Below are 56698 nucleotides of genomic sequence, written 5' to 3'. Positions count from 1 at the left end.
ACGCCCGACACCAGCACGGTCCTGCCGAGCGGCTTGCACAAGCCTTCGAGCCGACTGGCGAGATTGACGGCGGGTCCGATCGCCGTGAAGTCGAGCCGGTTGGCGGCGCCGATATTGCCCCACAGCATCTCGCCCAGATGGAGCGCAGCACCGAATGCCAGCGGTGGCAACCCTTGAGCGCCGCGCTCCTTGTTGAGATAGACCATGCCGGCCTCCGCCGCGCCTGCGGCACGCAGGGCGGCATCGCACGCGCGGCGCGGGGATGCCTCGACCACCGGGAAGATCGCGAGCACGCCGTCGCCGATGAATTTCAGCACCTCGCCACCAAAGGCGTGGACAGCGCCGGCGATGCGGTCGAACCAGGCATCGAGCGCGGCGATGACCTGTGCAGGCGGAGAGGTTTCCGACAGGATGGTGAAATTGCGCAGATCGGCATAGAGCAGCGCGGCCTGAATGGTCTCGCCGAGATCGCGCCGCAAGGGCGCCGCCAGCACCCGCTCCGCGCTGCGCTTGCCGAGATAGGCATCTAACGTCGCGCGCAACGTGGCGCGCGCGGCGAGCACGGCGAGGGGCGTCGCGGCAAAACGCGCGGCCTGGCGCAATTGCGCGATGTCGTCCGCGGTGAAGGGACGCGGTCCTATCCAGCCGAGCTGCGGCCCCTCTGGACGTCCGATGATGTCTTCGTGGACCTCGCCGCGCGCGGTGTCGCGCAGCCAGCGGCGGCCGGCATCGTTGGGCGGATCGGGCGCCAACCCGCCCGGCGCGAAACCGAGTGCTTCAATCACCTGGCCGCTGTCGGCACGCCACAGCCAGGTCCGCTTCGCGATCAGAGGATGCGGCACCTCCAGCGTCAGGGCCCCCGCCGCAAGCGGCACGCCGTCGGCGACGAGATGCGCGCCGAGTTCCGCAAGCAGGCGGTCCGCTCCGGCGCTATCCGAGGCGGCATCGACAAGCCAGGCGAGGGTCGAGGAGAGCTGCATGGCTCGATCATGGCCAAGGCGGGCCGTCTTTGTCACGGGCAATCCTTGACGCGCCGCTATGGCGCCGCCATGTGCCAATGGCAGCGAAGGGATGATCGCCGATGACCGAACCGTTCATAGTGCGACGCGAGACCCAGATCGCCGCACCGCGCGCCACCGTTTTCGCCTATCTGACCGACCCCGAGAAAATCCTGAGCTGGATGGGCTCCGATGCGACCACCGAGCCGCATCCCGGCGGGCTTTATCTGCTCAAGGGCATCGGCCCCCGCAGCGGCGTCGCCCGCGGCGCCTTCCGCGAAGTCGTGCCGGTGCATCGTCTGGCCTACACGTTCGGATGGGAAGGCGGCCAGGAAGTACCGCCCGGCTCGAGCCTGATCGAGATCGACCTGATCGAGCGCGACGGCGGCACTCTGCTGCGCATGACCCATAGCGGCCTGCCGAGCGAAGCGCAGGCCGCCGCGCACGCGACGGGGTGGGCGCATTATATGGAACGGCTCACGACCGCAGCCGCAGGCGGCGATCCCGGTCCGGACAACGGCGTCTCGCCCAAGTCGTAGCTCTCGTAGGGTGGGCAAAGGCACATTTGCGCCGTGCCCACCATCTACCCCAACACCGCAACAGAAATGGTGGGCACGCTTCGCTTTGCCCACCCTACGGCAGCGCGACGCGGCGTTACACCGCGGCTGTCGCCACCACCTGCGCCAGAAGCTGCTCGCGCCTTGCCTGCGAGCGCTGGCCCTTCATGGTCGCGGCGAAGCGCTCGAGGATGCCATCCTCGAACGCGGTGACAATGGTGTCGTGGACGTAGCTCTTGCGGCAGATCGCCGGCGTGTTGGAGAGCTTGTCGGCAGCGGCGCGGATTGCGTCCAGCACCTGCTTCTTGCGGCCGCGCTGGCTGGTCGCCGGTGTGATCCGCGACAGCGATTCCACCACGACCGCGGACGCCATCAGCGTACGGAAATCCTTGAGCGAGATCTTGATGCCGGCGATCTCGCGCAAGAACGCGTTCACCTGCGTGGTGTTGACCGCGCGCACGATGCCGTAGGCATCGCGATACTGGAACATGCGCTTGCCGGGGACGCCCTGCAAAATGCCGATGGCGCGCACCAGCTTGGCCGCGTCGCACTCCTTGCGCACCGCCTTGCCGCCCTTCGCCTTGAAGGTCAGCACGAAGCAATCGTCCTCCAGCGTGACGTTGGACTTCAGCAGCGTGGTCGCACCGCGGGTGCCGTTGAGACGGGCATAGGATTCATTGCCGGGGCGGATCGCAGTGCGGGCGATCAGCTCGATCACGGCCGACAGCGCGAATTCACGCGTCGGCTCGTCGCCCGACAGGAACGCCGAGACCTTGCGCCGGATCTTTGGCAGCGCGCCGACGAGCTTTTCCAGGCGATGCGCCTTGCGGTGCTCGCGGACCTTCTCCCAATCGGCGTGATAGCGATATTGCAGCCGGCCCGCGGCATCGCGTCCCACGGCCTGGAGATGCGAGCTCGGATCGGACGAATAGCGCACCTCGCGATAGGCCGGCGGCACCGCCATGGCGTGCAGCCGGCGGATGGTGCGGGCGTCGCGGATATGCGCGCCGTTGGAGCGGACGAAGGAATAGCCCTTGCCGCGCCGGATGCGGCGGATGGTCAGCTCGTTCTGGTCACCGAGCCGCAGGCCGAGCTCCTTGGCGAGCGCCTCGACCGTCGCCGCGGGCGCCGTGTCGAACGCCTTTTTCGGGCTCGGACGCCTGAAAGGGCCCGGTTTCGGCCATTGTCCGAGGGCTTTGGCTAGCGCAATGGCCGCAGGATCGGCTGAAGCGGGCCGTATCGTCCCGAGATTCTGCTGATCCATCATAGCCTTATGCCTTAGCCCTGTCTGTTACCGGTCAATGCCGCTGTTCTGATTTTTGTTCCGAAGGGTCTCTTTGGACCCGGGTTGGCCATTTAGGGTGTTCCGAACCGTATTGCGAGTCCCGAATCAGTGAGAGGTGGTTTCTAAATACCTCTGCTGATGCATGAGGACCCTGCGTGGGCCCGTTCCGCGGATCTCGGTAAAGGCCCCGAAAGCCGCCCGCCGGCTTGTTTCAGATCTGCGACAGTCGCAGCAGGTGGCCTTGATCCGCCGCATGGCGGGCCGCCCGCCGAAGGTCCAGCTTGTGCTCCTTGTCGGGCCCGGTTAGCCCGACGCATAATCAGTCAATGATCAAGTCGGCTCGCCGGTCGTTAGCGTTCGGCCTGCCGTATGTGGAGGGAAGCATGTCCGAGAAGATCTACGACGTCCCGGCGGAGTGGGCGAAGCGCGCCTGGGTCGACCAGGCCAAGTACAAGGAGATGTACGCGCGCTCGATCTCGGACCCGAACGCCTTCTGGGCGGAGCAGGCCAAGCGCATCGACTGGATGCATGCGCCGACGAAAATCGAGAACGTCTCCTTCGCGCCCGGCAACATCTCGATCAAATGGTTCGAGGACGGCATCCTCAACGTCGCCTACAACTGCATCGACCGCCATCTCGCCAAGCGCGGCAACCAGACCGCGATCATCTGGGAAGGCGACGATCCCTCGCAGTCCAAGCACATCACCTACAAGGAGTTGCACGACGAAGTCTGCCGGATGGCCAACATCCTGCGCACCCGCAACGTCAAGAAGGGCGACCGCGTCACCATCTACCTGCCGATGATCCCCGAAGCAGCCTATGCGATGCTCGCCTGCGCGCGCATTGGCGCGATCCACTCCGTGGTGTTCGCGGGCTTCTCGCCGGACAGCCTCGCCCAGCGCATCAATGACTGCCAGTCCAAGGTCATCATCACCGCGGACGAGGGCCTGCGCGGCGGCAAGAAGGTGCCGTTGAAAGCCAACGTCGACGCGGCGCTCGCCAAGGCCGACGGCGTCGACTGGGTCGTCGTGGTCAAGCGCACCGGCGGCCAGATCGAGATGAACCCCTCGCGCGATCTCTGGTACCACGACGCTGCAAAGATGGTGACGACGGAATGCCCGGTCGAGCACATGCACGCCGAGGATCCGCTGTTCATCCTCTACACCTCAGGCTCGACCGGCCAGCCCAAGGGCGTGCTGCACACCTCCGCCGGCTATCTCGTGTTCGCCTCGATGACGCATCAATACGTCTTCGATTATCACGACGGCGACATCTACTGGTGCACGGCGGACGTCGGCTGGGTCACCGGCCACAGCTACATTCTCTATGGGCCGCTCGCCAATGGCGCGACGACGCTGATGTTCGAAGGCGTGCCGAATTACCCGGATAATTCCAGATTCTGGAACGTCATCGACAAGCACAAGGTCAACATCTTCTACACCGCACCGACCGCGATCCGCGCGCTGATGCAGTCGGGCGACGAGCCGGTGAAGAAGACATCGCGCGCCTCGCTCCGCCTGCTCGGCTCGGTCGGCGAGCCCATCAATCCGGAAGCGTGGGAGTGGTATCACCGCGTCGTCGGCGACGACCGCTGCCCGATCGTCGACACCTGGTGGCAGACCGAGACCGGCGGCATCCTGATCACGCCGCTGCCGGGCGCGACCAAGCTCAAGCCGGGCTCGGCGACGCAGCCGTTCTTCGGCGTGGTGCCTGAGATCGTCGACGCCGACGGCAAGGTGCTGGACGGCGAGACCTCGGGCAATCTCTGCCTGACGCGATCCTGGCCCGGCCAGATGCGCACGGTCTACGGCGATCACGCCCGCTTCGAGCAGACCTATTTCTCGACCTACAAGGGCAAGTACTTTACCGGCGACGGCTGCCGGCGTGATGCCGACGGCTATTACTGGATCACCGGCCGCGTCGACGACGTCATCAACGTGTCCGGCCACCGCATGGGCACCGCGGAAGTCGAGAGCGCGCTGGTCGCACATGAGAAGGTGTCGGAGGCCGCGGTCGTCGGCTTCCCGCACGACATCAAGGGGCAGGGCATCTACGCCTACGTCACCCTGATGGCCGGCGTGCAGCCGACCGAGGATCTGCGCAAGGAGCTCGTCACCTGGGTGCGCAAGGAGATCGGCCCGATCGCATCCCCGGATCAAATCCAGTTCGCGCCGGGCCTGCCCAAGACCCGCTCGGGCAAGATCATGCGCCGCATCCTGCGCAAGATCGCCGAGGACGAACCGGGCAGCCTGGGCGATACCTCGACCCTGGCCGATCCCGCCGTGGTCGACGATCTCGTCAAGAACCGGCAGAACCGGAAGCCGGCGTAAACGAGCTCTCGTGCCCCGGACGCAGCGTAGCGCGCACTTCGCGGTGCGCTGCTGAGCCGGGGCCCATCGAGCCGCGCACGAAGAGAAGAACTGGGTCCGCACTGCGCCGCACCGCTCCGCGCTGCGCCTTGTCCGGGACACGAGACTGCCTTTCGCACCGAGGCCCCGAAATAACAGCCGTTCACAGCCTCACGGACTTGTCAGGGCGCGCGCCGGCGCGGCCGCATCTTTCCCGCCGAGTGTTGTTTTCAGGTCATTTACTTTATTTCGAACATTTCCTTTGTTCCCCCTGCTGGCTGGCCCTTGGCGGCCGTGCGTGGAAACCAACCGGTTAACGGGCGCGGTTAAGAATGTCCCCTGAAAGGACGTGGCAAGCTGGCGATTGCCGGTTCTGCGTAATTTTGGACGATCCGTTCGGGCTAGGGGAAAATCGATGTCGATAAGGATTGCTGTGGCGCTCGCCGCCACCATCGGGGCAGGGGTATTGATGTCGACCGCGGCGCAGGCGCGGCCGGAAATGGTTGGGGCGCATCTGGCCGACTATTCGCCGGGCACGATCGTGGTCAAAACCAGCGAGCGGCGGCTCTATCTCATCCTCGATAACGGCCACGCCGTGCGCTACCCGGTCGGCGTCGGCAAGTCGGGGAAGCAGTGGGCCGGCACCACCCGCATCGACGGCAAGTACCGCAATCCGGCGTGGTCTCCGCCCGCCGAGGTGAAGCGCGACAAGCCGAGCATCCCTGACGTCATTCCCGGCGGCTCGCCGCGCAACCCGATGGGCGTTGCGGCGATGACGCTGGCCGGCGGCGAATACGCCATCCATGGCACCAACGTGCCGGGCTCGATCGGCGGCTTCGTCTCCTATGGCTGCATCCGCATGCTCAACGACGACATCACCGATCTCTACGGCCGCGTCTCGGTCGGCACGACGGTGGTCGTGACGCGCTGATCGCCGGGATCAAGGCAAGACAAGAAAAAGGCCGCGTCCGGGGACGCGGCTTTTGTTACCAGAAGCGCCAGCTGCGCGCGCACCAGCCGTCGCGATGGCCGCCATTGTAGCTTCGCACAAAACCGCCGGCGAGCAATGCCGCCGAAACGTTCGCAGTCCGCCGGGTCGCGACGTCGGCGAGAACGCGGCCGTATTTGTCGGGGCCGAGATTGGCGATCGTCACGTCGCCCTGGCCGAGCAGATCGCGCAATGCGCGGGCCGCGGCTTCGGCCTTGTCCTGCTCGTCCCGGCAAGACGCTTTCATCTCGGGCGCGTCGATGCCGCGCAACCGAACCCGCACGACGAGATCGCGGCCGCCGCGCTGACGAACACGTGCGAGAAAGGTGTCGCCGTCGATGGTGCGAATGACATCGACCGGCTCGCGAACATCGGGATGGCCCGCCTGCTCGAGAACGATCTCGGCGTTCCGCGTGCGGTCGCCATCGGCATCCGGAACAAGCCAGCCCATTCCATGGCGAAAGGTGAGCACGACGGCCAGCGCGATGCCCACCACGAACATCCACGGCAATAATCCGGAGAAGCGCCGACCGAACGGCGAGCCGCCGAATTGCGGCCGATATCGATGGCTGGGGTCGAAGCGCGACATCGCGCGACGCTATGGCTGAGTCGGCCGAGCCTGCAAGAGCGACTCAGAAGTCGGAAGCAATGCCCTTGCGCTCCCAGTCGCCGTAACGGGTGGGCTCAGGCCCCTTTGGTCCCTGCAACTCCTTGGGCGCGGCTTCCGCATGCGCCTTCGCCGCGGCCTGCCGGCGCGCCTCGGCTTCGGCCAGCGCGCGCTGGGCTGCCGGCGTGAGCTGCTTGCGGTCGGAAACGGGAGGCTGGTCACTCATCGCCAGGCTTTCTAGCGCAGGACGAGCCGCAACGCGATGTCCAATAACGCATTCCTGAAATCGGCCCGGAAGGGCTGAAAAAGCCGGAAGCGATTCTTACATTTGGCATATTCGCGTGCCAGAGATTGGGTTCTCAAGGCATGCGCCCATTGCGGCGGAACTGCCGCTCGCTCAGAACCTTGCTTCCGCATGCCATCTCAACGTTTCGCCCCTCCGTCCGAAGTGCCCGGTCTCGCGGCGCGACGGATTGCCGCCGACATCGTCGACGGCGTGCTGCACAAGCACCGTACGCTCGACGACCAACTCGACGGCAGCGGCGCCCATCCCGGATTGAAGACGTTGGCCGACCGCGACCGCGCGCTGATGCGGCGCCTGGTCGCCACGGTGCTGCGCCGGCTCGGCACGCTCGGCCATGTGCTGTCCCGCCTGCTCGACAAGGGCATTCCCTCCGATGCGCCGCGCGCGCAAAGCGCGCTCCTGATCGGTGCGGCGCAGATCCTCTGGATGGACGTGCCGGATCACGCGGCCGTCGACCTCTCCGTTCGCCTGGTGCAATCCGACCGGCGCGCCGCGCGCTATGCCGGCCTCGTCAATGCCGTGCTGCGCCGCTGCGCGCGCGAGGGCACGGCGCTGGTCGAGGAGGTCGCCGCGCAATCGCTGGATCTGCCGCCATGGCTGCTCGCGCGCTGGAGCGCGCATTATGGCGAAGCAACCGCAAGGGAGATGGCACTGGCACTCGGCCACGAGCCTTCGCTCGATCTCACGGTGAAGTCCGATGCCGTGCAATGGGCGAGCCGCCTGCACGGCGAGACGCTTCCGACCGGAACGGTGCGGATGCTGCTGCACGGCTCGGTGACCATGCTGCCCGGCTTCGCCGAGGGACAATGGTGGGTACAGGACGCCGCCGCCGCGCTGCCGGCCCGGCTGTTCGGCGACGTCAAGGGCAAGTCCATTGCCGATCTCTGCGCCGCCCCCGGCGGCAAGACCGCGCAGCTGGCGCATGCCGGCGCGCAGGTGACGGCGATCGACCGCTCGCCGGCCCGGGTGACGCGACTGCGTGAAAACCTGGCGCGGCTGTCGCTCCAGGCCGAGACCGTCGTCGCTGACGCCGTGGAATGGGCCGGCCCTGCCGAAGGCTTCGACGGCATTTTGATCGATGCGCCCTGCACTTCGACCGGCACGATCCGCCGTCATCCCGATGTGGCGTGGCTGCGGCAGGAATCCGATGTCACCGCCATGACGGTGCTGCAGCAGCGACTGCTGCGAAAATCGGTGTCGTTGCTCAAGCCGGGCGGCACGCTGGTCTACTGCACCTGCTCGCTGGAACCCGAAGAGGGCGAGCAGGCGGTGGCGACGCTGCTGGCGAGCGAGCCTGCGCTTCGCCGCGTCCCGATCGAGGCGTCGGAGGTCGCGGGCCTGGACGAAATCATCACAGGGGACGGCGATCTGCGCACCCTGCCCAGCCATCTGCCGAACGCCGATCCCAAGCTCGGCGGGCTCGACGGATTTTTCGCGACCCGGCTCGTTAAATCCTGATTTTGCACCGGATTTTGCGACCGCGACGCTGATTCTCACACGTTCAAGGTGGTGTCAGACGTCCGATTTTGGGATTAATAGGGATTCGTCGGAATCCTCTCCCCCTTCAAGGCAAAGCGTGTCGGTCGCTCAACGCAGACGTATCTCGACGCTGGTCATGAACCGCTTCGCGCGGAACATGCTCGCGCGCGCGAGCGGCGGTTCCGTTGCGCTGTCGCGGGTCTGGCCCGGCCGCACCGATCGGCTGATCATCGCGCCGCACGATCTGCGCACCGCGGATGCGACTCGCGCCGCTGAAATCTATGCCGGCCGCTTCGTCTTCGCCGGCAAGATCGTCAATTGCCACGGCCGTTCGATCTTCGATCTCGAGCCGCCGTCGGAGGATTGGGAAGTCGCGCTGCTCGGCTTCGGCTGGCTGCGCCATTTGCGCGCCGCCGACACTGCGCTGACACGGGCGAATGCGCGCGCGCTGATCGAGGACTGGATCGCCAACCCCGCCAACAAGCGCCGCCCGGTCGCGCGCCGCGCCGACGTGCTGGCCCGGCGCGTGATCTCGCTGCTGTCGCAGGCGCCGCTGGTGCTCAACGAGACCGACAACAAGTTCTACCGCCGTTACCTTCGCGCCCTCGCGCGCGAGATCCGCTTCCTGCGCTACACCATGGTCAACATTCCCGACGGGGTGCCGAAGCTCCAGGTGCTGATCGCGCTGTGTTATGCGGCCTTGTGCCTCGCCAACCAGGCCGGCCAAATCCGCAGCGCATCGAAAAAGCTGTCGGACGAATTGCAGCGGCAGATCCTGCCCGACGGCGGACACATCTCCCGCAATCCGGGCGCGCTGATCGACCTCCTGATCGACCTGCTGCCGCTGCGGCAGACGTTTGCTGCGCGCAACATCGCACCGCCGCCGGCGCTGCTCAACGCGATCGACCGCATGATGCCGATGCTGCGCTTCTTCCGCCACGGCGACGGTAACTTCGCGCTGTTCAACGGCATGAGCGCGACATCGTCCGACCTGCTCGCCACACTGCTTGCCTATGACGACACTCACGGCGCGCCGATGGCGAACATGCCGCATACCGGCTTTCAGCGCCTCGATGCCGGCCAGACCACTGTGATCATCGACACCGGCCCGCCGCCGCCGGCCGGCGTCAGCCACGACGCCCATGCCGGCTGCCTGTCGTTCGAACTGTCTTCCGGCATCAGCCGCATCGTCACCAATTGCGGCATGCCGACCACGGGCCGCGACAATTGGCGGCCGTTCGCCCGCGGCACCGCGGCGCATTCGACGCTGACCTATCACGATACTTCGTCGTGCCAGTTCGTCGAGATGTCGGCGATGAAGCGCCTCTTGCACGGCTCGCCTGTTACCAGCGGGCCCGTCGAGGTCGAGAGCTATCGCGAGATCGTGCAGAGCGGCACGCTGCTCACGACCTCGCATGACGGCTATCTTTCCAAATTCGGCGCGATCCACCGCCGCGTGCTGATGATCGCCAATGACGGCGCGCGCATCGACGGCGAGGACACGCTGTCGCCGCCGCAGGGCGGACGCTTCAAGGGCGCCGACGCTGACTTTGCGCTGCGCTTCCATCTGCATCCGGCAGTGAAGGCCAGCCGGCTGTCGGATGCGCGCGGCGTCATGCTGGTGCTGCCGAACCGCGACGTCTGGACCTTCGAGGCGCTCGACGACAAGGTCGATCTCGAGGACAGCGTGTTCCTGGCCGGCAATGACGGGCCGCGCCGCACCGCCCAGATCGTGATCCGGCAGGACGCGCGCCAAGCGCCCTCGATCCGCTGGAGCTTTATCCGCTCCACGGCATCGCCGACCGTCACCAATGCCCGCCGCAACGCCCGGCGCGAACCGGAACTTCCGCTGTAAACGCGCGGATTCGGCCCCATCTGATCGTTGTGAAGCACGCCGAAAACTGCTATCGAGCCCTCGCTCGCGCGACTGGCGACCTTGGATGGAGCACCATCGGGAAGCGCGACACATATCTGCCGCGCGCCTGGGCATAGACACTCCTTAAGACAGAGGATCTTGCTCATGACTGACCATCCCCGCCGCGTCACCCGCGCGCTTCTTTCCGTCTCCGACAAAACCGGCCTGATCGAATTCGCAAAGGCGCTCGCCGAGCATGATGTCGAGCTAGTCTCGACCGGTGGCACTGCGAAAGCAATCGCCGCGGCCGGCCTCAAGGTGAAGGACGTATCCGAGCTCACCGGCTTCCCCGGGATGATGGATGGCCGCGTCAAGACGCTGCATCCGAAGGTGCATGGCGGCCTGCTCGCGATCCGCGACAACAAGGAACATGCGGACGCGATGAAGGCGCACGGCATCGCGCCGATCGATCTTCTCGTCGTCAATCTCTATCCGTTCGAGGCGACGGTCGACAAAGGCGCCGGCTTCGAGGATTGCATCGAGAACATCGACATCGGCGGCCCCGCGATGATCCGCGCCGCCGCGAAGAACCATGACGACGTCGCCGTTGTCGTCGAGGCAGATGACTACAAGGCGGTACTCGACGAGCTCGCCGCCAACAAGGGCGCGACCACGCTGAAACTGCGCCGGCGGCTTGCTGCGAAGGCCTACGCGCGCACCGGCGCTTACGATGCCGCGATCTCGAACTGGTTCAATCGCCAGCTCGAGATCGACGCGCCCGACTTCCGCGCCTTCGGCGGCAAGTTGATCCAGTCGCTGCGCTACGGCGAGAACCCGCACCAGACCGCGGCGTTCTACGCGACGCCCGACAAGCGCCCGGGCGTCTCCACCGCCCGGCAGCTCCAGGGCAAGGAGCTCTCCTACAACAACATCAACGACACTGATGCGGCCTATGAGTGCATCGGCGAGTTCGACGCCAAGCGAACTGCGGCCTGCGTCATCGTCAAGCACGCCAACCCCTGCGGCGTCGCGGAGGGATCAAACCTCGTCGACGCCTATCGCAAGGCGCTGGCCTGCGATTCCACCTCGGCCTTCGGCGGCATCATCGCGATGAATCGTCCGCTGGACGCGGATACGGCCCGCGAGATCACAAAGATCTTCACCGAGGTGATCATCGCGCCCGACGCCACCGAGGAAGCGATCGCCATCATCGGCGGCAAGAAGAACCTGCGGCTGCTGCTCGCCGGCAGCCTGCCCGATCCGCGCGCGCCCGGCCTCACCGCCAAGACGGTCGCCGGCGGCCTGCTGGTGCAGAGCCGCGACAACGCCGTGGTCGACGACATGACGTTTAAGGTCGTGACCAAGCGCGCGCCCACGGACGCGGAGATGCGTGACCTCAAGTTTGCGTTCCGGGTCGCAAAACACGTCAAGTCCAACACGATCATCTACGCCAAGGATCTCGCCACCGTCGGCATCGGCGCCGGCCAGATGAGCCGCGTCGATTCAGCCCGGATCGCCGCGCGCAAGGCGCAGGATGCGGCGAGCGAGCTGAAGCTTGCCGAGCCGCTCACCAAGGGCTCGGTGGTGGCATCGGATGCATTCTTCCCGTTCGCCGACGGCATGCTCGCCTGCATCGAGGCTGGCGCCACCGCGGTGGTGCAGCCCGGCGGCTCGATGCGCGACGACGAGGTGATCAAAGCCGCCGACGAGCACGGCATCGCCATGGTGTTCACGGGCACGCGGCATTTCCGGCACTAAGCCGCGGTTGTCGTCCCGGACAAGTGCAGCTCCGGGCAACGCGTAGCGTTGTCGAGAGCAGAGCGCCGATCCGGGACCTCCGCGCGAGCGCTTGCGCTCGTCGCGATCACCACAGGAAGAAGTTTGGTCCGCGGTATTGGCCGCGTCGCGCCAACGAGAGATCACGCGGTATGGGTCCCTGGTTCGCAGGAACGACGGCGAGAGTTAGCTAGTCTTTCACCCGCCTCAACAACCCCAGCCCCGCGACGAAGAACACCACCAGCACGGCCATGCCGGCCTTCTGGCTTGCGGTCACCGCAGTGATCATGCCGATCAGCAACGGTCCGATGAAGGACGTCACCTTCCCCGTCAGCGCGAACAGGCCGAAATACTGCGCGATGCGGTCCTTCGGTGCGAGGTGGATCAGCAGCGTGCGTGAGGCCGCCTGGAGTGGACCGCCGGCCGCGCCAATGAGGCAGCCCAGCACGAGATAGGCGCGCTCGGCCGCGCTCGAGAACAAGGGAGCGTCTGCTTGCGGCGGCGCGACCTTGATGAACAAAACACTGTCCTTGTCGACCAGGAGAATTGCCGCCACGGACAACAGCAGCACGAGCAAGCTGCCCGCGATGACGCGCTTCGGCCCGAGACGATCATCCAGCTTGCCGCCGAACCATGCGCCAAATGCGCCGGCAATCGCGAGCATGATGCCGAAGGTGCCGATCTGGATTGTGTGCCAGCCGAAGGTGCCCGCGGCATAGATGCCACCAAAGGCGAACAGCGACACCAGACCATCCGTGTAGATCATATTGGCGAGCAGAAATGCCGCCAGCGATCTCTGCTGCGGCAGGCGTCTGATCGATTGCCTCAACTCCGACAGCCCCTCACGCAAAGCCTCGCGCACCGGGCGCTTCGCCGGATAATCCGGCGTGAACAGGAACAGCGGTGTCACGAAGACGATGAACCACAGCCCGGTCAGCGGGCCCACGATGCGATCGCCCTGATGGCTGACCGGATCGAGCCCGAACAGCGGCGTGAAGCCCAGCAATGTGCGGCCGGTCTGCGGGTTGGCCGCGAGGAAGCCGAGCACGATGATCAGGCTGACGATCCCGCCGACATAGCCGGTGGCCCAGCCGGTGCCGGAGAGCCGTCCAATCCGCTCCGGCGGTACCAGCGTCGGCATCATCGCATTGTTGAAGAGGGTGGCGAATTCCGCGCCGACGCTGGCAAGCGCGACCGCGGTGAGCAGGGGCGGAATGATGGAGGGATCGCCGGGCTTGCCGATCCATAGCGTGCAGGATGCCGCCACCAGCAGCGCACCGAACCCCGCGATCCACGGCTTCCGGCGGCCCGAGGCGTCCGCGATGGCGCCCAGCACCGGCGACATCAACGCGATCGCAAGGCCCGCGGCCGCCATCGCAAATCCCCACAGCGATTGGCCGGTGGCGGCGTTCGGCGCAATGCTGGTGGCGAAATAGGGCGCGAACACGAAGGTCGTGATCAGCGTGAAATAAGGCTGCGCGGCCCAGTCGAAGAAAATCCAGCTGACGACGGCGGCGCGCGGCGGATAGGTCCGCGCCACGCCGGCCATGCGCACATCTGGGAAGATCGTCGTCATCACGCAGTCCTCATCACGAACAGTTTTGCCTCTCTTGGGGCAAACCGTATAGCATTGCAGCGAGGCATGTGAACTGGTTCGAAGCCACGGCGGAAGCTTGATGATGTCGTCATATTCGACAAGGCGGACATTTTTCGCCTTCATAGCCGCCCTGGCGTTTGGTCTGTCACCGGCAGCCGCCCAGGATGCGCGACGGGCCTATGTCCCAGCCGCGCCTGACACGGTGCGCGCCGTCGCCGCCGAGCACGGCATGGTCGTCGCACAGGAGAAGATATCCGCGCAGATCGGTGCCGATATCCTGCGGAGCGGCGGCAATGCGGTCGATGCCGCGGTCGCGACCGGCTTTGCTATGGCCGTGACCTATCCGCGTGCCGGCAATATCGGTGGCGGCGGCTTCATGGTGATCCATTCCGCGGACCGCAACGAAGACATCACGATCGATTACCGCGAGACGGCGCCGGCGGCGACCACGCCGCAAATCTTCCTCGGCGCCGACGGCAAGCCTGATATTGCGAAGTCACGGGATTCCGCGCTCGGCGTCGGCGTGCCCGGCACGGTTGCGGGCCTCGCTTTGGCGTTGGAGAAATACGGCTCGGGGCAATTCACGCTGGCGCAATTGCTTGCGCCCGCGATCGCGCTCGCCCGCGACGGCTTCGCCGTCGGCGACGATATGGCCGACACGCTGCCTACCTGGCACCGGCGGCTGGCACGCTGGCCCTCCTCGGCGAAAATCTTCTCGCGGCCCGATGGCACGCCGCTGGGCGAAGGCGACAGGTTAGTGCAGGGCGATCTCGCTGAAACGCTCTCGGCCGTCGCCGCACAGGGGCCACGCGGCTTCTATGAGGGGCCGGTCGCGGAAAAGCTCGCCAAGGCCGTGACCGACGCCGGCGGCATCATCACGCCCGCCGATTTGAAGGCCTATCAGGCCGTGATCCGCGCGCCGGTGCGCGGCACTTATCGCGGCTATGACATCGTGTCGATGCCGCTGCCTTCGTCGGGCGGTGTCGTGCTGGTGGAGACGCTCAACATCCTCGAGGGCTTTCAGCTCGCCGATCTGAAGCAGGGATCGCCGGCATCGCTGCATCTTCTTATCGAGGCGATGAAGCGCGCCTACGCAGATCGCGCGCGCTATCTCGGCGATCCCGCCTTCGTCAACGCGCCGATCGAGACGCTCGTCGCCAAGGACTACGCCGCCGAGCTACGCGCCGGCATCTCCGCCGAACGCGCCACGCCTTCGAAGGAGCTCGTTTCCGCGGCTCCCTCGCCGCGCGAGGGCAGCAACACCACGCATTTCTCCGTCGTCGATTCCAGCGGCAACGCCGTCAGCAACACCTATACGCTGAACTTCAGTTACGGCGTCGGCCTCGTTGCCGACGGCACCGGCGTGCTGCTCAACAACGAGCTCGACGATTTCACCGCCGCAATCGGCGCCTCCAATGCCTACGGTCTCGTCGGCTTCGAGGCCAATCTGCCGGGCCCCGGCAAGCGGCCGCTGTCCTCGATGTCGCCGACCATCGTGCTGAAGGACGGCAAGCCGGTGCTGGTGACGGGCTCGCCCGGCGGCAGCCGCATCATTTCAAGCGTGCTGCAGGTCATCGTCAACGTGCTCGACTACAAGATGGATGTTGCGGCCGCCGTCGCAGCGCCACGGCTGCATCACCAATGGTTGCCGGATGAAGTCCGTGTCGAGAGCGGCTTTCCCAGCGGTGTTCTGGGCGAGCTGAAGGCGATGGGCCACGTCATCGTCGAGCCGATGGGGCAGACGTCGGCCAATTCGATTGTCGTGACACCCAACGGGCCGCTCGGCGCGCCCGATCCGCGCACGCGCGGCGCAGAAGCTGCGGGGCAGTAATCGGCGCGTTCCTGACCGAGCTCTATCCGACGCTGCTGCGCGGCTCCGGCCACGGCTTTTGCTACAATTTCGGCCGCGGGATCGGCGAGCTGTTTCCGTTCCTCGTCGGCGCGCTATCGGCGACGACGTCGCTTGCGAATGCGATCGCGATGTTCGCGGTGGTGGCTTATGCGGTGTTCTTCATCGCCGCGTTTGCACTGCCGGAGACGCGCAGACGCGTGCTGCACGCGGGTTGATTTGAATGTCATCCCGGGGCACGCGAAGGGCGAACCCGGGATCTCGCGCCACAATCTCGAGATTCTCAGGTGCGCAATTGCGCACCATAGTTCGCCCTCCGGACCATCCCGGAATGACGGCTGATAATTACCGCCCCACCTGGTACGGCCCGCCCTTTTCCAGCGCCCGGGCATATGCTGGGCGCGCGAGGATGCGCTCGAGAAACGCCATCGCCTTGGGATGGCCCTGCTCGAGCCCGCCGCGGGCTTGCGCCGCTTCCAGCGGAAAGCTCATCTGGATGTCGGCTGCGGTGAACTCGTTGCCGGCAAACCACTCGCTCTTGCCGAGCTCGCCTTCCCAGTAATCCATGTGCTGCTTGAGCTGCGGATTGACCAGCGTGGTGAGCGCCTGGTTCGAGACCTTGCGCACCAGCGGACGAAGCAGCGCGGGCGCGCGCTTCGGCATCAGCGTGAACAGGAGCTTCAGCAGCAGCGGCTGCATCGCGGACCCTTCGGCATAATGCAGCCAATAGGTGAAGCGCAGCCGCTCCGGCGTGTTCGGCGGCGGGATCAGCCGGCCGTTGCCGTAGGTCGCGATGAGATATTCGATGATCGCGCCGGACTCGGCGATGGTGTTGCCGTTGTCGGTGATGACGGGCGACTTGCCGAGCGGATGAATGGCGCGCAGCTCCTTCGGCGCGCGCATGTCCGGTTGGCGCTGATAGCGCACGATCTCATAGGGCACGCCCAACTCTTCGAGCAGCCACAGCACGCGCTGCGAGCGGGAGTTGTTGAGGTGATGAACGGTCAGCATCGGCGAGGTCCCCAAGTCAAGGCGTGGTGGCTAGGCGTGGTCAGTCGGCCCGCGTACCTGCCAGCCCGGGAACGCAATGTCGAGCCGTCGATGCGGATATTTTCACCCGGGTATATTGACGCCGATAATTTACCCGGGTATTAAATGGCCCAACGTCGTCAAAATGGCAATGATTCCAATGCAGAAGATTTTCACCGCCTTCCAGGGGCAGCGCCGCCTGGTGTCTGGGCCGGCCGGCGAGGTCGCGCTGGTCGTCAAGCGGGTGGCGCACCGGCCGGACGAGCCCATCATCATCTTCGAGGACGGCACGGGCCGATCGATCGACTTCGATCTGCGCGGCGGGGATCGCGAGGTGCTGGCGCGGTTGGCCAAGCTCGTGCCGCCCCCGGTCGAGGAGAGCACGCCACCGAGCGAGCCGCGCGGGCGCGGGCGACCGAAGCTCGGCGTGGTCGCGCGCGAGGTGACGCTGTTGCCGCGACACTGGGAGTGGCTCAACGCGCAAGCGGGCGGCGCCTCGGTCGCGCTGCGCAAGCTCGTCGACGAGGCCAGGCGCGCCAGCGGCGACAAGGACCGCGAGCGGCAGGCGCGCGATGCGGCCTATCACTTCATGTCGACCATGGCGGGCAACCTGCCGCAGTTCGAGGAAGCCTCGCGCGCATTGTTTGCCGATGATCGGCGACGCTTCACCGGGCTGATCGCGGACTGGCCGACCGATATCCGCGACCACATCGTCAAGCTCGCCTACAGCGGCCGCGCTTAAGGCGCGCGCTCTCTCACGTTTCCATCGACGGCCGGGCCGCGCATTGCGCGGCAACGGCTTCGCACGCCCTGATGAAAGGCCAATCCATGTCTGTCCCCAAGCCGCTCTGGACAACATTCCTCCGCTTCCTCGCACCCCTGATGCTGAGCAACGCGCTGCAATCGCTGTTCGGCACCGTCAGCAACGTCTATCTCGGCCAGATGATCGGCATTGACGCGCTTGCGGCGGCCTCAGTGTTCTTCCCGGTGATGTTCTTCCTGTTCGCCTTCGTCATGGGTCTGAGCACCGGCGCGACCGTGCTGATCGGCCAGGCCTTTGGCGCGGGCGAGCACGGCCGGATCAGGAGCGTCGTAGGCACGACGCTCGCGGTCGGCCTTCTGCTTTCAATCTCAGTGGCGCTGACCGGCGGGCTCTTCAGCCGTCAGCTGATGATGGCGCTCGCCACACCCGCGGACATTCTCGACCAGGCCAGCGCGTATGCGCAGATCACGCTGCTGACGATGCCGCTCGGCTTCATCTTCCTGCTGATGACGGCGATGATCCGCGGCGTCGGCGACGCGCTGACACCGCTGCTGGCGCTGGCGCTGTCAACTGCGATCGGGCTGATCCTAACGCCGATGTTGATCCGTGGGTCGTTCGGACTGCCGGCGGCCGGCATCACCAGCCCGGCGTGGGCGGCTGCGATCTCGAACGCGCTCACGCTGATCGTGCTGGCGTTCTATCTGCTACGGAAGAAGCACGCGCTCGCGCCGAATGCGGCGCTTCTGGGTCACCTGCGGTTCAACGGCGCCATGCTCGGAAAAATTCTCGGCATCGGATTGCCGAGCGCTATCGGCATGGTGGTGATGGCGATCGCAGAGCTGGTGCTGCTCGGCCTCGTCAACCGCTTTGGATCGGAGGCCACTGCGGCCTATGGCGCCGTCAACCAGGTGATGGGCTACACCCAGTTCACGGCGATGTCGATTTCGATCGCGGTCTCGATCCTAGGTGCACAGGCTGTCGGCAGCGGCGACAGAGCCCGGCTCGACGGCATCGTGCGGACCGGGCTCGCTTTCAACCTCGTTTTGACCGGCGGGCTCGTGGCGCTGATCTATCTCGCGCCGCGCGCAATCCTCGGCATCTTCATCACCGATGCCGCCGTGCTCGATCTGGCAAAAGGCCTGCTCGATATCGCCCTGTGGAGCTCTGTGCCGTTCGGCCTCGCCACAGTGTTCTCAGGTGCCATGCGAGCGGCCGGCGTCGCGCTGATGCCAATGCTGCTCTCGATCTTCGCGATCCTCGCGATCGAGCTGCCGGCCGCGGTGATCCTGAGCCACACGATCGGCCTTGCGGGCGTGTGGGCCGCCTATCCCATCGTGTTCTGCGCCATGTTCGTTTTGCAGATGGGCTATTACCTCATGGTCTGGCGCAAGCGGGCGATCCGGCGGCTGGTCTGATTTCCAGAGTATTATGCTCATCATTAAACGGTGGACCCGCGGGGCACGCTGCGTCACAATACAGGAAAAGCTAGATCAAAAAATTAGGTCACGGAGAACGATTTTGACCCGCACAGCCCCGCAATTCCTGTTCGATTTCGGCAGCCCGAATGCCTATCTCAGCCACCTCGCGATCCCCGCGATCGAGCAGCGCATCGGCGTCAAGTTCGAATATGTGCCGATCCTGCTCGGTGGCATCTTCAAGTCGACCAACAACAAGTCGCCGGCCGAGACGCTCGCGGGCATCAAGAACAAGCGTGAATTCCATCAGGTCGAGACCGAGCGCTTCATCAAGCGCTTCCATGTCCAGCCCTATGTCTGGAATCCGCACTTCCCCATCAACACGCTGAACCTGATGCGCGCGGCGATTGCCGCACAGCTCGAGGGCGTATTCGAAAAATACGTCGAGGCGGCCTTTCACCACATGTGGCGCGAGCCGAAGAAGATGGACGATCCCGAGATCGCGGCGAAGGCGCTGGCCTCATCCGGGCTCGACGCCCAGAAGCTGTTCGCCCGCGCCGGGGAACCCGAGGTGAAGGGCAGGCTGATCAAGAACACCGAGGAAGCGGTCGCCCGCGGCGCGTTCGGCTCGCCGACCTTCTTCGTCGGCAACGAGATGTTCTTCGGCAAGGAGCAGTTGCGCGAGGTCGAGGAGATGGTGTCGGGAAAGTGAAGCGCGCGAATGGCGAGTAGCGAATAGCGAGTGGAAATCGCGCTCACTATTCGCTACTCCCTATTCGCCATTCGCCAAGAAAAGAACGGAGCTCTCCCATGCGTATCCTCGTGGTCGGCGCCGGCGCCATCGGCGGCTATTTTGGTGGCAGGCTGTTGCAGGCCGGCCGCGACGTCACCTTCCTGGTCCGGCCGCGCCGCGCCGGCGAGCTCGCAAGCGCCGGCCTCGTCATCAAGAGCCCGAACGGCGATGTGACCTTGAAGAATCCGCCGACCGTGCAAGCCGACGCGCTCAAGGGCAAGTTCGACGTCGTGCTCTTGAGCTGCAAGGCGTTTGATCTCGACGACGCCATCAAATCGTTTGCGCCGGCGATCGGACCTGACACGGCGATCATCCCGATGCTCAACGGCATGAAGCATCTCGATATCCTCGATGCCAAATTCGGCAAGGAGCGCGTGCTCGGCGGCCTCTGCGCCATCGCGGCGACCCTGAACGAGAAACGCGAGGTGGTGCAGCTCCAACCGATGCAGTCGCTGAACTACGGCGAGCGCGACGGAAAGCTGTCAGATCGCGTCAAGGCGATCGACGAGGCCTTCAAGAGCGGCATCACCGGTGCCGCCGCCAGCCAGAACATCATGCAGGACATGTGGGAGAAGTGGGTGTTCCTGTCCTCGCTCGCGGCCTCCACCAGCCTGATGCGCACCTCCGTCGGCAACATCCTCGCAGCTCCCGGCGGCCGCGACTTCCTGCTCGGCATGCTGGACGAGACCAGCGCGATCGCCACCGCGTCGGGCTATACGCCGGGCGGGCCGTTCTTCGAGCGGGTGAAGGGCAACCTCACCGCCGAAGGCTCGCCGATGACGGCCTCGATGTTCCGCGACATCAAGGCCGGCCTGCCGGTCGAAGCCGATCATGTCATCGGTGATCTCATCGCACGCGCCGATGCCGCCAAGGTGCCGGTGCCCAAGCTGCGCATCGCCTACACGCATTTGAAGGCGTATGAGAAGCAGCGGGCGGGGTAGGCAGCCTCGTGTTCCACTGTCGTCCCGGACAAGCGCAGCGAAGCGGAGCGCTGATCCGGGACCCATAACCACAGGGCGTGGTTATCGCGCGAGCCGGTCACTCCGAGTCTTCGCAAAACTTGATCCTGTGGTTATGGGTCCCGGGTTCGCGCTGCGCGCGCCCCGGGACGACAGCGAGGTTTGTGGCAGTACCTCCGCACTATTTCAAATGCGCGAGATAGTGCGAGACCGCCGTGATTTCCTCGTCGCTCATGTGATAGGCGACATCGGCCATCGCGGCGACGCCGCCGCCGACCCGCTGGCCCGCTTTGTAGTCGCGCAACGCCTTGACCAGATATTCCTCGCGCTGGCCAGCCAGTCGCGCCACTCCCTTGGTGCCGGCGAAGCTGTCCGTATGGCATGAGGCGCAGCGGCGGCCGGCGGCAACTTGCGCGCCCTTTTTCGACAGGTCGGGATCCCCGTCCTCCGGTCCCTTCGGCGGCGTCAGTTGCGAGAAATAGGCGCCGAGATTGCGGATGTCCTCATTGGTGATCTCCTCGACGATCGGCTGCATCTGGTCGTTCTTGCGCGAGCCCGCGCGGAAGAACACGAGCTGCCACTGGATGAACTGATCAGGCTGGCCGGCCAGCGAGGGGATATTCTCCGTCTGCGAAATGCCGTTCTCGCCGTGACAGCCGGAGCAGACGGCAGCCTTCTCCTTGATCGCGGCATTGTCCGCAGCCTGAGCCGGGACGAATGCGAGCGCTGCAAGCGAAAGCGCGCCGATGGCGTATGAAGAAAACTGGCGGCGCATCGTGGGAATTCCGATCTATCTAGCTCATTCCAGGGCGTGCGAAAGCACGAGCTAAGATGCGCAATTGCGCATCCGAGAATCCATAACCCCGATTCGTGGTTATGGGTTCCGGGCTTGCGCTGGCGCGCAATCCGGAACGACAACTTGGCTTTGAAATAGAGGAGGCTGCGGCACCTTCCGGCCACCGCAGCCTCTTTCTCTTGGCGCGCTACTTCTTGCTGTAGCTGATGCGATAGATCGCGCCGGCCCAGTCGTCGGCGACGAGGATCGATCCGTCCTTGGCGAGGATGATGTCGTCAGGACGGCCGAGATAGCCCTGGTCGCCCTCGATCCAGCCGGAGGCGAACACCTCCCGCTTGGGGTTCTTCCCGTCGGGCCCGACGATCACACGTACGATGCGCGCGCCCTGGTACTTGTGACGATTCCAGGAGCCGTGCTCGGCGATCAGGATGTTGTTCTTGTACTCGGCGGGAAACTGGTCGCCGGTATAGAACTTCATGCCGAGCGGAGCGACATGCGCGCCGAGGTTCAGCACGGGCGGCGTGAACTCGGAGCACTTGTGGCCCATCGCGAACTTGTCGTCAGGCAGATTGCCCTGATGGCAGTAGGGATAGCCGAAATGCTCGCCCATTTTGTTGATCATGTTCAGCTTGTCTGAGGGCAGATCGTCGCTGATCCAGTCGCGGGCATTCTCGGTGAACCAGAGCTTGCCGGTGCGCGGATCGACGTCGCCGCCGACCGAGTTGCGGACGCCCAGCGCCCAGATTTCGGCGTTGCCGGTCTTGGGATCGACGCGCCGGATCTGCGACACGCTGGTCGGCGGAATGCCGACATTGAAGGGAGGTCCGAACGGCAGGAAGAACCAGCCTTCCTTGTCGACCGCGATGTATTTCCAGCCATGCGCGGCATAGGACGGCATGTCGTCATAGACGACTTTGCCGTCGCCGAGCTTGTCGAGATTGGCCTCCGCATTGTCGTAGCGGATCAGCTTGTCGACCGCGATGACGTAGAGCGCGCCGTCCCTGAAGGCGAGACCGGTGGGCATGTTGAGGCCCTTGAGGACGGTCTTGACCTCCTTCTTTCCGTTGTTGTCCTTGATGGCATAGACGTTGCCGAGGCCGAACGAGCCGACGAACAGCGTGCCCTTGTCACCCCAGGCCATCTGCCGCGCGGCCAGCACGCCGGAGGCGTAGACCTCGATCTTGAACCCCGCCGGCAGCTTGATCTTCTTGACGATGTTGGCGAGCTCGGCATCGGACGCGCCGGTCGGCGGCCCCGAGGGCGGCGCGAGGCCCTTCTGCGCCTCGGTCTCGTCGCCGAGGAACCAGTCATCCGGCGGATGGGTCCAGAACTCCTTGGTGCCGGATTCGTATTTCTTCAGCGCCCGGTTCTTGTCCTGCTGCTGCGCATTACCAGCGCTGGTCCCCGCGAGAAAGGCAACCGCTGCAAGCGCCAGAACGGATTGAAAGACGGATCGATGGAATTTCATCGCGTCACTCCCCTAAGGCAGCCGTCAGGGCTGCGCATTATTTTATTTTGCTAGTCGAGAGGCGAAGTTTTAGGTCCGTCGGGACGACAGACGCAAAAAGGTTAGCACATCTGCGAACGGTGAGAAGCCGGCCGCGTGCGCCGCCGTTACGCTCCGGAAAAATTGAGACGGAATGTCAACGAACGAACGCCGCTCTCGCTGCAGCGCGGAATCAATTGGGGCGCGGATCGTTTCGCAGGCGGCAGGAGGGGGATGGTTATACAAAAACGCGAAAACAACCCCATTCACAGTAGAACGGCTCGAGCCGGCTCGCTCCCGGCGAGACTGGACAGACATCTGACGCGTCGAGCAAAACAGCAAATCCGGCGCCTACGAGGCGACCGGGTAGGGCCCGTCGTCGAACACTCCGTCATGATAGCCCTTCGAGCCGATCTCGCGTGCCAGCGGGCTGCGGAAATCGCGCTCAGTGCGCAGGCTGTCCAACACATGCGCAAAGTCGAATTCCGGCCGCCAGCCCAGCTCGCGCCGCGCGCGCTCGTTGACATAGACGCGGTCGATCTCGGGGAGGAGGTTCCAGCCTCGCGCCGCATACAGCTGCGCGCAATCCGGATAGAGCTCGCGCACGACACCGGCCGCATCGCGCGCGAGCGCAGTGAGATGGCGCGGCGCGAACGGGCTGGTGGCGGAGACGATGTAGCGGGCGAAGCCGATCTTCGGGGCGCGTTCGGCGGCGAGCAGATGCGCGCTCACGGCGTCCGCGATATCCAGCCGGCGATAGAGCAGCTCGTTGGCCTGCGCGTTCTCCAGCGCGTAAGCCGAGCGCATCACCGGATCGTCATCGTCTTCCGGAAAGAAGCGCGAGGTCCGCAAGACGACGACCGGCAGAGCGCGCTCGCGATAGAACAGCTCGCACAGCGTCTCCGCCATCAGCTTGGTCGTGCCGTAGATGTTCTTCGGCACCGGCGGCAGATCCTCGGTGACCCAGACCGCCGCCTGTCCCGCCCCGGAGCGGAGCTGCGAGCCGAACGCGCTGGTGGTGCTGGTGAAGACGAAACTGCGCACGCCGGTGCTCGCTGCCGCCTCGAGCAGGTTGAGTGTGCCGGTGACGTTGGTATCGACGAAGTCCTGCTTGCCGTGGGTTGCCACATGCGGCTTGTGCAGCGTCGCGGTGTGGATCACGGCGGAGACGCCGTCCATCTGCGGCCGGACGAAGTCCGGGTCGACGATCGAGCCGACCGCGTCTGTGAAGGGCGATGGCTTCAGATCGATCCCGCGCGCTGGGGAACCGCGACCCCGGAGGGTCCGGAGGATGGCTTCCCCGAGGTGGCCTGCGCTGCCGGTGACCAGAATTGTCATTGCGAACCCAGGACAGCCGCGAGCGGCGTGGCGAACCACGTTTCCGTCCGGATCGGCTGGATGCTTTGGGAAAAATTGGAGCGGGCGAAGGGGCTCGAACCCTCGACCCCGACCTTGGCAAGGTCGTGCTCTACCACTGAGCTACACCCGCATCCTGTGTCGGTCGCGTGACGCGCCGGCAACGGCTGTCGTATGCCAAAACCGGGAGGGGAATGCAACAGCTACCGGCGATCTAGATTCGGTTCTTGGGGCCCCATATGGAGCCTGAATGCGGCGAAATGGCCCGAAAGTGCCCCGGAACTGGCGAATCGGCCTCGGTGGATTGAAATTCGGCCGTCGCGGCCCAATTTAGGAGCCGACAGCGAGCATAAGGCGTGGCGGCGTGCTAAAGACCCGCCATTCCGGACATAGACGAGGGGATCCCCGTGACGATCATCGACCAGGGTAATGGAGCGGCGGGCCCGGCTGCGGCCGATCTGATCAAGGACACCACCACCCAGACCTTCGTGAAGGACGTCATCGAGGAATCGAAGCGCCAGCCGGTGCTGATCGATTTCTGGGCGGAGTGGTGCGGCCCCTGCAAGCAACTCACCCCTCTGCTCGAAAAGGCGGTCAAGGCGGCCAAGGGCAAGGTCAAGCTGGTCAAGATGAACATCGACCAGCACCCGGCGATCCCGGGCCAGATGGGCATCCAGTCGATCCCGGCCGTGATCGCCTTCGTCAACGGCCAGCCGGCCGACGGCTTCATGGGCGCGGTACCCGAGAGCCAGCTCAACGCCTTCATCGAAAAGCTGACCAAGGGCGTGACCGCGCCGGGCGAGCCCAATATCGCCGAGATCCTGCAGGAGGCCGAAGCCGTGCTCGCCGAGGGCGACCCGGCCGCAGCAGCGCAGATTTACGCCGAGGTGCTCCAGCATGATGCCACCAACATCGCGGCGCTCGCGGGCCTCGCAAAATGCTATGCCGTCTCCGGCGCAATGGAGCAGGCCAAGCAGACGCTCGCCATGGTGCCGGAGTCCAAGCGCAACGACCCCGCGGTGAAGGCCGTGCAGACCGCGATCGATCTCGCCGAGCAGGCGCAATCGCTCGGACCGGTCGCCGAGCTGGAACAGAAAGTCGCCGCAAACCCGCTCGATCATCAGGCCCGATTCGACCTCGCGACCGCGCTCAACGCGCAAGGCAACCGTGCGGCCGCTACCGAGCAGCTGCTCGCGATCGTCAAGCGCGACCGCAAATGGAACGACGACGGCGCCCGCAAGCAGCTGGTGCAGTTCTTCGAAGCCTGGGGCGGCACGGATGATGCAACCGTCGAGGGACGCAAGCGCTTGTCGACGATCCTGTTTTCGTAGGCGCGGTTGACCAAGTCAGCGGGGACCGGGACCAGATGCCGATCAACATCGAATATCGCGGACCCGCCGACCTCCCGGAGATCATTCCGGTGTTTCCGCTGCCGGGCGCGCTGCTGCTGCCCCGCGGCCAGATGCCGCTCAACATCTTCGAGCCGCGCTACCTCTCGATGGTCGATGATTCTTTCCGCGACGGCCATCGCCTGATCGGCATGATCCAGCCTGATGTCGCGCACTCGCCGAAGAATTCCGACAAGCCGACGCTGTTCCGCGTCGGCTGCGTCGGCCGCATCACCCAGCTCGCCGAATCCGGCGATGGCCGCTACATCCTCGAGCTCACGGGCGTCTCGCGCTTCAAGGTGGTCGAGGAGCTCGAGGTGCTCACCGCCTACCGGCAGTGCAAGGTGGATTTCTTCGCCTTCGTCGACGACTTCACCGCGCGCATGGGCGAGGACGAGGTCGACCGCGAGGCGCTGCTGGCCGTGCTGGCGGACTTCCTGAAGGCCAATAATCTCAAGGTCGACTGGGAAGGCGTCGAAAGCGCACCCAACGAAGCCCTCGTCAACGCGCTGGCGATGATGTCGCCCTATGGCCCCGCAGAGAAGCAGGCCATGCTGGAAGCGCCCGACTTGAAGACCCGCGCCGAGATTCTGATCGCGGTGACGGAGATGGACCTCGCCAAGAAGCGCACCAGCGGCGATCCTCCGCTGCAGTGAGGATGCGGGTGCTCACGCAGCGCAGACGGCTGCCTTGTCACCTCGCCTCAGCATTTTCGCAATGGCGGATGCGGGCATCGGCCGACCGAAATAGTAGCCTTGCGTTTCGACGCACCCCTCTTCACGGAGGACGTCCAGTTGCTCCTTCGTTTCGACGCCTTCGGCGGTCGTCGTCTTGCCGAGGCTGACTGCGAAGCGAACGACTGCTCGCGCGAGATGGTGCGCGTCTGCCCTTGTGCTGGACAGTTCGTTGACGAAGCTGCGGTCGACCTTGATCTTGTCGAACGGGAATCGCTGCAGAAAGCTCAGCGATGAATAGCCGGTGCCGAAGTCGTCCAGGGCGATTCGCACGCCGAGCTCGCGCAGTTGACCAAGTGCTGCGAACACAGCTTCGCTGTCGTGCATGATCACCGTCTCGGTGACCTCGAGCTCGAGCCGGTGTGGCGAAATTCCCGAACTCGCCAGTGCATCGACAATGACCGGGACAAGCTCCTTGCTCCTGAATTGAGCGGGAGACAGATTGATCGCGATCTTGAGATGGGCAGGCCATTTGGCGGCTTCCGCACACGCCGTCCTCAAGACCCATTCTCCCAGCGGCACGATCAAGCCGGCCTCCTCCGCGAGCGGTATGAATTCGCCGGGCAAGACCAGGCCACGCCGCGGGTGATGCCAGCGCAGCAAGGCTTCGAAGCCGCGGATCTCGCCGGTCGCGGTATTGACGAATGGCTGGTAGTGCAGCTCGAATTCGCGGCCAGCAAGCGCATCCCGCATGTCGCGCTCCAGGTTGCGTCGCGCATGCATGAGCTGGTCGAGTTCCGGCTCGAAGAAGCGGAATGCGCCACGTCCACCACTCTTGGCCGAGTAGAGGGCGAGATCCGCGCTCTTCATGAGCACGTCGGAATCACTGCCATCGCGCGGTGCGATGGCAATGCCGATGCTGGTGCCCACCGTGACCCGGTGATCGCCAAGATCAAAGGGTTCGCAAAGCGCCTTCCTGATATTCTCGGCGAGGGTGGCGGCCTCGACGGCCGGGTTGGTCACGTAGTCGATCACGGCGAACTCGTCGCCGCCCAGTCGAGCGATCAGCGCGGTTTCCGTGGTGCACTCGCGCAGACGCGCAGAAACGGCGCGCAGCAGGGAATCGCCTACCGGATGTCCAAGCGTGTCGTTGACTTCCTTGAAGCGATCGAGGTCGAGCATGAGCACGGCCAGATCGACGCCGCCGCTACGCGTAACCGCAATGGCATGCTCCATCCGCTCCCTGAGCAGCACGCGATTTGGCAGATCGGTCAACGCATCGTGTTGCGCCATATGAGCGATCCTGGCCTCGGACCGGCGTTGCTCGGTGACATCAAGATGCGTGGCCACCCACCCGCCGCCGGCCATTGGCTGCCGCGTCACGCAGATCAACCGACCATCGGCGAACTCGTCGATTCTGCTCGAGACTGCATCGAACGGCAACGCGGCCAATTTCGACATGAACTGCTCGGCTGCGCCCTCGCTGCTGTCGCTCTTGAGAATGCCGGTCACGACGCGATGCCTGATGATGTCGGCGTGCGGGGTCCCCGTTCGCAGCAGCTCCGGTGGCAGCCGATAGAGTAGGGCATAGCGCTCATTGCAGACCACAAGTCGCTTCTCCGCATCGAACATGCAGAGAGCCTCGACCATGTTGTTGATGGCCGTATCCAGCCTGAGCTTCTGGTCCTGCAGTTCGTTCTGCGAGCCTTCGAGCTGCTGCCGAGCGACCGAGAGCTGGTTGATGATCTCCTCGAACCTGGCGGTCCGGGTCGCCAGGCGACGATCGGCCAGCACGCCGACCAGGCTCATTCCCAGCACGGATAGCGCCACACCGGCGATAGCAAGCGCGAGGAAGGCCGGAGAAAGCGAAAGGCTATCCGTCGTCGCTCGCGTTGGATCTGGCGTGATCTGCACCGCCCCCATGGCCGTGAAATGATGCGATACGATCGCGAGTGTCAGCAGGATTGCCGCCGCAAGCGTGCCCCGGTAGCCCTGGTACCTGAGCGCGACAGCCAGCGCGGCGCAGCCGAGACACATGCCTAAAATGATCGAGACGAACACGAGGTCCACCGACCAGACGACTCGACCCGGCACTTCAAGTGCCCACATCCCGAGATAATGCATGCTGGCAATGCCGCCGCCGATGATGACGCCCCCTGCCATCGCGCGCGACCGGCCGGACGTGCCGACTGCAACGCCGAAACCGACCGAGGTCAGGAGCATTGCCGCAGCGAGAGAAAACGCGGTCGGCACGATGCCGTAGCCCGTCGGAACGCCCGGCTCGTAGGCGAGCATCGCGACGAAATGCGTTGCCCAGATGCCGTATCCGATGGCCGCGCCGGCAATGGTGATCCAGATCCACCGCGTTCTTGCGCGCGTCGCGATCGCACGATGAAAGATGCTGACCGCGACAATACTTGCAGCGAAGCAGACCAAACCAGCGAGTACAACGAGCCGCCAATCGTGCTCGACCGCAAGGCAGGAGAAAACGCGGAACATTCAGTAGCGCTCCATCGTCGATAGTTATCGATGGTGGATCGGCTAACCGCCATTCACGTTAATTTTGTGCCGTGCCTGATTGCATGCTTACCGGCATGTTAACGGTACTCGCACAAGTTGATCTGACAAACGGCCTGAGGCCATGCCGCGACCGTGCCGGGTGCAGGACGCGTGCAACGATCGGCAACGATATTTTAGGAATGGCCGCGGATGCGCTTGCGCCCGGTGATCATCGCGCGGACCAGACTCTCGCGCTGGAGCAGCCCCATCAGCACCACGCCCACGACGTGGAGCACGACCAGGACGATGACCGCATCCGATGAATAATGGTGGGTGTCTTCGACCCACCAGACGCCGAAGAAGGTGGTGGTGACCGACATCGCGCCCGTGATCGTCGAGACGGCGAGCGCGGCCAGCAGCGCCACCAGCATCAAGGTGCCGGCGGGATTGAGCCCGATATAGCGGCCGGTGATGCCGCGGCGCAGATTCCAGAGATAGCCTGGCGCCGCCCGAAGCCTCACTCTGATCATGCGGAAGCGCGAATAGCGGCTTCCCCAAAAGCCCCAGGCCAATCGAAAGGCGAGAAGTCCGAGCACCGCATAGCCGACGATGCGGTGAGTTCGGTCATAGACGGTGGGCGTGAACCACGCGGCCAGAACGCTGGCCGCGAGAGCCCAGTGCCAGAGGCGCAGCGGGAGGTCCCAGACCGCGACCGTCCGCGAGGCGGTTCGATCCGCGGGGGTCCGGTCGGACACCCCGCGCGCTTTTGGCATCGCTTCCTCGATCAAGCGAAGACCATCCTCAAGCCTTGTTTTGCGCGGATCAATTCGCGCGGTCTGCTTCGCAGTTTACTTGGCGATCGTGTGCTTCAGGCTGAGATCTTCAGGGCTGTAGAACAGCTCGTAAAGCTTGCCTTCCTTGACGCCGTAGACCTCATAGCAGGAGCCTTCGATCTTGGAGCGCCGCACCTCGTAGCCGAGCGCCTTGGCCTTGGCTTCAGCTTCGCTGGCCGGCTTCCACGACGCCTTGTCGAGCTTGGTGCAGTCCTTGAATCCGTCGGCCATGGCCGCCGACCCCATGCCCATTCCAACCGTCAGTGCAATGGCAACAACACGAATGACCTTCACGAACGTCTCCTCCTCTGTCGTGCGCGCTACGCGAGCCGCGAAGCCGAACTGAAGGAAGCAAAGGTGATGGTGAAGTCAATCCGGTACGGGGCCAAATGGATTTAGAGTTGTTCTAACGACCGCCAAAAGATCAGCGCTGCCCGCAGGCAGCCCGCATTCGCAGGGGCGCTGCGGCCTTACGCCTCACGGCCGGGATGAACGGCTGACTTCGCCAATTGCGCTAGGCCGCACTTCGCATTCCCGGAGAATTGCGCTGCAGCCAGTCCGCCCAGCGGAGACGACCGCGCGCGCCCTGGCTGACGACAAAGCCCATGCCGCGCGCCTTCGCCTCGGACAGGCCGATCGCCAGGATTTTCCGGTGCAATCCCCTCGCCGCCTGGTATTGCCGGGCGAAGGCAACGAGATCGAGAGCTTCGGGGCCGCCGATCTCCGCACGCACGCCGCGCTGCCCGTCGAACGCGCAAGCCAGAACGTGATCCGCGACGTCCGAGGTATCGACGGGATTGAACAGCGTCGTTGACACAGGCCACACCGGAAGCCAGACCAGGCCCGAGAGCAACCTGTCGAGCAGGTAATAAAACGGCATCGCGCGAACGACGGACCAGGACAGGGCAGACGCACGCACCAGCCGTTCGCCGGCGAGCTTGACCCGGGCGTAGGGCAGGGTCGCCTGGTCGAGCCCGACGATCGAAACGTGAAGAAAGTGGCGCACCCCGGCCTCCCCGCAAAGCGACAGCAGCCGCTCCGTTCCCGCGACGTCCACCGCGGAGGGCGATCTAAAGAAGTCCATCGGACGGATGCCGCCCCGCCGCGCGATCGGCGAGTCTGTCGCCGCATTGATGACCGTATCAACCTCACGCAGTGCCTCGCGCAAGCCGGCGCCTGTAGCGAGATCGCCGATCGCCCATTCGACATCCGACCGCGCGCCCCGCGACCGCGCCAAAACCCGGACACGATGTCCGTCGCCAACGAGACGATCGACGACGTCCTGCCCGAGATGCCCAGTGCCGCCGGTGACGAGTGTCAGTGGCATGCTTCTATTCCCATCGATCCTGCGCAGCGATTAGACGCCGCGAATGCGTTGTCCCGTTGAAGGCTTGCAGATCGAAGCCCCGGGGTCGCATTCATGCGCGGCTCGGCGTTTCGACGCTCAGTAGCCGGCAACCGTCATCGCCACGACGGCGCTGAGCGCCATCCAGCCGAAATGCCGGCCGCGCGTGGCCCAGGCATTGGCGAAGGCGGCGAAACCGAGCACGCAGGCGAGCGTAATGACGATCCAATGCCGCGCCGGCTCGGACGCCATCCAGGGAGTCGCGAGCAGCAACACGCCTCCGCCGATCCACGCCACCGTCGAAGTCTGCCAGACCAGGCGGATCAGGGTGCGGAGCCGTTCGGGCTCGATGCGGGCATGGGCGAAGACCTTGGTCTCGCCGAGGACGCCATGAATGAGAGCTACGGCGATGGTGGCGAGGCCGGCGCATTGCAGCAGGAGATCACGCATCATCATCTCTCCATACAGTTATGTATGGTGAGATAGGCGCTGGCCTGCGGCCTGTCAATACACTAGTGTATGGTTGCCTCCGGGAACCGACATGACCGAACAGCTCTCCGCCGACGACTGGATCAAGGAAGGTCTCAAGGCGCTCGCCAAAAGCGGCTTCACCGCGCTCAAGGCCGATCCGTTGGCGAAATCCATGGGCGTGTCGCGCGGCAGCTTCTACTGGCATTTCGCCGATCTCGGCGGGTTCCAGGCCGCCGTGCTGAAGCGCTGGCGCGAGATTGCGGCCGAGCAGATCATCGCCGATGTCGAGGCCGCCAGCGACGAACCGCTCAAGGCGCTGCTGCGGAGGTCGTTCGGCGCGCGACTCGAGCTCGAGCGCGCGGTGCGCAATTGGGCGGCCTTCGATGCGGCCGCGCAAGGGGCCGTACGCGCGATCGACCGCCGCCGGCTCGACTACATCGAGGGGTTGCTGGAAAAACGCGGCCTCACCCCGGCAACCGCGCAGGCCCGGGCGCAGATCCTGTATTGGACGTTCCTCGGCTTCGCCCTGTCAGGCGCGCCGGTGCCGGCAGCGCGGCTCCAGGCCCTGCTCGACGAGGTCTTGACGATGGTCTCCGCGTAGATTTCTTATTTTGACGCGTTTTCTTTGCGCGAAGCGGTAACCTACTGCGCTGGAAAACGCTTTGGCAGCCGCGATGGGCGGGCGCGGAATTCTATGCTAGAGGCAGCCGATTGCCGGAGACTCCAATGAACGCGTCCACCGAACGTCCCGAAGCCAGCGTCGATCCCAAATTGCTGGAGATTCTCGTCTGCCCGCTGACCAAGGGCCCGCTGGAGTTCGATTCTGCAAAGCAGGAGCTGATCTCGCGCAGCGCCAAGCTGGCTTATCCGATCCGTGACGGCATCCCGATCATGCTGCCGGAAGAGGCGCGCAAGATCGATTGAGGCGGCGAATAGGGAATGGCGAGTAGCGAATGGATCCACTCGCCATTCGCTGCTCACCCTTCGCCCTTACAACGCCTCGCCCTTCAGCAGCCGCGGCACCTCGCCCGTCAATCCCGCGGCCTGGCGGATGAAGAGGTTCTTCAGCGGCGGAGCGCGGTCGACGAGGCCGAGGCCGATGTCGCGGACAGTGCGCAGCAGCGTCGACTGGTTGGAGAACAGGAAGTTCAGCGAGTTGGTGGCAACGCCCATCGCCATGGTGTCGAAACGGCGCCAGCGCTGGTAGCGCTCGAGCACGTCGGCGGCGCCGAGATCCATGCCGAGCCGCGCGGCATCGACCACGACTTCGGCCAGCGCGGCGACATCCTTCAGGCCCATGTTGAGGCCCTGGCCTGCAATGGGGTGGATGACATGGGCGGCATCGCCGACCAGCGCGAGGCGGGTGCCGATGAACGAGCGCGCCACGAAATAGGACAGCGGAAACGCGCGCGGCTTGTCGAGCGCCTTCACCTCGCCGAGATGCAGGCCGAAACGCTGCTCGAGCTCGGCGTGAAACTCTTCGTCGCTGAGAGCAATGATGCGCGCGGCCTCAGCTCGCCGCTCGGTCCACACCAGCGACGAGCGTTTTCCCGACAGCGGCAGGATCGCGAACGGGCCCGCCGGCAAAAAATGCTCTTCGGCGCGGCCCTCGTGATCGCGCTCATGGCCGACGGTGACGACGATGCCGGATTGATCATACTCCCAGCCATGAGTGGCGATGCCGGCGCGCTCGCGCAGCTTTGACCTTGCACCATCGGCGGCAACCAGCAGGCTGGCCGCGATCACGCTGCCGTCCCCGAGCGTCACGTCGATGCCCTCGGCGCGCGCATCGTAGGATGCGACCGTGGTGGCGCGCAGATCGATGCCCTCGGCCTCTGCACGCACCACCAGCGCATCGATCAGGCGGCGGTTCTCAACCATATGCGCGAAGGGCTCGCCCGGCGCGACATCGCCGGCAAAATTGAGGAAGACCGGACGAGTGGCGTCTTCCAGTTTCGAGTCTGTGACGACCATGTCGAGGATCGGCTGCGCCTCGCTCCTGACGTCGTCCCAGGCGCCGATCGCCTCGAACAGGCGGCGGCAGGCGGCCACGATCGCGGTGGCGCGGGGGTCGCGGCTCGGCCGCGTGGCGAGCGCGGGATCGGCGACGATGACGGGAATCTCGGGCCCGAGCCCCTGTCGCAGCGCCAGGGCCAGCGCAAGCCCTGCAAACGCGCCGCCACCAATGACAATGCTACCCTGTACCGACATACCCAAATTCCCGGTCAAATCCTGGTCTTGCTAGCAGACTTGAGGTGGGCGAAACAGTGCGGTGAAACAAGGGCGCTCCTGTCATTCCGGGGCGCGCAAAGCGCGAACCCGGAATCCAGAGGTTATCTGGGGGAGATTCCGGGTTCGATGCTGCGCATCGCCCCGGAATGACGACAATGCGAAAGCACCATCATGTCCAAAAGCCTGATCGACCTCATTTCGATCCTCGACCTCGAGCAGCTCGAGGTGAATCTGTTCCGCGGCAACAGCCCGAAGACCAGCTGGCAGCGGGTGTTCGGCGGCCAGGTGATCGGGCAGGCGATGGTCGCGGCCTGCCGCACGGTCGAGGGCCGGCTGCCGCATTCGCTGCATTGCTATTTCGTCCTGCCGGGCGATCCGCAGATCCCGATCATCTACCAGGTCGAACGCCTGCGCGACGGCAAGAGCTATTCGACCCGCCGCGTCACCGCGATCCAGCACGGCAACGCGATCTTCTCGATCATGGTGTCGTTCCACGCCGAAGAGGAGAGTGCGTTCGACCATCAGGACAAGATGCCCGACGTGCCACCGCCGGAGAAGCTCACGGCGGAGGAGCTGGCAAAGCAGCCGATGTTCAAGGAGATGCCAGAGTTCATCCGCCGCTACTATGAATCCGATCGTCCGATCGAGCTGCGCCCGGTCGAGCTCGGTCGCTATTTCGGCCAGAAGATCGACGACGGTCGTATTCACGTCTGGATCAAGACCGCCGCGAAGCTGCCCGATGATCCAGCGCTGCACATGTGCGCGCTCGCCTACGCCTCGGACTTCTCGCTGCTGGATGCGATCATGGCACGCTATGGCCGCACGCTGTTCGACAAGCGCATGATGCCGGCCAGCCTCGATCACGCGATGTGGTTTCACCGCCCGTTCCGCGCCGACGAATGGCTGCTCTACGCGCAGGATTCGCCGAGCGCGCGCGGCGGCCGCGGCTTGACCCGCGGCTCGATCTTCAAGCCGGACGGTACGCTGGTCGCCTCTGTCGCGCAGGAAGGCTCGGTGCGCGAACGGAAGTCCTAGGCATTGGCGGCAGTGCTGCGCTCAATGAGCACGAATTGCGTCGTGCCCCAGGTAAAATACCAGCGCAGCAGCCACGGGATCGGAATGATGAAGAGACAGCCGAGGCAAAACGCAACTGTGCGCCAAAGCAGATCAAGACCGGTGGCGGTGAAGACCATCTCGCGGCGCGTCCCGCTGACGTGGCGGCAAATCCACCGCGTCCACGCGGCCATGACCCAGGCCCAGCCGATGATCGTGAAGACCGCGAGGAACGTCAGGATCTGCCAGCCGACGAAGCCCCAGACGCTGCCTGTGAACGTCATCCGCATCGGCTGACCGTTCGAGCTGATATTGGCGACCACCCAGCGAATGAGCACCCAGGATAAAACGGCCTGAACTAGCACTCCGAAAATCTGGAGGAGGCTGTCGATATAGCCCAGACAGCCCGCCAATCCCATCGCGATGAAGACGTACCAGATGTCTCCGACCTGTCCGGTGAAGGCGAGGTTCGGCCGCTGCGGAACGTGCATGCGCGGAAACAGCCAGCGATAATATCCTGTCCCGGTCCAGGGCGACGGGATCACCAGCAGACTGCCGATCATCACCAGGATCCACCATCCCGTGAACGACCAGACCGGCAGGTCCACCGATAGCGGACCGCCGCTGTCGATGCCCGGACTTCCACCGACCGGCAATGACGGCGGCGCTGCGGCGCCGGGGATGAGGCCCGGCACCTCGCCGGCTTTCTGCTAGCCCGCCATCCCTTCCGCCCAGACCAGCGTATCGGCGCGCACGATGCCCTGGGCGATGAGGTCGCGAAACTGCGGCTCGGGAAACGGCCCCTTCTGCTGGCCGCCCGACGCGTGAAACCAGATGCGGTTCGACATCTTGTCCGTTCGCTACAAGCGGCCAGCAGCCGTCACATGGCCGCCTGCGACCCGCGCGGCGCAAGAACGGTCTCCGATGCAAACCAGTTCATGATCCAGCGATACACCCACGGAATCGGGATGATGAGGCTGCACAGGATCGCGGCGACGATGCCGCGCCAGAGGATGCCGAGACCACTGCCCTTGAAGACGATCTCGCGCCGCGTGCCTTCGATGCTGCGGCAGAACCAGCGCATCTGGGCTGCGGCAACCCAGGCCCAACCGACGATGGTGATGATGGAGATCCCGAACAGCAGGCTCCAGCCGATATAGGCCCAGATCGAACCCGTGAAGCTCAAGCCCAGCGGCTGCTCGTTGGAGGCGAGGTTCGCGACCATCCATTTGATCAGGAGCCAGTAGAGGACGATCTGGACGATGAACAGCAGATTGCTCAGCAACTGGCTGCCGATGAAGGCGAGCGCTATGGCGAGAACGATAAAGCCGAAATACCACGGCACCAGCGTCATCGCACTGCCGGTGAAGCTGAGGTTCGGCCGCCCCGGGACCTTCACGCAGGACACGATCCATTTCGTGTACCAGACGAACGCCCACGGCGCCGGAATGACGAAGATCATTCCGATCATCAGGACGATGCTGCGCCAGGTGAACTCGAGGACGCCGAAATCGACCGCCAGCGATCCCGCCACTCCGCCTCCGCCGCCGGCATAGCCACCGGAGCCCATCATCGGCGGGCCGCCCGCCGGGATCATCGGCGGCGCGCCGCCACCCCCGACCAGGCCGGAGATTTCGGCGGCCTTCTGCCAGCCGGCCATGCCCTCGGACCATACCAGCGTATCCGGACGCACGACGCCCTGGGCGACGAGATCGCGGAATTGCCCTTCCGGAAAGGGGCCCTGCTGCTTGCCCTCGGATGCGTAGAACCAACTCGCCATGAAGCGTCCCCTCAAAATACTTATGTACCGCTTGGCAGGCGCGGGTTCACCGCATCCATGCCAAAAATGCATTGTGAAGGATGAACGGATGCCCTGTACAGAGGCGGCCGTTCATAAGCTCAAACGTTTTTCCGCTTCAGTCTGCAACTTTTTTATGCCATTTGCCCGGAAAGATGCCAGATTGACGCTGCGCCGGGGACATACGGCGCGGCGCATCCCGAAGAATAGGCCTGACCATGAAACTCGTCGTCGCGATCATCAAACCCTTCAAGCTCGATGAGGTCCGCCAGGCCCTGACGGCAATCGGCGTCCACGGCATGACCGTGACCGAGGTGAAGGGTTATGGCCGGCAGAAGGGCCACACCGAGATCTATCGCGGCGCCGAATATGTCGTGAACTTCCTGCCGAAGCTGCGCATCGAGATCGCGGTCGCCTCCGACGTCGCCGACAAGGCGGTCGCCGTGATCACCTCGACCGCGCGCACCGGGCAGATCGGCGACGGCAAGATCTTCGTCACGCCGATCGACCACGCGCTGCGCATCCGCACCGGCGAAACCGACAGCGACGCGCTCTAGATTTGTTTTGACGCGTTTTCCTCACGCGATCCGGTATCCGCTTCGCTTGAAAACGCTTTGATCTTCTTCGATCGCACCGGGCAACGACGCCACAATGTGCGACGCCAATTGATGCCGGGGGGAACGACATGGCGGGATATTTGCGCCGCGCAGCTGCCATGGCTGCGCCGATCGGATTTGCGCTGGTCATGGCCGCGCCGGCGCAAGCGGCGGCCTCCGAGATCAACACCGCTGACACCGCCTGGATGATCGTCGCCACCGCGCTGGTGCTGATGATGACGATCCCGGGACTCGCGCTGTTCTATTCCGGCATGGTGCGCAAGAAGAACGTGCTCGCCACCATGGCGCAGAGCCTCGCCGCGGTGACTTTGATCTCCATTCTCTGGGTCGCGTTCGGCTATTCGCTGTGCTTCGTCGGCGACGGCCCGTGGATCGGCACGCTCGACCGCTGGTTTCTCGCCGGCATGACCATGGACAGCGTCAACCCGGCCGCGAAGACCATCCCGGAATCGCTGTTCATGCTGTACCAGATGACCTTTGCCATCATCACGGTGGCGCTGGTCGCGGGCTCGGTCGCCGACCGGATGCGGTTCTCCGCCTATCTCCTGTTCTCCGTCGCCTGGTTCATCTTCGTCTACATTCCGCTGGCGCATTGGGTGTGGGGCGGCGGCTTCCTCAACAGCATGGGCGTGCTGGATTTCGCCGGCGGCCTTGTCGTGCATCTGTCGGCCGGCACCGCCGGCCTCGTCGCCGCCAAGGTGATGGGGCGCCGTCACGGCTACGGCACCGAAAATCTCTCGCCGTTCGATCTTTCGCTCGCGGTGATGGGCACCGGCCTGTTGTGGGTCGGCTGGTTCGGCTTCAACGGCGGCTCGGCGGGTGCGGCCAATTCACGCGCGGTGATGGCGATCATCGCGACCCATCTTGCCGCCTGCTCCGGCGCGTTGACCTGGGGCGCGATTGAATGGTCGACAAGGCGCAAGCCCTCCGTGCTCGGCATGATCTCCGGCGCGGTGGCCGGCCTCGGCACCATCACGCCGGCCTCCGGATTCGTCGCGCCCTGGCACGGCATCGTCATCGGCATCATTGCGGGTGCGGTCTGCTATTGGGCCTGCACCTGGCTGAAGCACCGCTTCAACTATGACGATTCGCTCGATGTGTTCGGCGTCCATGGCATCGGCGGCCTGACCGGGACCCTGCTCGCCGGCGTGTTCGCGACCAGCGCCATCGGCGGCACCGCCGGCCTGCTGGAGGGCCACCCGCAGCAACTCCTGATCCAGTTTTATGGCGTCGCCGTCACCTTCGTCTGGTCGGCCGGCGTGAGCTTCATCCTGCTCAAGCTGGTCGGCCTGTTCGTGCCCTTGCGCGTATCCCGTGAGCACGAGCTTGAGGGGCTGGATATTTCGCAGCACGGCGAAGCCCTGCAATAAGCGGCGACGCTACTTAATTACCTCTACACTGCCCGACGCATGAGCAATATTGTGTCGGCAGCCTGTCATGCTCGCATTTTGAGCAGGCATGACCACGTTTTGGGCGCGACGGAATAGCGCACTGCACCGCAATACGCGTTCATCGCGAAAACACCCGTTTTCATAGCCCGTTAGGCAACGCGCCCGATCTGGCACGGCATTTGATTCTAAGGGTCCAGGCTGTGCCCGCGTAGTGAACTTTCTCCCTCGTGGCGAACCAGTCGAGAACGCCCGGCCACGTCCGGACCGGGCCCAAGCGGGGATAGGACCCATGAAAATTGTTATGGCGATTATCAAGCCATTCAAGCTGGAAGAAGTCCGTGACGCCCTGACCGCCATCGGCGTTCACGGTCTCACGGTGACGGAAGTCAAGGGATATGGCCGCCAGAAGGGCCATACGGAAATCTATCGCGGCGCCGAATATGCCGTGAGCTTCCTGCCCAAGATCAAGATCGAGGTCGCTGTCGCCTCCGACCAGGTCGACAAGACCATCGACGCCATCACGTCCGCCGCGAAAACCGGACAGATCGGCGACGGCAAGATCTTCGTCATCAACCTCGACCACGCGGTGCGCATCCGCACCGGCGAGGCCGATGCCGCGGCCCTTTGATTTCGCGCTCAACCTTTATCCAATCAGGAGTGAATAATATGACGTTCAAGCGTCCCTATGGCGCGGGATTGGCGGCTCTCGCAGTCGGCCTGTTCGCTGCGACCGCAGCCTACGCCGAGCCAACGGTCAACAAGGGAGACAACGCCTGGATGCTGACATCGACAGTGCTGGTGCTGTTGATGACGATCCCCGGCCTCGCGCTGTTCTACGGCGGTCTCGTCCGCTCCAAGAACATGCTCTCCGTCCTGATGCAGGTGTTCTACACCGTCTGCGTCGTCACCGTGATCTGGGCCGTGTACGGCTACAGCCTCACCTTCACCGGCGGTTCCGACTTCATCGGCGGCTTCTCCAAGGCCTTCATGATGGGCGTCACCACCGATACGAAGGCCGCGACCTTCTCGGTCGACGCCAACATCTCGGAGCTCATCTATGTGTGCTTCCAGATGACCTTCGCGGCGATCACGCCCGCCCTCATCGTCGGCGCCTTCGCCGAGCGCATGAAGTTCTCGGCGATCGCCCTGTTCATCCCGCTCTGGGTCACGCTGATCTACTTCCCGATCGCGCACATGGTCTGGTACTGGCAGGGTCCGGACCTGATCCAGGATGCGGCCAAGGCGCTCGCTGCTGCCACTGATGCGGCCGCGAAGACCGCGGCGCAGGCCAAGCTCGACGAGCTCAACGCCGACGCCGGCTGGATCTTCAAGAAGGGCGCGATCGACTTCGCGGGCGGCACCGTGGTGCACATCAACGCCGGCATCGCAGGCCTCATCGGCGCTCTCCTGATCGGCAAGCGCGTCGGCTACGGCAAGGAGCTGATGGCCCCGCACTCGCTGACAATGTCGATGATCGGCGCCTCGCTGCTCTGGGTCGGCTGGTTCGGCTTCAACGCCGGCTCCAACCTGGAAGCCAACGGCGGTGCTGCGCTCGCCATGACCAACTCCTTCGTCGCCACCGCAGCCGCCGCGCTGTCGTGGATGTTCGCGGAGTGGATCATCAAGGGTCACCCGTCGGTGCTCGGCGTCATCTCCGGCGCTGTCGCGGGCCTCGTGGCGGTCACCCCTGCGGCCGGCTACTCCGGCGTCATGGGCGCGATCGTCCTCGGCCTTATCGTCGGCGTGGTCTGCCTGTTCTTCTGCACCGTCGTGAAGAACGCGCTCGGCTACGATGACAGCCTCGACGTGTTCGGCGTGCACTGCGTCGGCGGCATCGTCGGCGCCATCGGCACCGGCATTCTCGTCAACCCCGCCCTCGGTGGCGCTGGCGTCATGGACTACACCGCGATCCCGCCGAAGGTCGGCGACTACGACTTCGCGGCGCAGATGATGTCCCAGATCTGGGGCGTCGGCACCACGCTGGTGTGGTCGGGCATCGGTTCAGCGATCCTCTACAAGGTCGTCGACGTGATCGTTGGTCTGCGGACCAATGTCGAGAGCGAGCGTGAAGGCCTCGACATCACCGAGCACACCGAGCGCGCCTACAACATGTAAGTCTCCTCCCGGACGTGGTCTCCTCGGAGACCACGTCCAGAACTACGGTTCGGGCACATACCCGGCAATGCCCTGACCGTTGAGGGGCTCCAGCGCAAGCTGGAGCCCCTTTCTTTTTGCCTCGCATGCCGAAGAAAAAGATTGCCATTCCGCCGCGCCGGCGCAGAAATATCGACCTCAAAAACAACAAACGGGAGGTCGTCATGCGTTTGGAAGGCGGATGCTATTGCGGTGAAGTGCGCTATGTGGCCGAGGGCGATCCGATGATGCAGGCCCAGTGTCATTGCCGCGAGTGCCAGTACATCTCGGGCGGCGCGCCCAACACCTTCATCGCTATGCCGGCGGCGGGCTTCAGCTACATCACCGGCCAGCCCAAGCAGTTCACGCGCAAGGACCTCGAACGCGCCGTCACGCGCGAGTTCTGCGCCGAATGCGGCACCCATCTGGTGACCAAGGTTCCGGGACTGCCGGCCGCGATCCTCAAGGTCGGCACGCTGGACGAACCAAAGCAGTTCCATCCGCAGATGGCGATCTACACCTGCGACATGCAGGACTTTCATGCGATCCCGGCGGGGATGAAGACATTCGAGAGGCTGCCGGGGCACTAGCCGCTTGATTTCGCGGGCGCTCGTCATGCCCGGGCTTCTCCCGGGCATCCACGTTCTTGGACGCGAAAGAAACCGTGGATGGCCGGGACAAGCCCGACCAAGGCTCCCGGAGTGCCACGCATCCCGTTGTTATCCGGCCCCAATATTCCTGCTCTGGACGGAGGCGGCGGCCGATGGTTAATCGCGTCTTAACCTCGCCCTATCTATGGTGAACTGAACCGCTTCCCGCCGGGGCCTTCGCGCGACCGGCTGTTCCGAGAGTGCTGGCGCCCAGAATGGTCATGACCGCTTCATCCCGTGCGCCACAGGCCAGTGGAAGCTCCGATACCGGACGCTCGCCCTTCGTCCGGCTGAACGAGCTGCTGGCGCCGCATCAACCCGGCAAGCCCTTGATTTCGCTCGCGGTCGGCGAGCCCCAGCATCCCGTGCCTGATTTCGTCGGCCCGGTGCTGGCCAAGCACATCGCCGATTTCGGCCGCTATCCCATGAACCAGGGCACCGAGCCGTTCCGCCAAGCCGCAAGCACCTGGCTATCGTCGCGCTTCAAGCTGCCGCGACCACTCGATCCCAAAAGCGAGATTCTCGTCCTCAATGGCAGCCGCGAGGGCCTGTTCCTCGCCGCGATCGCGGCCGTCCGTTATGTCGGCCCACGCCCCGGCAAACCCGCGATCCTGATGCCGAACCCGTTCTATCCGGTCTATGGCGCCGGCGCGGGTGCCGCAGCTTGCGAGCCGGTCTATCTGCCGACCACCGTCGAGAACGGCTTCCTGCCTGACCTCGATGCCATCGACGAGGCGACGCTGGCACGCACGGTGGCGTTCTATCTGGCCTCGCCCGCAAATCCGCAGGGCTCGGTCGCCTCGCGTGACTACTTCACGCGCCTGAAGAGCCTCGCCGATCGATACGGCTTCATGATCCTCAGCGACGAGTGCTATTCGGAGATCTACACCCGCGAAGCACCGGGCAGTGCGCTTGAATGCGCCGGCCCCGATTTCACCCGCGTGGCTGCGTTCCAGTCACTGTCGAAGCGCTCAAATCTTCCGGGCCTGCGCGTCGGCTTCGCCGCCGGCGACAAGAAGTTCATCGGCATGTTCCTGGAGCTGCGCAACATCGCAGCGCCGCAGGTGCCGGTGCCGCTCCAGCATGTCGCGACCTTTGCCTATGGCGACGAGGCGCATGTCGAGGAGAATCGCCGGCTCTACCGGATCAAGTTCGATCTCGCCGACCAGATCATCGGCAATCGTTACGGCTATCGCCGGCCTGATGCCGGCTTCTGCGTCTGGCTCAACACGTCCGAGATCGGCGACGACGTGTCGGTGACGCTGAAACTCTTCAAGGAAGCAGGCGTGCGCGTGGTGCCCGGCAGTTTTTTAGCGCGGCAACAACCCGACGGCTTCAATCCTGGCGCAGGCTACATTCGCCTGGCGCTGGTGCAGGATGGCGAGACCACGGCGCAGGCGTTGCACCGGCTGGTCGAGACTCTGGGTTAGGCGGGGCCCATGAGCATGTCGGCAATCGAACGTGTCATTCCACTGGTCGGCCATCTGCCGCCCTCGATCCGCGAGGGACTGGCGCGGCGCGTGCGCGAGCTCACCGGCTTCGGCCTGATCGCGTTGTCGGGCGTTGCCTCGGCAGCGCTGATGACCTGGTCGGTGCAGGACCCCAGCCTGAGCCACGCGACCTCGCGGCCGATCCGCAACATTCTCGGTTATGCCGGCGCGATCGGCGCCGACCTTGCGATGCAGATCCTCGGGCTCGGCGCCATCATGCTGGTCCTGACCGTCGCGGTCTGGGGCTGGCGCATGATGACCCACCGCCCGTTCGACCGCGAGGCGCTGCGGCTCGGCTCCTGGATTCTCTGCACGGTGATCGCGGCAGGCTTCGTCAGCTGCTGGCCGCATGGCGGCGCATGGCCGCTGCCGACCGGCCTCGGCGGCGTGGTCGGCGATGCGCTCGTGCGCGCGCCCGCAGTGATTTTCGGGCCGGCCGGCACGATCTATCGCGTGGTGCTGGGCACGATCCTGTTCGCCGCGATGGCCGCGACCTTCCTGATCGCATGCGGCCTTGGCGCCCGCGAGCACGACGATGAGCTCTCGGAGATCGAGGACGACGACAAGCCGCTCGACGAGGGCGAGGAGAACGATCGGGGCTCGGTGTCGCTGGGCTGGCTGTTCCATGCGCTGATGAGCACGAAGGCGCGGCTGATCTGGCTGTGTGGCGCCGCTTACCGCTCGCTCGTCTCGAGCGGCCCGAAGACCAAGGCCGTCGCGTTCAGCCGCCAGGAGCCGAATCTGGGCGGCGGCCGCGCCGCCCCCTCGATCTCGCCGCAGTCCGAGGACGAGGACTACGAGGATCAGCACGAGGAAGAGGAAGAAAACGAGGAGGAAGAGGAGGAGCCCGCCGCGCGCGCCCCGCGCAAGAAGGCTGCCCCGAAGGCTGCTGCCAAGAAATCCTCCGACAAGTTCGAGCTTCCGTCCGTCTCCGTGCTGGCCGCGCCGAAGGCCGGCGATCGCCAGCCGCTCAGCAAGGCCGAGCTGGAAGCCAATTCGCGTTCACTCGAAGGCGTGCTGCAGGACTTTGGCGTGCGCGGCGAAATCGTGAAGGCCAATCCGGGCCCCGTGGTCACGCTGTACGAGCTGGAGCCGGCGCCCGGCATCAAATCTTCGCGCGTGATCGGACTTGCCGACGACATCGCCCGCTCGATGAGCGCGCTGTCGGCGCGCGTCGCCGTCGTGCCCGGCCGCAACGCCATCGGCATCGAGCTGCCGAACGCGCACCGCGAAAAGGTCTATCTGCGCGAGCTGCTGATCGCCAAGGAAGCCACCGAGACAGTGGCGAAGCTGCCGCTCTGTCTCGGCAAGACCATCGGCGGCGACCCCGTCATCATCGACCTCGCGCGCACGCCGCACATGCTGATCGCCGGCACCACCGGCTCCGGCAAATCGGTCGCCATCAACACCATGATCCTCAGCCTGGTCTACCGGCTGCGCCCGGACCAGTGCCGCCTGATCATGGTCGATCCGAAGATGCTCGAACTCTCCGTCTATGACGGCATTCCCCATCTGCTCACGCCCGTCGTGACCGACCCGAAGAAGGCGGTGGTCGCGCTGAAATGGGCCGTGCGCGAGATGGAAGAGCGCTACAAGAACATGGCCAAGCTCGGTGTGCGCAACATCGACGGCTACAACACGCGCCTGCTCGAATTGAAGGCCAAGGGCGAAGAGCCGACGCGCACGGTTCACACCGGCTTCGACAAGGAGACCGGCAAGGCGATCTACGAGGAAGAGAAGCTCTCGCTCGACCCGCTGCCCTACATCGTCATCATCGTCGACGAAATGGCCGACCTGATGATGGTCGCCGGCAAGGACATCGAAGGCGCAGTGCAGCGCCTCGCGCAGATGGCGCGCGCCGCCGGCCTGCACGTGATCCTCGCGACGCAGCGTCCGTCGGTCGACGTCATCACCGGCACCATCAAGGCGAACTTCCCGACCCGCATCGCCTTCCAGGTGACGTCCAAGATCGACAGCCGCACCATCCTGGGCGAGATGGGCGCCGAGCAGCTGCTCGGCCAGGGCGACATGCTCTACATGGCCGGCGGCGGCCGCATCAGCCGCGTGCACGGACCTTTCGCCTCCGACGACGAAGTCGAGAAGGTGGTGCGTCACCTCAAGACGCAGGGCCAGCCGGAATATCTCGAGGCCGTCACGGCCGAAGAGCCCACCGAGGACGAGGACGGTGCGGTGTTCGACGCCACCGGCATGGGCGGCGATGGTGGCGGCGACCTCTTCCAGCAGGCCGTTGCGATCGTCAAACGCGACCGCAAGGCCTCGACCAGCTACATCCAGCGCCGCCTGCAGATCGGCTATAACCGCGCCGCATCCTTGATGGAGCGCATGGAACTGGAAGGCATCGTCGGACCCGCCAACCACGCCGGCAAGCGCGAGATTCTGGTCGAGGAAGAAGACAGCCATATGTGAGGCAGCCGCCTCCAGACATCATTTCACGCGAAATCGTTATCTGCTTTTGCCCGAAATCACGCTAAAAGACGCCCAGCCACCTTAGGACGACGCGTTGATCAGACATCCGGACATTCGATTCGCTGCCACCATCGCTGCGCGAAGCGCGCGCGTGGCCGGCGTGCTTCTCGTCACCGCCGCGATGGTGACCGCATCGTCATTCGCTCAGACCGTGCCCGTGCCGAAACCCGCGCCGAAGGGCCGCGATGGCGGTCCGGCCGCCGGCGGGCCCGCAGTCACCGGCGCGACGCAGACGCCGCCGAATCCGGTGATCCCGGATCCGCGCCGCAACGTGCCGAGCAGCATCTTCCAGACCTTCGATGCCAACCAGAAGGCGCAGGCGGCCAAGGTCAGTGCCTATCTGTCGTCGCTGTCGACGCTGGTCGGGAATTTCGTCCAGGTCGGCCCCGACGGCAGCAAGACGCAAGGCGATTTCTACATCCAGAAACCTGGCAAGGTGCGCTTCGAATATGACGCGCCGAGCCCGATCGACATCGTCGCAGACGGATCCTCGCTCGTGGTGCGCGACCGCAAGCTCGCGACTCAGGACGTCTATCCGCTGTCGCAGACGCCGCTGCGTTTCCTGCTGTCGGATCGTATCGACCTGATGAAGGACACCAATGTCGTTGGCGTCTCAGCCGACGACGTCTTCGTCAGCGTCACCATCGAGGAGAAGCAGGCACTGGTCGGCACCAGCCGCCTGCTGCTGATGTTCGGCGCCAAGGACGGCCAGTTGAAGCAGTGGACCGTCACCGATCCGCAGGGCTACGACACCACGATCGCGGTCTACAATCTGGACTCGAGCAAGAAGCTCGATCCCGGCATGTTCAAGATCGATTTCACCAATTACGGCCCGGCACCGGGATAGGTCTCGTCGGGTGGGTTAGCGCAGCGTAACCCACCACTTCTGCTACCGCGGTGAAAGACCGTGGTGGGTTACGCCTTCGGCTAACCCACCCGACGAGAGCGCGCTGTGGACAAGCATTTTCCCCGCACTAATCCGTGCTAAGACGCATCCCCCATGCGTTTTTCCCTGACTACCTGGAACATCAATTCGGTGCGGCTACGCATCGATCTGGTCGCGAAATTCCTCAAGAGCGCGCGGCCAGACGTGCTGTGCCTGCAGGAGACCAAGTGCATCGACGATGCCTTTCCGCTGAAGCGCTTCAAGCGGCTCGGCTATGAGCACGTCGCGCTGAACGGGCAGAAGGGCTATCACGGCGTTGCCATCGTCTCGAAGATTCCGTTCGAATCGACCGACATCCGCACCTTCTGCGACAAGGTGGATTCGCGTCACATCTCCGTATCGTTCGGCGAGAAGGCCAATATCGCAAAGCCGCTGGTCGTGCATAATTTCTACGTGCCCGCCGGCGGCGACATTCCCGATCCCGCGCTGAACGAGAAGTTCGACCACAAGCTTCGCTTCCTCGACGAGATGAAGGCGTGCGAGCCGCTGCATCCGCGCGGCGAGGATCGCCACATCCTGGTCGGCGATCTCAACGTCGCCCCGCACGAGAACGACGTGTGGTCGCACAAGCAGCTTCTGAAGGTGGTCTCGCACACGCCGATCGAAACCGAAAAGCTGCAGGCCGCGCTGGCCGCCGGCGAATGGGTCGACGTCGCCCGCGAGCGGATTCCGATGTCGGAGAAAGTCTACACCTGGTGGAGCTATCGCTCCGCCGACTGGACCGTCGGCGATCGCGGCCGCCGGCTCGACCACATCTGGGTCTCGCGCGCGTTGAAGGATGCGGTCAGCGATTTCAGGATCCTGCGCGATGCGCGGAGCTGGGAGCGGCCGTCGGACCACGTGCCTGTCACGGTGACGCTGGAGGTGTGAGGTCCGTAGCCCGGATGGGGCGACAACCTCTCACGACGTCAGCTTCGCGCCCGCCATCAGGATATCGCTGGCAATCTGGCTCGAGCGGACCGCGAATTCGTCGCGCAGGCGAACCGCGGCGGCGGGGTCGCTTTCGAGCACGCGCTGGAACAGGCTGCGTGCGACGCGGATGACGGAGGAATGCTCCAGCGCGATCGCGCTTGACGGCCGCTTCATCGGCACCACCAGCGCGAGCTCGCCGATCAACGCGCCGGGACCTGCGATCATCTCGGCGCCGGCGCCGTCATCGACCCGGAAGGCGCCGCGCTGGACCACGAAGCCGGCATCGGCGTCGTCGCCGAGATTGAACAGGGTATCGCCGCGGACGAAGTTACGCTGCTCGGAGCCGATCGCCAGCATGCGCAACGAGGCGTCTCCCAACAGGCGCAATGTCGGGACACGCTCGAGAAGCGCTACGTCGTCGTCGATTGACATTCAGATCCGAGGCTCAAAGGCATGCGATCTAAAACGATTCGCACGCCCTTCAAGCGTATCACGGCACCAGCTTGTAGCCACCGGCTTCCGTGACCAGGATTTCCGGGTTGGCGGCATCCTTCTCGATCTTCTGGCGGAGGCGGTAGATGTGGGTTTCCAGCGTGTGGGTGGTGACGCCGGAATTATAGCCCCAGACCTCCTGGAGCAGGGTCTCGCGCGAGACCGGCATCTGGCCGGCGCGGTAGAGGAAGCGGAGGATGGCGGTCTCCTTCTCCGTCAGCCGCACCTTGCGCGCATTGGCGGCGGTGAGCATCTTGGAGCCGGGCCGGAAGGAGTAGGGGCCGACCGAGAACACTGCGTCCTCGCTGGCCTCGTGCTGGCGCAGCTGGGCGCGGATGCGGGCCAGCAGGACCGCGAAACGAAAGGGCTTTGCCACATAGTCGTTGGCGCCGGATTCAAGCCCCAAAATCGTATCGGAATCGGTGTCGTGCCCGGTCAGCATGATGATCGGGGCCTTGAAGCCGCCCTTGCGCAGGGAGCGGACCACTTCGCGGCCGTCGGTGTCGGGCAGGCCAACGTCCATGAGGACGAGATCGGGGGCATTGGCCTTGGCGGCACTCGCGCCTTTGGCGCCTGTATCGACCGCGGAGGCTTCGAATTCCTCGTGTAGTGATAATTGCTCCACCAACGTGTCGCGCAGATCGGTATCGTCATCCACGATCAGGATCTTGCGGGCATTGGCCATAGGGGGTCATCCTTTTGGGGTCCGGCTCGGCGCGCATCCATGCTGCACCCAGCCGTGAGGGGAAGTTTAGGGGTCGCCGTTATTATTGTTGTTCGTGTTGAAGTAGTGGGCTGTTACCGATTCACAAGCCGGAAGCACTCTAACTCAGAATAGCAGGCCGGTTTGATGAATGTCCTGTAATGAATTCGACATTGCACGTTCACATGAAAAATAGAGCAGCTTCAGTCGGTTACACCAAGAATGGAAGCGCCGGACCGCTCTCCGCCATCCGCGTTAAGCCTGCGGCCGGGAATCCGCGCCGAGGCTGGCTGACGGCGGGATCGCTGACCATACCGGTTGCGCTGGGGCGGGGCGGCATCCTGGCCAACAAGCGCGAGGGCGACGGCGGCACACCCAGAGGCAGCTTCCGCCCAAGGCGCTTGTGGTGGCGGGGCGACCGGCACAGCCGTCCGCAGAGCTTCCTGCCGACCCGGATCATCACCGGAGAGGACGCCTGGTGCGAGGACCCCAGTGATCGCCATTACAACCAGGGAATCCGGCTCAACGAAGGGCAGGGCGGCGACCGGCTCAAGCGGGCCGACCATCTCTATGACTTCATCATCGAAATCGACCACAACACGCGACCGCGGGTCGCCGGCCGCGGCAGCGCGGTATTCTTGCACCTGGCCCGCGACAATTTCGGCCCGACCGCGGGCTGCGTCTCCATGACGAAATCTGCGATGCTGCAATTGCTGCGGCGATTGGGGCCACGAACAAAAATCATCATCGGGTGAGGATGCATGCTCGACAGGGATCAGATCGCGGCCGCCTCGCGCGTGCTCGTTCAACATTGGCGCGACGGCACCAAGCTTGAGGTGCTGGAGCCGCGGTTGCGGCCACAGAGCCGCACGGAGGGCTACGCCATCCAGGCCGGGCTCGAAACACTGTCGCGCGGGACATTGTTCGGCTGGAAGATCGCGGCCACGAGCGTATCAGGACAGAAGCACATCAATGTCACGGGACCGCTGGCCGGTCGCATCATGAGCGACACCGTGATCGCTGATGGCGGCACCGCGTCGATGAAGGGCAACGAGATGCGCGTTGGCGAACCTGAATTCGCCTTCCGCATGGGACGCGATCTGGTGCCGCGTGCAACGCCCTACAGCGTCGATGAGGTGCTCGCCGCCGTCGACACCTTCCATCCTGCGATCGAGATTCCCGATTCCCGCTTTGCCGATTTCGCCAGAGCGGGCGAGGCGCAGCTGATCGCCGACAATGCCTGCGCGCATCTGTTCGTGCTGGGCGCGGCGACGACTGCGAACTGGCGTGCGATGGATCTCGTCGAGGAGCGGCCCCAGATCACGCTGCGCGGCGAGCGCTATGTCGGCCACGGCAAGAACGTGCTCGGCGATCCCCGCGCTGCGCTCGCCTGGCTTGCCAATGAGCTGCGCGGGCTTGGACTGACCTTGCGGGCAGGGGAGGTGGTGACCACGGGTACGTGTCATCCACCGCTGCCGATCGAAGCCGGCGATCACTTCGCGGCGGACTTTGGTGTGTTGGGGAAAGTGTCGGTGGGGTTTGTGTAAGTAGCCTCATGGTCGTCCCTGCGAACGCAGGGATCCATAGCCCCAGGGAGAAGTTTGGCGAGGATTGGGAGTTACCTGAGTTTCGCCGGTACGAAGCCCACCTATCAATCGGAGATCACGCGGTATGGGTCCCTGCGTTCGCAGGGACGACAACAACTACCTATGCCCAAAGATCGCGCTGCCCACGCGGACATGGGTGGCACCCAGCATGATGGCATTGGCGAAATCCGCGCTCATGCCCATCGAGAGATTGGTCAATCCATTACGCGCGGCGATCTTGGCGGTCAGCGCGAAATGCGCCGCCGGCGGCTCGTCGACCGGCGGGATGCACATCAATCCGGAGATCGTCAGCCCATAGGTGTCGCGGCAACTGGCCAGGAAGGCGTCGGCCTCGCCGGGGGCGATGCCGGCCTTCTGTGGCTCCTCGCCGGTGTTGATCTGGACGAAGAGTTGCGGGTGCTTGTTCTGGGATTCGATTTCCTTGGCTAACGCCTGGCAAATGCTCGGACGGTCGACCGAATGGATCGCATCGAACAGCGCGACCGCCTCTTTGGCCTTGTTGGATTGCAGCGGTCCGATCAGATGCAGCGCGATGCCCGAGTAAACAGACGTTAACGCAGGCCACTTGCCTTTGGCCTCCTGCACCCGATTCTCGCCGAATACGCGCTGTCCGGCGTCGATAACCGGGGTAATTGCATCCGCGGCGAAAGTCTTGGACACCGCGATCAGCGTCACGGAGGCGCGATCGCGTCGCGCATCCTTGCAGGCACGGGCGATTTCGGCTTCGACCGCGGCGAGCGCGTTTGGTGAATGGCCGGTTACCGGCGCGGCGTTGGCTTCTGTCATGACGTCGCTTGGCTGTGATCCTGACCGAGGTAAGTCCAATTTTACCGAGTTCAAGAAAGAGTTTTTGAACCCTTCGCTTTACCTTGGCCGACGGGGTGGGTAGCGAAGATGGCAAGAATCAGTCTCAACCGCAAACGAGCGAAACTCAAGCAGGTTCTCGGAATCCGGGCGCGGCTTGCATTGCTCGCGGTGATTCTGGTGGCGCCCTTGATGCTCGAGCGCATCCGTTCGCTCGAAGACACCCGCACCCGGCAGATCGCGCAGGCCACGGTTGAATTCACCACCGTCGCGCGACACAGCGCCGATGCGCAGCGTGAGGTGATCTCGTCGGTCGAGACCATCCTGAAATCGGAGGCCTTCATTCGCGCCTCCGCCGGCGGCGTCAGCAAGAGCTGCGACGTGCTGCGCGCGAGCCTGCCGTCGAACCTGCCCTGGATCCGCACACTTTTGATCGCGGGCGCAGACGGGCGCATCCAGTGCGCGACGAACAACATGTATGTCGGCCTCGACCTGAGCGACCGGCCCTACTTTCAGCAGGCCCAAACGAGCGGCCGCTTCGTGCTGAGCGATTTCATCCTGTCGCGGCCGATAGCAGCACCGACGGTGATGGCGGCTTATCCCGTATCGGCCTTCAGCGGCGTATCCGATGCCGTCGTCCTCGCCACGGTCAATCTCGACTGGATGTCGAAGGTCATGAGCAATCTGGGCGGCCGCGCCGGCATCACCGCCGTGCTGGTCGACAGCGCAGGCACCGTGCTGGCCGCTCCGGCCGATCAGCACAGCGCAGTCGGCCGTCCGCTCGACAACATGCCGCTGATGTCGGCGATCGCCGACAGGGCGCTGCGTTCCGACCAGGATGAAGGCTCACTGTCTTTCCTCGCCGCCGACGGCTCGCGCCGCGCGGTCAGCTACATCCGCATCTCCGGCACCAACGCCCGCCTGATCGCCAGCATCGACGAAGACAAGGTGTCCGCAGCGGTCAACCGCGACATCCGCACCGCCTATCTCCAGCTCGCTTTCGTCGTGGTGTTCGTCCTGCTCGGCGCGCTGATCGCCGCCGAAAAGCTCGTCATCAAGCCGATCGAGATGCTCGTCGACATGGCCAAGCGTCTCGGCGAGGGCGATCTGTCGGCCCGCGCGGCGCGCAATCGCCTGCCGGCCGAGTTCGTGCCGCTCGCCCGCGCGTTCAACGCGATGGCGGCACAGCTGAGCCAGCGCGAGCGCGAGCTGATCGCGAGCAACGACCGGCTGACGGTGATGGCCTCGATCGACATGCTGTCAGGGCTCGCCAACCGTCGCGGCTTCCAGAGCCGGCTCGACTTCGAGTGGATGCGCGCGCAGCAATATGGCAGCGACCTCGCGCTGCTGATGATCGACGTCGACCATTTCAAGCTGTTCAACGACACCTATGGCCATCTCGAAGGCGATTCCTGCCTGACGAGGCTCGGCGAGTCGCTGTCCGGCATCGCCGCCGACACGATGGGCTTTGCGGCACGCTATGGCGGCGAGGAGTTCTGCCTGCTGCTGCCGAACACCGATGTGAACCGCGCCGTGGAAATCGGCGAGCTGGCCCGCGCGGCCGTGCTGAAGCTGTGCCTGCCGCACATCACCTCAGCCCACATGATCGTCACCGTCTCGATCGGCGTTGCCGCGACGAAGCCGAACGAGGCCTTGCGTCCCGGCGACCTGATCGAAGCCGCCGACGCCGCGCTCTACGCCGCAAAACACCGCGGCCGCAACAATGTCGTCGAGCACGGCGTGCAGGCAATCGAGACCGGCGCCACCGAAATGATGATGGCGGGCTGATCGTCAGTCAAGACCAACGTCGTCGTCTCCACGCCCCGCAACAGGCTATCCCGCAGTCCCCACGCGATCGAGCTCGGTCTCCGTCACCACGCGATTGCGGCCGCTGCCCTTGGCGAGATAGAGCGCGCGATCGCAGCGCTCGATGAGATCGGTGATCGCTTCGCCGGCCCGGTACTGCGCCACGCCGATCGACACACTGATGCTGGGCAGAACCTCGCCGGTGGAGCGGCGGGTGATCGTGCACTCGGCGAGCGCGTGCCTGATGCGCTCGGCGATCTCGGCACAGGTGGCGAGATCGGCATCCGGCAGCACCGCGATCAGCTCCTCGCCGCCATAGCGGGCCGGCAGATCCTGCTCGCGAACCTTTTCACGCAGCACCTTCGCCATCAGGCGCAGCACCTGGTCGCCGACACCGTGGCCGAAATTGTCGTTGAAAGTCTTGAAGTGGTCGATGTCGAGCATCAGCACGCTGAGCGGCTCGCCCCACGCGGCGGTCGCCTGTGCCTTGCGCAGGAATTCGTCGAGCGCCCGCCGGTTTGCGAGTCCCGTCAGCGTGTCGGTCCGGGCGCGCTCCTCGGACCTCGATAGCGAATCGCGGATCACGTCGAGCTCGCGGGTCTTTTCCGCAAAGCCTGCTTCCAGCCGTGTCGCCCGGGTGGCGGCCCGCGCCAGCTCGTTCATGAGCTGGGCAACCAGCGCCTTCGGATCGACGCCGGCCTTGCCCTGGTCCGCCACCTCGCTGATGACCTGCATCTGTGAATGATTGTCGGCGATCGCGGTCGCCAGAAATTCCTTCGCGGCCCCCATGAGCGCCTGCAGCCGCTCGGACGTGTCGACCACAGCGGCACTCACCTGGGGCGCGACATAGGTCTTGAACAGGTCCTGATTGGTTCGGGCGTCGAACGGACGATTGTGGTCGATCAGAAGATCAATCGCGTTGCGCAGATCCTCATGGCCGTCCCCGAAATACAGGAACCAGACGGCAAAATTGGCCGGGGTCGGCGCAATCCGCTGTTCGGCCATGCTCCGCATCGCCCGTCCGGCAATGGACGCGGCATAGTCGTAATCGGGCTCGTCGAAGCTGGAATCCATCGCACTCATGCGGTCTCGTCGGGCCGCAAATTGGCATTGACCCCTTAATCACACCCCAACGCCGACCTTCGTAGTTATGCGGAGGCGTCGGCAAAGTTCCAAACTGCGGCAACCCATTGACCCCCTAAGGACTTCTATGGCCTAGTCCGCCGTCTTGAGACGGCCGAACCCACGAAAACCGCAACGATTCCATGACCTCCGAACGCTATAACGCCCGCGACGCCGAACCGCGCTGGCAACGCCTCTGGGACGAACAGGCGATCTTCGTCTCCAAGAACGACGATTCGCGGCCGAAATACTATGTGCTCGAGATGTTCCCCTACCCGTCCGGGCGCATCCATATCGGCCATGTCCGGAATTATACGCTCGGCGACGTGCTGGCCCGCTTCATGCGCGCCAAGGGGTTCAACGTGCTGCATCCAATGGGCTGGGACGCTTTCGGCCTGCCGGCCGAGAATGCCGCGATCGAGCGCAAGGTCGCGCCGAAAGCCTGGACCTACGACAACATCGCCGCGATGAAGAAGCAGCTCCGCTCGATCGGGCTGTCGCTGGACTGGTCACGCGAATTCGCGACCTGCGACCCCAGCTACTACAAGCATCAGCAGAAGATGTTCCTGGACATGCTCGGCGCCGGCCTCGCCGAGCGTGAGAAGCGCAAGCTCAACTGGGATCCGGTCGACATGACCGTGCTCGCCAACGAGCAGGTGATCGACGGCCGCGGCTGGCGTTCCGGCGCCGTTGTCGAACAACGGGAAATGAGCCAATGGGTCTTCAAGATCACGAAGTACTCGCAGGAGCTGCTGTCCGCGCTCGATGGGCTCGATCGCTGGCCTGACAAGGTGCGGCTGATGCAGCGCAACTGGATCGGCCGCTCGGAAGGGCTGCTGGTTCGCTTCGCGCTGGATCAGGCGACGACGCCCGCCGGCGAGAGCGAGCTGAAGATTTTCACGACGCGCCCGGACACGCTGTTCGGCGCCAAATTCATGGCGATCTCGGCAGATCATCCGCTGGCGCAGGCAGCCGCCGCGAAGAACCCCGAGCTTGCGGAGTTCATTGCCGACATCAAGAAGATCGGCACTGCGCAGTCGATCATCGACACCGCGGAGAAGCAGGGCTTTGACACCGGCATCCGCGCGGTGCACCCGTTCGATCCGTCCTGGAAGCTGCCGGTCTATGTCGCGAATTTCGTGCTGATGGAATACGGCACCGGCGCGATCTTCGGCTGCCCGGCGCATGACCAGCGCGACCTCGACTTCGTCAACAAGTACAACCTCGGCAATACGCCGGTGGTGTGCCCCGAGGGCCAGGATCCGAAGTCGTTCGTCATCACCGACACCGCCTATGACGGCGACGGCCGCATGATCAATTCGCGCTTCCTCGACGGCATGACCATCGAGCAGGCCAAGGACGAGGTCGCAAAACGTCTGGAAAGCGAGCTGCGCGGCAACGCGCCGGTCGGCGAGCGCCAGGTGAATTTCCGCCTGCGCGACTGGGGCATTTCGCGCCAGCGCTATTGGGGCTGCCCGATTCCCGTCATCCATTGCCCGAAATGCGACGTGGTGCCGGTACCGGATGCCGATTTGCCGGTGACGCTGCCTGACGATGCCACCTTCGACAAGCCGGGCAACGCGCTCGACCATCACCCGACCTGGAAGCATGTCACCTGCCCCAAATGCGGGGCCAAGGCTCAGCGCGAAACCGACACCATGGACACCTTCGTGGATTCGTCCTGGTACTTCGCGCGCTTCACCGATCCCTGGAACGAGACCGCTCCGACGACGCCTGCCGTCGCCAACCGGATGCTGCCGGTCGACCAATATATCGGCGGCGTCGAGCACGCGATCCTGCATCTGCTCTACAGCCGCTTCTTCACCCGCGCGATGAAGGCGACCGGGCACATCGCGCTGGACGAGCCGTTCGCCGGCATGTTCACGCAAGGCATGGTGGTGCACGAGACCTACCAGAAGGCCGACGGCACCTATGTGCAGCCGGCCGAGGTCAAGGTCGAGGTCGGCGGCAATGGGCGCCGCGCAACGCTATTGACGACGGGCGAAGACATCCAGATCGGCCCGATCGAGAAGATGTCGAAATCGAAGAAGAACACGGTCGATCCCGACGACATCATCGAGACCTACGGCGCCGATGTCGCCCGCTGGTTCATGCTGTCGGATTCCCCGCCCGACCGCGACGTGATCTGGAGCGACGAGCGCGTCCAGGGTGCCTCGCGTTTCGTCCAGCGGCTGTGGCGGCTAGTGAACGATTCCATCGAACTCGGCAAAGCCGCGCCGGCGGCCCGGCCGGCCAGCTTCGGCACGGACGCGACTGCCTTGCGCAAGGCCGCCCATGGCGCGCTCGACAAGGTCACCACTGGGATCGAGCGGCTGCACTTCAACGTCTGCCTGGCCCATATCCGCGAATTCGCCAATACCTTCTCGGAGATCCTGCAGCGAGCCGGCCAGCCCGCCCCTGATTTGGCTCCAGATTTGGCTTGGGCGATCCGCGAAGCCGGCCAGATCCTGGTCCAGCTGTTCTCCCCGATGATGCCGCACCTTGCCGAAGAATGCTGGCAGGCTCTGGGCCAGAGCGGGCTGGTTTCCGAGGCCAATTGGCCGCAAATCGAACGCGATTTGCTGGTTGAAGACAGCGTGACCCTCGTGGTCCAAGTCAACGGCAAGAAGCGGGGTGACATCACAGTTGCAACAGCGGCCCAGAATCCGGAAATCGAGGCTGCCGTTTTGGCTCTCGATGCGGTAAAACTGGCCCTGGACGGCAAGCCCGTCCGCAAGGTGATCATCGTCCCCAAGAGGATCGTAAATGTTGTCGGCTAGGATCCGCATCGCAGCCCGCTTGCTGGCGGTCGCGGCATTGGCGGCGCTGACGGCTGGTTGCTTCCAGCCGATGTATGCCGAGCGTGGCGACGGCACCCCCGGCTTGCGCGAGAAGCTGATGGGGGTCGAGCTCCCGCCGATCGCCAAGCCCAATGCCTCGCGCGAGGCCCGTGTCGGTGTCGAAGTCCGCAATGCTCTCGCCTTCAAGCTCTACGGCACTGCGAC

At 64.6% G+C, this 56698-nt stretch carries 52 protein-coding genes, 1 tRNA gene, 1 pseudogene and 1 riboswitch (2 of these 55 cut by a window edge); of the genes and pseudogenes, 31 read left to right on the top strand and 23 right to left on the bottom strand.

Annotated elements, in window-relative coordinates; translation table 11 throughout:
* Nucleotides 1–980, bottom strand: partial view of an adenylate/guanylate cyclase domain-containing protein gene (locus CV770_RS08185; protein WP_201759757.1) — the 5' portion only. 115 nt of this gene lie to the left of the window's left edge; 980 of the gene's 1095 nt are visible here — the first part of the coding sequence; its start codon is at nucleotides 978–980; the stop codon falls past the left edge of the window.
* A 101-nt stretch (nucleotides 981–1081) separates the two neighbouring features.
* Here CV770_RS08185 and CV770_RS08180 point away from each other — a divergent pair, with 101 nt between their 5' ends.
* A complete protein-coding gene (locus CV770_RS08180) occupies nucleotides 1082–1537 on the top strand; it encodes an SRPBCC family protein (RefSeq protein WP_028139325.1) in 456 nt (151 codons plus the stop codon).
* 115 nt (nucleotides 1538–1652) lie between these two features.
* On the opposite strand, the gene CV770_RS08175 is transcribed toward CV770_RS08180, so the two are convergent.
* On the bottom strand, nucleotides 1653–2822 hold the full coding sequence (locus CV770_RS08175; protein WP_104461949.1) for a DNA topoisomerase IB: 1170 nt from the start codon (nucleotides 2820–2822) through the stop codon (nucleotides 1653–1655).
* 401 nt (nucleotides 2823–3223) lie between these two features.
* Here CV770_RS08175 and acs point away from each other — a divergent pair, with 401 nt between their 5' ends.
* Nucleotides 3224–5170, top strand: coding sequence for an acetate--CoA ligase (gene acs, locus CV770_RS08170; protein WP_201759753.1), 1947 nt, complete (start codon nucleotides 3224–3226; stop codon nucleotides 5168–5170).
* A gap of 433 nt (nucleotides 5171–5603) precedes the next feature.
* The gene (locus tag CV770_RS08165; RefSeq protein ID WP_091965401.1) at nucleotides 5604–6119 is read left to right on the top strand and encodes a L,D-transpeptidase; all 516 of its coding nucleotides are present in this window, start codon (nucleotides 5604–5606) and stop codon (nucleotides 6117–6119) included.
* A gap of 55 nt (nucleotides 6120–6174) precedes the next feature.
* Here the strand turns inward: CV770_RS08165 and CV770_RS08160 are convergent, their stop codons facing one another.
* Together CV770_RS08160 and CV770_RS08155 are read right to left on the bottom strand one after the other, a co-directional pair.
* On the bottom strand, nucleotides 6175–6765 hold the full coding sequence (locus CV770_RS08160) for a thermonuclease family protein (RefSeq protein WP_104461948.1): 591 nt from the start codon (nucleotides 6763–6765) through the stop codon (nucleotides 6175–6177).
* Nucleotides 6766–6808: 43 nt separating this feature from the next.
* Nucleotides 6809–7009 (bottom strand): DUF1674 domain-containing protein, encoded by a 201-nt coding sequence (locus CV770_RS08155; protein ID WP_091965399.1) that lies wholly within the window; start codon nucleotides 7007–7009, stop codon nucleotides 6809–6811.
* 189 nt (nucleotides 7010–7198) lie between these two features.
* On the opposite strand from CV770_RS08155, the gene CV770_RS08150 reads away from it, so the two are divergent.
* The 3 genes from CV770_RS08150 to purH all read left to right on the top strand — a co-directional run bounded on the left by CV770_RS08150 (nucleotide 7199) and on the right by purH (nucleotide 12179).
* A complete protein-coding gene (locus CV770_RS08150) occupies nucleotides 7199–8545 on the top strand; it encodes an RsmB/NOP family class I SAM-dependent RNA methyltransferase (protein ID WP_104461947.1) in 1347 nt (448 codons plus the stop codon).
* A gap of 157 nt (nucleotides 8546–8702) precedes the next feature.
* On the top strand, nucleotides 8703–10421 hold the full coding sequence (locus CV770_RS08145) for a heparinase II/III family protein (RefSeq protein WP_201759752.1): 1719 nt from the start codon (nucleotides 8703–8705) through the stop codon (nucleotides 10419–10421).
* Between the two features lie 58 nt (nucleotides 10422–10479).
* Nucleotides 10480–10561: riboswitch (ZMP/ZTP riboswitch) on the top strand.
* Between the two features lie 25 nt (nucleotides 10562–10586).
* Nucleotides 10587–12179 carry a bifunctional phosphoribosylaminoimidazolecarboxamide formyltransferase/IMP cyclohydrolase gene (gene purH / locus CV770_RS08140; protein ID WP_104461945.1) on the top strand — a complete coding sequence of 531 codons (1593 nt, stop codon included), beginning with the start codon at nucleotides 10587–10589 and terminating at the stop codon, nucleotides 12177–12179.
* 208 nt (nucleotides 12180–12387) lie between these two features.
* Here the strand turns inward: purH and CV770_RS08135 are convergent, their stop codons facing one another.
* Nucleotides 12388–13773: an MFS transporter gene (locus CV770_RS08135; RefSeq protein ID WP_104461944.1), complete on the bottom strand. Its 1386-nt coding sequence runs from the start codon at nucleotides 13771–13773 to the stop codon at nucleotides 12388–12390.
* A gap of 100 nt (nucleotides 13774–13873) precedes the next feature.
* On the opposite strand from CV770_RS08135, the gene ggt reads away from it, so the two are divergent.
* Nucleotides 13874–15625: a gamma-glutamyltransferase gene (ggt, locus tag CV770_RS08130; RefSeq protein ID WP_104461943.1), complete on the top strand. Its 1752-nt coding sequence runs from the start codon at nucleotides 13874–13876 to the stop codon at nucleotides 15623–15625.
* A pseudogene (locus CV770_RS08125) lies at nucleotides 15625–15861 on the top strand (MFS transporter); the annotation flags it as partial. The gene ggt and the pseudogene CV770_RS08125, both read left to right, overlap by 1 nt.
* 127 nt (nucleotides 15862–15988) lie before the next feature.
* On the opposite strand, the gene CV770_RS08120 reads toward CV770_RS08125, so the two are convergent.
* The gene (locus CV770_RS08120) at nucleotides 15989–16654 is read right to left on the bottom strand and encodes a glutathione S-transferase family protein (RefSeq protein WP_104461942.1); all 666 of its coding nucleotides are present in this window, start codon (nucleotides 16652–16654) and stop codon (nucleotides 15989–15991) included.
* Nucleotides 16655–16817: 163 nt separating this feature from the next.
* On the opposite strand from CV770_RS08120, the gene CV770_RS08115 reads away from it, so the two are divergent.
* From CV770_RS08115 to panE, 4 genes are all read left to right on the top strand, one after another.
* The gene (locus CV770_RS08115; RefSeq protein ID WP_104461941.1) at nucleotides 16818–17414 is read left to right on the top strand and encodes a DUF2239 family protein; all 597 of its coding nucleotides are present in this window, start codon (nucleotides 16818–16820) and stop codon (nucleotides 17412–17414) included.
* A gap of 86 nt (nucleotides 17415–17500) precedes the next feature.
* Nucleotides 17501–18850, top strand: coding sequence for an MATE family efflux transporter (locus tag CV770_RS08110; protein ID WP_201759751.1), 1350 nt, complete (start codon nucleotides 17501–17503; stop codon nucleotides 18848–18850).
* A gap of 103 nt (nucleotides 18851–18953) precedes the next feature.
* Nucleotides 18954–19562: a 2-hydroxychromene-2-carboxylate isomerase gene (locus CV770_RS08105; protein ID WP_201759750.1), complete on the top strand. Its 609-nt coding sequence runs from the start codon at nucleotides 18954–18956 to the stop codon at nucleotides 19560–19562.
* Between the two features lie 98 nt (nucleotides 19563–19660).
* Entirely contained in the window at nucleotides 19661–20584 is a 924-nt protein-coding gene (gene panE, locus CV770_RS08100; protein WP_104461939.1) for a 2-dehydropantoate 2-reductase, read from the top strand.
* A 199-nt stretch (nucleotides 20585–20783) separates the two neighbouring features.
* Here panE and CV770_RS08095 read toward each other — a convergent pair whose 3' ends face one another.
* From CV770_RS08095 to CV770_RS08080, 4 genes are all read right to left on the bottom strand, one after another.
* The gene (locus CV770_RS08095; RefSeq protein WP_104461938.1) at nucleotides 20784–21377 is read right to left on the bottom strand and encodes a c-type cytochrome; all 594 of its coding nucleotides are present in this window, start codon (nucleotides 21375–21377) and stop codon (nucleotides 20784–20786) included.
* A gap of 208 nt (nucleotides 21378–21585) precedes the next feature.
* On the bottom strand, nucleotides 21586–22866 hold the full coding sequence (locus tag CV770_RS08090; RefSeq protein WP_091965387.1) for a PQQ-dependent sugar dehydrogenase: 1281 nt from the start codon (nucleotides 22864–22866) through the stop codon (nucleotides 21586–21588).
* A gap of 369 nt (nucleotides 22867–23235) precedes the next feature.
* Nucleotides 23236–24222, bottom strand: coding sequence for an NAD-dependent epimerase/dehydratase family protein (locus CV770_RS08085; RefSeq protein ID WP_201759749.1), 987 nt, complete (start codon nucleotides 24220–24222; stop codon nucleotides 23236–23238).
* A gap of 76 nt (nucleotides 24223–24298) precedes the next feature.
* A tRNA-Gly gene (locus CV770_RS08080) sits at nucleotides 24299–24373 on the bottom strand.
* Between the two features lie 274 nt (nucleotides 24374–24647).
* On the opposite strand from CV770_RS08080, the gene trxA reads away from it, so the two are divergent.
* Together trxA and CV770_RS08070 are read left to right on the top strand one after the other, a co-directional pair.
* Nucleotides 24648–25571 carry a thioredoxin gene (gene trxA, locus CV770_RS08075; protein WP_201759748.1) on the top strand — a complete coding sequence of 308 codons (924 nt, stop codon included), beginning with the start codon at nucleotides 24648–24650 and terminating at the stop codon, nucleotides 25569–25571.
* Nucleotides 25572–25606: 35 nt separating this feature from the next.
* Complete coding sequence (locus CV770_RS08070; protein ID WP_018323574.1) at nucleotides 25607–26284, top strand: LON peptidase substrate-binding domain-containing protein; 678 nt, start codon at nucleotides 25607–25609, stop codon at nucleotides 26282–26284.
* Between the two features lie 12 nt (nucleotides 26285–26296).
* Here the strand turns inward: CV770_RS08070 and CV770_RS08065 are convergent, their stop codons facing one another.
* The 5 genes from CV770_RS08065 to CV770_RS08045 all read right to left on the bottom strand — a co-directional run bounded on the left by CV770_RS08065 (nucleotide 26297) and on the right by CV770_RS08045 (nucleotide 31429).
* Nucleotides 26297–28801: an EAL domain-containing protein gene (locus tag CV770_RS08065; protein ID WP_104461935.1), complete on the bottom strand. Its 2505-nt coding sequence runs from the start codon at nucleotides 28799–28801 to the stop codon at nucleotides 26297–26299.
* Between the two features lie 194 nt (nucleotides 28802–28995).
* A complete protein-coding gene (locus CV770_RS08060; RefSeq protein ID WP_104461971.1) occupies nucleotides 28996–29574 on the bottom strand; it encodes a cytochrome b/b6 domain-containing protein in 579 nt (192 codons plus the stop codon).
* A 75-nt stretch (nucleotides 29575–29649) separates the two neighbouring features.
* A complete protein-coding gene (locus tag CV770_RS08055) occupies nucleotides 29650–29928 on the bottom strand; it encodes a PepSY domain-containing protein (RefSeq protein ID WP_018323571.1) in 279 nt (92 codons plus the stop codon).
* Nucleotides 29929–30148: 220 nt separating this feature from the next.
* Complete coding sequence (locus CV770_RS08050) at nucleotides 30149–30961, bottom strand: SDR family oxidoreductase (protein ID WP_104461934.1); 813 nt, start codon at nucleotides 30959–30961, stop codon at nucleotides 30149–30151.
* 117 nt (nucleotides 30962–31078) lie between these two features.
* Nucleotides 31079–31429: a hypothetical protein gene (locus tag CV770_RS08045; protein WP_104461970.1), complete on the bottom strand. Its 351-nt coding sequence runs from the start codon at nucleotides 31427–31429 to the stop codon at nucleotides 31079–31081.
* 91 nt (nucleotides 31430–31520) lie between these two features.
* Between CV770_RS08045 and CV770_RS08040 the strand changes: the two genes are divergently transcribed.
* Complete coding sequence (locus CV770_RS08040) at nucleotides 31521–32051, top strand: TetR/AcrR family transcriptional regulator (protein ID WP_104461933.1); 531 nt, start codon at nucleotides 31521–31523, stop codon at nucleotides 32049–32051.
* A 125-nt stretch (nucleotides 32052–32176) separates the two neighbouring features.
* Nucleotides 32177–32374, top strand: coding sequence for a Trm112 family protein (locus CV770_RS08035; RefSeq protein ID WP_028139353.1), 198 nt, complete (start codon nucleotides 32177–32179; stop codon nucleotides 32372–32374).
* Between the two features lie 66 nt (nucleotides 32375–32440).
* Here CV770_RS08035 and CV770_RS08030 read toward each other — a convergent pair whose 3' ends face one another.
* Nucleotides 32441–33661, bottom strand: coding sequence for a ubiquinone biosynthesis hydroxylase (locus tag CV770_RS08030; RefSeq protein WP_091965380.1), 1221 nt, complete (start codon nucleotides 33659–33661; stop codon nucleotides 32441–32443).
* 192 nt (nucleotides 33662–33853) lie between these two features.
* Between CV770_RS08030 and tesB the strand changes: the two genes are divergently transcribed.
* The gene (gene tesB, locus CV770_RS08025) at nucleotides 33854–34717 is read left to right on the top strand and encodes an acyl-CoA thioesterase II (RefSeq protein WP_104461932.1); all 864 of its coding nucleotides are present in this window, start codon (nucleotides 33854–33856) and stop codon (nucleotides 34715–34717) included.
* Here the strand turns inward: tesB and CV770_RS08020 are convergent.
* From CV770_RS08020 to CV770_RS08015, 3 genes are read right to left on the bottom strand one after another with little or no spacing between them, the layout of a single operon-like run.
* The gene (locus CV770_RS08020; protein WP_349627970.1) at nucleotides 34714–35430 is read right to left on the bottom strand and encodes a hypothetical protein; all 717 of its coding nucleotides are present in this window, start codon (nucleotides 35428–35430) and stop codon (nucleotides 34714–34716) included. The genes tesB and CV770_RS08020 overlap by 4 nt on opposite strands.
* Before the next feature lie 15 nt (nucleotides 35431–35445).
* The gene (locus tag CV770_RS44025; RefSeq protein WP_349627969.1) at nucleotides 35446–35583 is read right to left on the bottom strand and encodes a DUF4339 domain-containing protein; all 138 of its coding nucleotides are present in this window, start codon (nucleotides 35581–35583) and stop codon (nucleotides 35446–35448) included.
* A gap of 32 nt (nucleotides 35584–35615) precedes the next feature.
* Nucleotides 35616–36515 (bottom strand): DUF4339 domain-containing protein, encoded by a 900-nt coding sequence (locus tag CV770_RS08015; protein WP_104461931.1) that lies wholly within the window; start codon nucleotides 36513–36515, stop codon nucleotides 35616–35618.
* A gap of 236 nt (nucleotides 36516–36751) precedes the next feature.
* Between CV770_RS08015 and CV770_RS08010 the strand changes: the two genes are divergently transcribed.
* The 9 genes from CV770_RS08010 to xth all read left to right on the top strand — a co-directional run bounded on the left by CV770_RS08010 (nucleotide 36752) and on the right by xth (nucleotide 47117).
* Nucleotides 36752–37090 carry a P-II family nitrogen regulator gene (locus CV770_RS08010; protein ID WP_018323564.1) on the top strand — a complete coding sequence of 113 codons (339 nt, stop codon included), beginning with the start codon at nucleotides 36752–36754 and terminating at the stop codon, nucleotides 37088–37090.
* A 128-nt stretch (nucleotides 37091–37218) separates the two neighbouring features.
* Nucleotides 37219–38520: an ammonium transporter gene (locus CV770_RS08005; protein WP_104461930.1), complete on the top strand. Its 1302-nt coding sequence runs from the start codon at nucleotides 37219–37221 to the stop codon at nucleotides 38518–38520.
* Between the two features lie 310 nt (nucleotides 38521–38830).
* Complete coding sequence (locus CV770_RS08000; RefSeq protein ID WP_008142813.1) at nucleotides 38831–39169, top strand: P-II family nitrogen regulator; 339 nt, start codon at nucleotides 38831–38833, stop codon at nucleotides 39167–39169.
* Between the two features lie 38 nt (nucleotides 39170–39207).
* Entirely contained in the window at nucleotides 39208–40656 is a 1449-nt protein-coding gene (locus CV770_RS07995; RefSeq protein ID WP_104461929.1) for an ammonium transporter, read from the top strand.
* Nucleotides 40657–40859: 203 nt separating this feature from the next.
* Nucleotides 40860–41264, top strand: coding sequence for a GFA family protein (locus CV770_RS07990; RefSeq protein WP_104461969.1), 405 nt, complete (start codon nucleotides 40860–40862; stop codon nucleotides 41262–41264).
* A gap of 275 nt (nucleotides 41265–41539) precedes the next feature.
* Nucleotides 41540–42754 (top strand): aminotransferase class I/II-fold pyridoxal phosphate-dependent enzyme, encoded by a 1215-nt coding sequence (locus CV770_RS07985; RefSeq protein WP_091965374.1) that lies wholly within the window; start codon nucleotides 41540–41542, stop codon nucleotides 42752–42754.
* A gap of 9 nt (nucleotides 42755–42763) precedes the next feature.
* Nucleotides 42764–45241: a DNA translocase FtsK gene (locus tag CV770_RS07980; RefSeq protein WP_091965373.1), complete on the top strand. Its 2478-nt coding sequence runs from the start codon at nucleotides 42764–42766 to the stop codon at nucleotides 45239–45241.
* 151 nt (nucleotides 45242–45392) lie between these two features.
* Entirely contained in the window at nucleotides 45393–46148 is a 756-nt protein-coding gene (locus tag CV770_RS07975) for an outer membrane lipoprotein carrier protein LolA (RefSeq protein ID WP_104461968.1), read from the top strand.
* A gap of 153 nt (nucleotides 46149–46301) precedes the next feature.
* On the top strand, nucleotides 46302–47117 hold the full coding sequence (xth, locus tag CV770_RS07970) for an exodeoxyribonuclease III (RefSeq protein WP_104461928.1): 816 nt from the start codon (nucleotides 46302–46304) through the stop codon (nucleotides 47115–47117).
* Between the two features lie 30 nt (nucleotides 47118–47147).
* Here xth and CV770_RS07965 read toward each other — a convergent pair whose 3' ends face one another.
* Nucleotides 47148–47591 (bottom strand): cyclic nucleotide-binding domain-containing protein, encoded by a 444-nt coding sequence (locus CV770_RS07965; protein ID WP_018323556.1) that lies wholly within the window; start codon nucleotides 47589–47591, stop codon nucleotides 47148–47150.
* A 58-nt stretch (nucleotides 47592–47649) separates the two neighbouring features.
* Nucleotides 47650–48336, bottom strand: coding sequence for a response regulator transcription factor (locus CV770_RS07960; RefSeq protein ID WP_007598630.1), 687 nt, complete (start codon nucleotides 48334–48336; stop codon nucleotides 47650–47652).
* A gap of 203 nt (nucleotides 48337–48539) precedes the next feature.
* Here CV770_RS07960 and CV770_RS07955 point away from each other — a divergent pair, with 203 nt between their 5' ends.
* Together CV770_RS07955 and CV770_RS07950 are read left to right on the top strand one after the other, a co-directional pair.
* Entirely contained in the window at nucleotides 48540–49109 is a 570-nt protein-coding gene (locus CV770_RS07955; protein WP_201759746.1) for a L,D-transpeptidase family protein, read from the top strand.
* A 6-nt stretch (nucleotides 49110–49115) separates the two neighbouring features.
* A complete protein-coding gene (locus CV770_RS07950; RefSeq protein ID WP_091965369.1) occupies nucleotides 49116–49901 on the top strand; it encodes a 2-keto-4-pentenoate hydratase in 786 nt (261 codons plus the stop codon).
* 156 nt (nucleotides 49902–50057) lie between these two features.
* Here the strand turns inward: CV770_RS07950 and CV770_RS07945 are convergent, their stop codons facing one another.
* A complete protein-coding gene (locus CV770_RS07945) occupies nucleotides 50058–50747 on the bottom strand; it encodes a YggS family pyridoxal phosphate-dependent enzyme (protein WP_028139366.1) in 690 nt (229 codons plus the stop codon).
* 108 nt (nucleotides 50748–50855) lie between these two features.
* Between CV770_RS07945 and CV770_RS07940 the strand changes: the two genes are divergently transcribed.
* Entirely contained in the window at nucleotides 50856–52553 is a 1698-nt protein-coding gene (locus tag CV770_RS07940; protein ID WP_091965368.1) for a diguanylate cyclase domain-containing protein, read from the top strand.
* Between the two features lie 45 nt (nucleotides 52554–52598).
* Here CV770_RS07940 and CV770_RS07935 read toward each other — a convergent pair whose 3' ends face one another.
* Nucleotides 52599–53645 carry a GGDEF domain-containing protein gene (locus CV770_RS07935; protein ID WP_201759756.1) on the bottom strand — a complete coding sequence of 349 codons (1047 nt, stop codon included), beginning with the start codon at nucleotides 53643–53645 and terminating at the stop codon, nucleotides 52599–52601.
* A 191-nt stretch (nucleotides 53646–53836) separates the two neighbouring features.
* On the opposite strand from CV770_RS07935, the gene leuS reads away from it, so the two are divergent.
* Together leuS and lptE are read left to right on the top strand one after the other, a co-directional pair.
* Nucleotides 53837–56473, top strand: coding sequence for a leucine--tRNA ligase (gene leuS / locus CV770_RS07930; RefSeq protein WP_104461926.1), 2637 nt, complete (start codon nucleotides 53837–53839; stop codon nucleotides 56471–56473).
* A protein-coding gene (gene lptE / locus CV770_RS07925) for an LPS assembly lipoprotein LptE (protein ID WP_018323549.1) crosses the window boundary here: on the top strand, nucleotides 56460–56698 show its 5' portion. It continues 313 nt past the right edge of the window; only the first 239 of its 552 coding nucleotides appear in the window; its start codon is at nucleotides 56460–56462; the stop codon falls past the right edge of the window. The genes leuS and lptE overlap by 14 nt, the downstream gene beginning before the upstream one ends.

The sequence above is a fragment of the Bradyrhizobium sp. AC87j1 genome (genome assembly GCF_002936975.1).
In the GTDB taxonomy this organism is placed as follows: Bacteria; Pseudomonadota; Alphaproteobacteria; order Rhizobiales; family Xanthobacteraceae; genus Bradyrhizobium; species Bradyrhizobium shewense.
This window is presented reverse-complemented; position numbering and strand designations above follow the sequence as displayed.

Coding starts and splice junctions, on each gene's coding strand:
- CV770_RS08180 (WP_028139325.1), top strand. CDS start 1,082: ATGACCGAACCGTTCATAGTGCGACGCGAGACCCAGATCGCCGCACCG.
- CV770_RS08175 (WP_104461949.1), bottom strand. CDS start 2,822: ATGATGGATCAGCAGAATCTCGGGACGATACGGCCCGCTTCAGCCGAT.
- acs (WP_201759753.1), top strand. CDS start 3,224: ATGTCCGAGAAGATCTACGACGTCCCGGCGGAGTGGGCGAAGCGCGCC.
- CV770_RS08165 (WP_091965401.1), top strand. CDS start 5,604: ATGTCGATAAGGATTGCTGTGGCGCTCGCCGCCACCATCGGGGCAGGG.
- CV770_RS08160 (WP_104461948.1), bottom strand. CDS start 6,765: ATGTCGCGCTTCGACCCCAGCCATCGATATCGGCCGCAATTCGGCGGC.
- CV770_RS08155 (WP_091965399.1), bottom strand. CDS start 7,009: ATGAGTGACCAGCCTCCCGTTTCCGACCGCAAGCAGCTCACGCCGGCA.
- CV770_RS08150 (WP_104461947.1), top strand. CDS start 7,199: ATGCCATCTCAACGTTTCGCCCCTCCGTCCGAAGTGCCCGGTCTCGCG.
- CV770_RS08145 (WP_201759752.1), top strand. CDS start 8,703: ATGAACCGCTTCGCGCGGAACATGCTCGCGCGCGCGAGCGGCGGTTCC.
- purH (WP_104461945.1), top strand. CDS start 10,587: ATGACTGACCATCCCCGCCGCGTCACCCGCGCGCTTCTTTCCGTCTCC.
- CV770_RS08135 (WP_104461944.1), bottom strand. CDS start 13,773: ATGACGACGATCTTCCCAGATGTGCGCATGGCCGGCGTGGCGCGGACC.
- ggt (WP_104461943.1), top strand. CDS start 13,874: ATGATGTCGTCATATTCGACAAGGCGGACATTTTTCGCCTTCATAGCC.
- CV770_RS08120 (WP_104461942.1), bottom strand. CDS start 16,654: ATGCTGACCGTTCATCACCTCAACAACTCCCGCTCGCAGCGCGTGCTG.
- CV770_RS08115 (WP_104461941.1), top strand. CDS start 16,818: ATGGCAATGATTCCAATGCAGAAGATTTTCACCGCCTTCCAGGGGCAG.
- CV770_RS08110 (WP_201759751.1), top strand. CDS start 17,501: ATGTCTGTCCCCAAGCCGCTCTGGACAACATTCCTCCGCTTCCTCGCA.
- panE (WP_104461939.1), top strand. CDS start 19,661: ATGCGTATCCTCGTGGTCGGCGCCGGCGCCATCGGCGGCTATTTTGGT.
- CV770_RS08095 (WP_104461938.1), bottom strand. CDS start 21,377: ATGCGCCGCCAGTTTTCTTCATACGCCATCGGCGCGCTTTCGCTTGCA.
- CV770_RS08090 (WP_091965387.1), bottom strand. CDS start 22,866: ATGAAATTCCATCGATCCGTCTTTCAATCCGTTCTGGCGCTTGCAGCG.
- CV770_RS08085 (WP_201759749.1), bottom strand. CDS start 24,222: ATGACAATTCTGGTCACCGGCAGCGCAGGCCACCTCGGGGAAGCCATC.
- CV770_RS08070 (WP_018323574.1), top strand. CDS start 25,607: ATGCCGATCAACATCGAATATCGCGGACCCGCCGACCTCCCGGAGATC.
- CV770_RS08065 (WP_104461935.1), bottom strand. CDS start 28,801: ATGTTCCGCGTTTTCTCCTGCCTTGCGGTCGAGCACGATTGGCGGCTC.
- CV770_RS08060 (WP_104461971.1), bottom strand. CDS start 29,574: ATGCCAAAAGCGCGCGGGGTGTCCGACCGGACCCCCGCGGATCGAACC.
- CV770_RS08050 (WP_104461934.1), bottom strand. CDS start 30,961: ATGCCACTGACACTCGTCACCGGCGGCACTGGGCATCTCGGGCAGGAC.
- CV770_RS08045 (WP_104461970.1), bottom strand. CDS start 31,429: ATGCGTGATCTCCTGCTGCAATGCGCCGGCCTCGCCACCATCGCCGTA.
- CV770_RS08040 (WP_104461933.1), top strand. CDS start 31,521: ATGACCGAACAGCTCTCCGCCGACGACTGGATCAAGGAAGGTCTCAAG.
- CV770_RS08035 (WP_028139353.1), top strand. CDS start 32,177: ATGAACGCGTCCACCGAACGTCCCGAAGCCAGCGTCGATCCCAAATTG.
- CV770_RS08030 (WP_091965380.1), bottom strand. CDS start 33,661: ATGTCGGTACAGGGTAGCATTGTCATTGGTGGCGGCGCGTTTGCAGGG.
- tesB (WP_104461932.1), top strand. CDS start 33,854: ATGTCCAAAAGCCTGATCGACCTCATTTCGATCCTCGACCTCGAGCAG.
- CV770_RS44025 (WP_349627969.1), bottom strand. CDS start 35,583: ATGTCGAACCGCATCTGGTTTCACGCGTCGGGCGGCCAGCAGAAGGGG.
- CV770_RS08015 (WP_104461931.1), bottom strand. CDS start 36,515: ATGGCGAGTTGGTTCTACGCATCCGAGGGCAAGCAGCAGGGCCCCTTT.
- CV770_RS08010 (WP_018323564.1), top strand. CDS start 36,752: ATGAAACTCGTCGTCGCGATCATCAAACCCTTCAAGCTCGATGAGGTC.
- CV770_RS08005 (WP_104461930.1), top strand. CDS start 37,219: ATGGCGGGATATTTGCGCCGCGCAGCTGCCATGGCTGCGCCGATCGGA.
- CV770_RS08000 (WP_008142813.1), top strand. CDS start 38,831: ATGAAAATTGTTATGGCGATTATCAAGCCATTCAAGCTGGAAGAAGTC.
- CV770_RS07995 (WP_104461929.1), top strand. CDS start 39,208: ATGACGTTCAAGCGTCCCTATGGCGCGGGATTGGCGGCTCTCGCAGTC.
- CV770_RS07990 (WP_104461969.1), top strand. CDS start 40,860: ATGCGTTTGGAAGGCGGATGCTATTGCGGTGAAGTGCGCTATGTGGCC.
- CV770_RS07985 (WP_091965374.1), top strand. CDS start 41,540: ATGGTCATGACCGCTTCATCCCGTGCGCCACAGGCCAGTGGAAGCTCC.
- CV770_RS07980 (WP_091965373.1), top strand. CDS start 42,764: ATGAGCATGTCGGCAATCGAACGTGTCATTCCACTGGTCGGCCATCTG.
- xth (WP_104461928.1), top strand. CDS start 46,302: ATGCGTTTTTCCCTGACTACCTGGAACATCAATTCGGTGCGGCTACGC.
- CV770_RS07965 (WP_018323556.1), bottom strand. CDS start 47,591: ATGTCAATCGACGACGACGTAGCGCTTCTCGAGCGTGTCCCGACATTG.
- CV770_RS07960 (WP_007598630.1), bottom strand. CDS start 48,336: ATGGCCAATGCCCGCAAGATCCTGATCGTGGATGACGATACCGATCTG.
- CV770_RS07955 (WP_201759746.1), top strand. CDS start 48,540: ATGAAAAATAGAGCAGCTTCAGTCGGTTACACCAAGAATGGAAGCGCC.
- CV770_RS07950 (WP_091965369.1), top strand. CDS start 49,116: ATGCTCGACAGGGATCAGATCGCGGCCGCCTCGCGCGTGCTCGTTCAA.
- CV770_RS07945 (WP_028139366.1), bottom strand. CDS start 50,747: ATGACAGAAGCCAACGCCGCGCCGGTAACCGGCCATTCACCAAACGCG.
- CV770_RS07940 (WP_091965368.1), top strand. CDS start 50,856: ATGGCAAGAATCAGTCTCAACCGCAAACGAGCGAAACTCAAGCAGGTT.
- CV770_RS07935 (WP_201759756.1), bottom strand. CDS start 53,645: ATGGATTCCAGCTTCGACGAGCCCGATTACGACTATGCCGCGTCCATT.
- leuS (WP_104461926.1), top strand. CDS start 53,837: ATGACCTCCGAACGCTATAACGCCCGCGACGCCGAACCGCGCTGGCAA.